Raw genomic sequence first — 57671 nt, 5'->3', positions numbered from 1 at the left:
CGTGGACGATGACGTCTTCCGCGCCATGTCCACCGCGAACGGCGTGTCGACCGGATATGTCCTGACGGGTGGTCGAGTGGTCGGCAGCTGGAAGGTGTTGGCGCAGAACGCTGCAGGACCACGGACGGTGGACGTCACGCTGGTCGCCGACGTGACGCTTCGCCGGACGAGGGAGATCGACGCCGAGGTCGAACGATTGACGGAGTTCTGCAACCGCCGGTGATGCACGTGGTGCCCTCGGTGAGACTCGAACTCACACTGCACGGGTTTTGAATCCGTTTCCTCTGCCAATTGGGATACGAGGGCGCGGTGATGAAGTGTAGAAGATCGGTGCGAGCGCCCCGGCACCGGTACCCTCGACTCGCCCCCGCCCGCTGAGGCGGGAACACTGACGAGCAGGCGCCGGTGTGGTGACGGACAACGAATCACGTCGAAGGGGACTGATCGAAGATGGATGCTCCGACAACGAATTCCGAGTCCGCGGGCAATGCCGCACCAGCGCGTCGCGTGTTGGTGGCCGAGGACGAGTCGCTGATCAGGTTGGACCTCGTGGAGATGTTGCGTGAAGAGGGCTACGACGTCGTGGGCGAGGCCGCCGACGGCCAGCAGGCGGTCGAGATGGCAACCGAACTGCGGCCCGACCTGGTCATCATGGATGTCAAGATGCCGAGGCGCGACGGTATCGATGCGGCGTCCGAAATCGCCGCGAATCGCATTGCGCCCGTTGTCATTCTCACTGCGTTCAGTCAGCGCGAGCTGGTGGAGCGTGCGCGTGATGCCGGTGCCATGGCGTACATCGTGAAGCCGTTCACCAAGGCCGATCTGGTGCCCGCGGTCGAACTCGCAGCCAGCCGGTTCTCGGAGATCTCGGCCCTCGAAGGTGAGGTTGCCGACCTGCAGGAGCGGCTGGACACCCGCAAACTGGTCGAGCGTGCGAAGGGCTTGCTGATGACGTCGCAGTCCTTGTCCGAACCCGATGCCTTCCGGTGGATTCAGCGAGCCGCGATGGATCGACGGACGACGATGAAGGCCGTTGCGAAGGTCGTCATCGAGACGCTCGACGTGCCGCCCGCCGAATAGTTCGGCGCCCCACGCTACGACGATGTTAAATGACGGCCTCAGCAGATAACAGTCAGGTCACGAGGCCTGCTGAGCGAGTCGCAAAACGCCGCGGGAGGATACCGTCACTCCCACGAGCGAGCGCGGTCTCGATACGCGTCGCACAAATTTCTAGGAGACCTTTACATGGCAAAACGGACCATCGTCCGGACCGCTGCGGTGGTGAGCGTTGCATCGCTCGCCCTCTTCGGCTGTTCGTCGAGCGACTCCGATTCCGGCGGTGACACCTCGAGTGCAGCGTCCGGTAGTTCGGCGGCGGAGACCACAGTTTCCACCGACTGCACCCCCGAGCAGGCCACAGCCGGTGCAACCCCGGTCACCACACCGTTGAAGGTCGGAACGATCCTTCCCGAAACCGGAAGCCTCGCGTTCCTCGGACCGCCCGAGGTCGCCGGCGTCCAGCTTGCGGCCAACGACATCAACGCCGCCGGAGGCGTTCTGGCGCAGCCGATCCAGCTGTTCCCGGGTGACTCCGGTGACACCACCACCGACACCGCCAACACCACGGTCGACCGTGAACTGGCGCAGGGCGTCAGCGTCATCGTCGGTGCCGCGTCGTCGTCGGTGTCGCTCAAGGTCATCGACAAGATCGCGAGCGCCGGGGTTGTGCAGTTCTCGCCGGCCAACACATCGGACCAGTTCGTGTGCTACCCGGACAAGGGACAGTACTTCCGCACCGCTCCGACCGATGTGCTGCAGGCGCAGGCACTCTCGCAGCTCATCGCCGAAGACGGTGGCCAGCGTGTCTCGATCCTGGCGCTGAACGATCCGTACGGCACCGGTCTCGCGGCCAACGCGCAGTCCGATCTCGAGGCCGCCGGCATCGCGTCCGACCAGATCCAGAAGATCATCTACGACCCCAACGCGCAGTCGTACAACGCCGAGATCGACCAGGTGGTCAGCTTCGCACCGGACGCCATCGCCGTGATCGGTTTCGACGAGTCGGCGCGCATCCTGACCCGTATGGCCGAGGTCGGCGTCGGGCCGGCCGACAAGGCGGTCTACGGAGTCGACGGCAACATGGGCAACGCGCTCGGTGAGCAGGTTGCACCGGGACTGTTGTCGGGCATGAAGGGCACCACGCCCCTCACCGACACGGGACCGGCCTTCCAGGAACGCCTCAAGGCCGTCAACCCCGGTCTGGTCGACTACAACTACGCCGGTGAGTCCTACGACGCGGTGGTCATCTCGGCACTCGCGGCCGAACAGGCCAAGTCGACAGCGGGCACGGACATCGCTGCGAACATCAACAGCGTGACCAAGGACGGCACCAAGTGCACCAGCTTCCAGGAGTGCCTGCCGCTGGTTCAGGCCGGTACCGACATCGACTACGACGGAATCACCGGTGAGCTCGACTTCACCGATTCCGGCGAGCCGTCGGTCGGGTCCTACGGACGCTTGGAATTCGGTCCGGACAACAAGCTGATCGTGCCGACGCCGGGATACATCGTCGTCCGTAGCTGATCTTCCAGAGCTCCACACGAAGGCCCGGGTTCACTGTGAACCCGGGCCTTCGTCGTGTTCGGGAAGCCGCGCCCGTTCCGACGGCCCTACGACAACGGCCCTACGACAACGGCCGCCCCACACGCTGAGTGTGGGACGGCCGTTGCGGCAGGGGTTGGCGGACTACTTCTTCTCTTTGCTCCCGGCCAGCGTGCCGAGGTACAGCTCGATGACCTTGGGGTCGTTCATCAGGTTCGCACCGGTGTCGGTGTACGCGTTCTTGCCCTGGTCCAGAACGTAGCCGCGGTCGCAGATCTGCAGGCAACGGCGCGCGTTCTGCTCGACCATGATGATCGAGACGCCCGCTGCGTTGATCTTCTTGCAGCGAATGAACACTTCGTCCTGGAACATGGGGGACAGGCCCGCGGACGGCTCGTCCAACAGGAGCACCGACGGTTCCATCATCAGGGCGCGGCCCATCGCCACCATCTGACGTTCACCGCCGGACAGTGCCCCGGCCTTGATCTTCCGACGTTCCCGTAGAAGCGGGAACAGCTCACTGACGAAGTCGAAGCGCTCCCCGAATTTCTTCGGACGCAGATAGATTCCCATTTCCAGGTTCTCTTCGATGGTCAAGGAAGGAAACACGTTCTGCGTCTGCGGAACGTATCCGACACCCTTGGTCACCAACACGTGCGCTGCAGCCGAGGTGATGTTGTCGCCGCGAAGCGTGACCTGACCTTCGCGGATCGGGATCAAACCGAACATCGCCTTGAGCAGGGTGGACTTTCCCGCGCCGTTGGGGCCGATGATCCCGACGATCTCGCCGTCGTTGAGGAAGAAGTTGCATTCCTTGAGGATGTCGACGCCGGGGATGTATCCGGCCACCAGATTGTCCGCACGAACCAGGGCGCCTTCGGCGAGCCTGCTGTGTTCTTCGGGGGTTGCGGCAAATTCCGCCGCAGTCAGTTGTCCTGCAGCCGATTCGGTCATGATTTGTCCTTCTTCAGTGCCTGCGGTGTCACGTCGACGTCCGTGGTCGACAGGTCGCCGCCCGACTCCAGCGTCTCGGCTTCGGCTTGCTCGAGCGCTTCGGCCAGTTCGGCAGTAGCGCCGACGGGATTTCCGTTCTCGTCGAACTCCAGCGCCTGGTCGTGGTGGGTGCCGAGATACGCGTCGACCACGGCCTCGTTGTCCGCCAATTGGGCGGGAGCCGATTCCGCGATCACGCTTCCCTGAGCCATGACGACAACCCAGTCGCTGATGTCCCGGATGACGTCCATGTCGTGCTCGACGAAGACCACGGTCATGCCGTCGTCGCGCAACGATTTGATATGGCCCAGGAGGCTTTGCGTCAGAGCAGGATTGACACCCGCCATCGGTTCGTCCAGCATCACCACGGCCGGATCGGTCATCAGCGCCCGTGCCATCTCGAGCAGCTTGCGCTGTCCACCGGACAGCGAGCCCGCCAAGTCGGTCGCCTTGGCGTCGAGCTTGAACCGCGCCAGAAGTTCGTTGGCACGTTCGGTGATCTCGCGTTCCTGGGCTTTCCACGTCCACGGCATCAGGGTGTTGATGATCTTCTCACCCTTCTGACCGGTCGCACCGAGCCGGACGTTGTCCAGCACAGTGAGTTTGGACAGCGCCTTCGTGAGCTGGAACGTGCGAACGACACCTTGCCTGGCCACCTGGTGCGGAGTCATCTTTCCGAGTGACTTGCCGTCCATGGACCAGGTGCCGGTGTCGGGCTGGTCGAAGCCGGTCAACAAGTTGAACAGGGTGGTCTTACCGGCACCGTTCGGTCCGATCAGACCGGTGATGCACCCGCGCTGAATTTCCAGGTGCGCCACATCGACGGCTTTGAGGCCACCGAAGGTCCGCGAGACACCGTCCACCACGAGCGTCGGATCGGGTTTGGGAACTCCCGGAGTGTTCTCCACCGCCTCGAACAGCGATGATCGCTGTTCCTCGGACAGGGGTTTACGTGAATCGACTGTTGAGTCAGGCATCGAGCTGTACCTCCCGCTTGTTGCCCAGTATCCCCTGTGGTCTGAATACCATCAGCACCGCGATCAGCAGGCCGAGGAGGACGTAGCGCACTGCGCCAACCTGCTGCTCTGTGAGACCGATCAGCGGATCGTCACCGGCGGTCGCCTGACGCAGCAGAACGTCGGGAATCGACAGAAGGAACCAGAACAGCATGGCGCCGACGACCGGTCCGAAAACGGTGGCTGCTCCACCGAGAATCAGAGCGCCGAAGGCGAAGAACGTTTGAGCGGTCGAGTAGAAGTCCGGGTTGATCGACTTCGTCTGCAGTGCGTTGAACACTCCGCCCGCGCCGCCGATCACACCGCCGAGGACGAGCGCCTGCATCTTGTAGACGAAGACGTTCTTACCGAGCGACCGGGCGGCGTCCTCGTCCTCGCGCACGGCCTTGAGGACGCGACCCCACGGGCTGTGGGTGAGGAGATAGACGAGCCCGCACAGAAGCAGGACCAGTGTCCAGCCGACGAGCATCGCCCAGAGATCGTCGCCGTAGAACCGCACACCGACGAACGAATACTGCTTGGCCGAGTCGAACGGGCTCAGGTTCGTGAACGGATCCGCGAACCCGAAGAGTCCGTTGGTCGAACCGGTGACGCCGTTCGTCGCCGTCGAGCGGAACACCAGGCGAAGGATCTCCGACGCCGCGATGGTCACGATGGCCAGGTAATCGGCTCGCAATCGGAGCGTCGGGATACCGAGGACGAGAGCGAGAAGGCCCGCGGCGGCCAGTCCGACGAGGATGCCGAGCCAGAGGGGCTGCTCGTAGGTGATCGTCATGATGCCGACGCCGTACCCGCCGAGGAGAGCGAATCCGATCTGGCCGAAGTTGAGCAGTCCGGCGTAGCCGAAGTGCAGGTTCAGCCCGATTGCGAGCAGTGCGTAGAAGATCGCGGACGGCCCGATGAGCTGGGCCAATGAAATCTGAAGTGCTCCAACAATATCCATGGATCAACCGATCCTTTGCCGCGAGCCGAGGATGCCTTGCGGCCGGACGATGAGGATGACGATCAAGACGAGCAATCCTCCGATGTACTTGAGGTCGGGATTGATCACCAGCGTGGACCACTGGACGAGCAGACCGACGATGACACAGCCGAGCAGGGCGCCGTACGCGGTACCGAGTCCACCGAGCGTGATGCCGGCGAACATGAGCAGCAAGAGCTTGAAACCCATCTCCCACTGGACTGTTCCGCCGAGTTCGGACAACGCGAACAGCACGCCGCCCAGCGCTGCGAGCCCGCCGCCCAGGCACCAGACGAACGTGATGACACGTTCGACGTCGATGCCGGACGACGCGGCCAGGTCCTTGTTGTCGGACACGGCGCGCATCGCTTTGCCGATCTTCGTGCGCTGCAACATCAATGCGACCAGAACGAGAACGACGATGCTGATGATGATGCAGGCGAGGTTCACGTTCGTGATGGCGAACGGTCCCCAGTCGTTCTCGGTGCGCGCTCGGTAGTCGACGAACGACTGTGACCGATCCGAGTAGAAGATCAGGATCAGGTAACGCAAGCCGATGGCCAGGCCGATCGAGACGACGAGCTGCGCGATGAGTCCCGTTCGGCGTCGCCGCAGTGGTCGCCAGATGAGGGAGTTGTTCAACCAGCCGACGATCACGCCGACGATGACGGCGAGGACGGTGGCAGGGATCAGCTGGACTCCCATCTTGACGTTGATCACCCATGCCGCGACGGCACCGAGGGTGACCAGCTCACCGTGGGCGAAGTTCGTCAGGCTCGTGGTACCGAAGATCAAGCTGAGGCCGATGGCGGACAGCGCGATCACCAGGCCGAAGCGCAAGCCGTCCACCGTGATGCGAATGAACTTCTCCCAGAACGGAACCACGGTCGCGGTTCGTGCTTCACCGAAGGAGAAGATGACGGTGTTGGACTGGCCTGCGGCGATGGTCCGCTCCACCGAGCCCTGCACGGACACACCGTCGGGGAGGGTCTCGGGGACGACTTCGAACGTGTAGGCGCCAGGGGACACGTCGAGAGTCCAGGCACCGTTGTTGCCCGACGTGGTTCGGGCTGCTTCCGCACCGGACGAGTCCACCGCTCGAACGTCGACACCGGACAGACGTTCACCGGCGTTGTTCAGAGCGCCGCGAACGGTGATGGCGTCGGCGGCGGGCGTCTGCGACGTGGCGGGGGCACCGGTAGCGGGGGCACTGGTGGCGGGGGGAGGTGTGGGGGTGGGTTCCTGCGCGAAAGCGGTGCCGCTGAAGGTGGCGAAGGCGATCAGGCCGAGGAGAGCGACGACGAGTGCTCGGCCGAGGCTGGTGAACACCAGCGCTCGGCTGGGCGGCCGCGGAGTCGTGGGGGGCAAGCTGGGTCCTCCGGACGATAGAACGATGTCGGCCGCGGCCGACGAGACTTGCTGGCGGATTAACTTCTGGCAATTGTGGGACTGTATCGGTTGAAGAGTCACCGAAACGGCGTCTTCAATTTCTTGCGTGTTTCGGTCTTGTTTCCACCGTCGGATCCACCGCTGTGCGGGGGCCGCCGCGGTTGTCGGTGGGTCTCCCTAGACTGACCGAGTGAGCCCAGCCAAGTCAGCGACACCCACCTTGATGTTGATCGACGGCCACTCCGTCGCCTACCGGGCGTTCTATGCGCTCCCCGCCGAGAACTTCAAGACGACCAGCGGGCAGACCACGAACGCGGTGTACGGCTTCACGTCGATGCTGATCAAGCTCCTGCAGGACGAGTCGCCCACGCACATCGCCGCCGCATTCGACGTGTCGCGGCAAACCTTTCGGGCTGAGGCGTTTCCCGAGTACAAGGCGAATCGGTTGAAGACGCCCGACGAGTTCTCGGGTCAGATCGACCTCACGAAGGACGTTCTCGGAGCGCTCGGCATTCCCGTCATGGCCGAGCCCGGCTTCGAGGCCGACGACATCATCGCCACGTTGACCACACAGGCCGTCGAGCTCGGTTATCGCGTGTTGGTCGTGACCGGGGACCGTGACTCACTGCAGCTGGTCAACAAGAACGTGACCGTTCTGTACCCGCGAAAGGGAGTCTCGGATCTGACGCGGTTCACACCCGAGGAGGTCGAGTCCAAGTACGGCCTGACCCCAAGCCAGTATCCCGATTTCGCTGCTCTGCGTGGCGATCCGAGCGACAACCTCCCCGGAATTCCCGGGGTGGGGGAGAAGACGGCCACCAAGTGGATTCGGGAGTACGGAAGCCTGGATTCCTTGGTGGATCGCGTGGACACCGTGCGGGGGAAGGTCGGCGACGCGCTGCGCGCAAACCTGTCCAGCGTCGTGCTGAACCGGCAGCTCACCGAAATGGTGCGCGACGTTCCGTTGCCCTACACACCGGATCAGTTGCAGCTGCAGGCGTGGGACCGAGACCGGGTCCATGCGCTGTTCGACGATCTGGAATTCCGTGTCCTGCGCGACCGGCTGTTCGACACACTCACGTCGGCGGAGCCCGAGTCGGACGAAGGGTTCGAAATCCGAGGCGGCGGGCTGGCGCCCGGAGAACTTCCCGATTGGCTTGCTGCGCACGCCAGTTCGGGACAGCGAACCGGCCTGTCCGTGGTCGGGACCCGGTCGCCGTACAACGGTGAAGCCACCGCCGTCGCGTTCGCCGCGAGCGACGGTGAAGGGGCGTACATCGAGACCGTGGCACTGACCGAGGCAGACGAGTCCGCGCTCGCGGCGTGGCTGGCCGACCCGTCCAAGCCCAAGGCGCTGCACGAGGCCAAGTGGGCCATTCACGCGTTGCACGGGCGCGGTCTCACGCTGAACGGGCTGACCAGCGACACGGCTCTCGCGGCGTACCTCGTCCGCCCGGGGCAGCGCAGCTTCACCCTCGACGACCTTTCGCTCAGATATCTCAAGCGGAACCTGCGGGTCGACGGTGCGGAAGAGGCGCAGCTCTCGCTTCTCGATTCCGAGGACGACGCTCAGAACGCTGTCGCCGAGGCTCAGATTCTGCGAGCACAAGCGGTTCTCGATCTGGCCGCGGCTCTGGATCAGGAGTTGGTGCTCATCGAGTCGGTTCCGCTGCTCGCGGACATGGAGCTGCCGCTGCTCGAGGTGCTCGCCACCGTCGAACGGACCGGCATCGCAATCGATCTCGACCACCTCCACGACCTGCAGAGCCGATTCGCGGGTGAGGTGTCCGTGGCGGCAGAGGCGGCGTACGCGGTCATCGGCAAGCAGATCAATCTCGGTTCGCCCAAGCAGTTGCAGGTGGTGCTGTTCGACGAACTCGACATGCCCAAGACCAAGCGGACGAAGACCGGCTACACCACGGACGCGGAAGCGTTGCAGACTCTGTTCGAGAAGACGGAACACCCGTTCCTGCGCCACATGCTGGACCACCGTGACGCCACCCGGCTCAAGGTCACCGTCGACGGCCTGCTGAAGTCGGTGTCCGACGACGGACGGGTGCACACCACGTTCAATCAGACCATCGCGTCCACGGGCAGGCTGTCGTCGACCGAGCCGAACCTGCAGAACATTCCGGTCAAGACGGCCGCCGGCCGCGAGATCCGCGAGGCGTTCGTGGTCGGCGACGGTTACGACATGATTCTGACGGCCGACTACAGCCAGATCGAGATGCGCATCATGGCGCACGTGTCCAAGGACGCCGGGCTGATCGAGGCGTTCAACACCGGCGAGGACCTGCACAGCTTCGTCGGCTCGCGTGCCTTCGGCGTCCCGATCGACGAGGTCACCCCTGAACTGCGCCGGCGGGTCAAAGCGATGTCGTACGGCTTGGCCTACGGGCTCAGTGCCTACGGCCTCTCACAGCAGCTGAAGATTTCGACCGAAGAAGCCAAAGAGCAGATGGACGCGTACTTCTCCCGGTTCGGTGGGGTGCGTGACTACCTGCACGAAGTGGTGGAGGCGGCACGCAAGGTCGGGTACACCTCGACGCTCTACGGGCGTCGGCGCTATCTTCCGGACCTCACCAGTGACAACCGGCAGCGCCGCGAGGTCGCGGAGCGTGCCGCCCTGAACGCGCCCATTCAGGGCACCGCGGCCGACATCATCAAGGTCGCGATGATCGACGTACAGACGGCACTCGACCGGTCCGACCTCCGGTCCCGGATGCTTCTGCAGGTTCACGACGAGCTCGTTCTCGAAGTCGTCGAGTCGGAGCGGGCGGAAGTCGAGGAACTGGTGCGCAGCAAGATGGCGCATGTCATCGACCTGTCGGTCCCGCTCGAGGTGTCGGTCGGAACCGGGCGGACCTGGGACGGCGCGGCGCACTGATTTGGGGTGCACGAAAGCCGGGCGGGTGGTGAGACCCGCCCGGCTTTCGGTGTCGTCTACTCGGCCGGCTGCTGCGCGGCCTGGTCGGCTATCTGCTTGCGTACGTCGTCCATGTCGAGCGCTTTTACCTGCCCGACCAGGTCTTCCAGCGCAGCAGGGGGAAGTGCTCCGGGCTGCGCGAACACCAGCACGCCCTCGCGGAACGCCATGAGCGTCGGGATCGATTGAATGTTCGCGGCGGCGGCCAGCCCCTGCTCGGCCTCGGTGTCGACCTTGCCGTACACCACGTCCGGGTGGGTCTCGGACGACTTCTCGAACGTCGGCGCGAACTGGCGGCACGGTCCGCACCAGGACGCCCAGAAATCCACCAGCACCACGTCGTTGCCGGTCACGGTGTCATCGAAGTTCTGCTGGGTAAGTGTCTGCGTTGCCACACTGTTCCTCTCGTCTACCTGATTTTCACGCCTTGTAAATTGCTCAACGTCGACAGGTCACCGAATCTTCCCGTGCTCGGTCGTCGGTGAGGGAGGTGTCGAGCGCGCGTTCGGGTAGCACTCGAACGAAGTACTCGACGCCGAACATCTCGCGAAGAATGGCGTCGGGAAACATCCCGGGATCTATGGGGTACTGCGACCGGTGCGCGGCCGTGGCCCTGATCTTGTGGCCGACGAACAACGAGACGTCGATACAGGTATCGACCCGTGCGTCCACCCGGTCGCCCGAGGGAAGTGCCCTCGTCTCCACCGGACGGGCGCGCCCGTCGCTGGGAACGGACTCCGCTGCGACGAAGGTCAGGCTGGTCACGTCGTCCACCGCGACCACGTGCGCGTTGCGGGGTCGACCCGTCGCGATGCTGACCTCGCCGATGAACTCGCCCGGGCCAGAATGATCCACCACCCTGACCTGCCCGTCATCCCCTTCGCGGCGGACTTCTACCTTCCCCGACAGCAGGAAGTACATGGACGTCGCGGCTTCTCCCTGTTCCACCAGGTAGGAGCCCGACGGGAACCATTCGACGTTCACCAGGTCGCCCGCATACCCCAATGCGCTCGTCTCGCGCGAGAACACCCAGAGCGCACGGACGAAGTCGTCGGACCCCTTGAAGCGGGTGGCCAGCTCGACGACCCATTCGGCCAGTCGATAGCCGAGCAGCATGCGGCTCCGCGGCAGATAGCAATGAAAGAGACGGACCGCCGATTCGTGCTCGGTGCAGGCGGTGGTGACCGCTGCGCCGACGGCGATGTGATCGGAATGGCCAGAGAAACCGTCAGGGCCGAAGGTGATCACGACGTCGGGTGCGAACTCGTCGAGAAGTGCGGAGGCGATGTCGGCGAGTACCGAGGCGGCGACCGCGCCGAGATCACCGTCGACGAAGTCGAGACACTGCGTCTCGGCGAGGCCGAGTTCGGCGCCGGCCGCGGCGAGTTCCTTCTCGCGAACGGCCGTCAACGTAGCCCGCGTGGCCGTGCTCGCGTCCCGTATCTGGCCCCCGCCGCCTTTGGTGAACGACACCACCCGGACGTCGGCGCCGTCGCTTGCGTACTTGGCCAACGTGCCACCGGCACAGATGGTTTCGTCGTCCGGGTGGGCGAAGATGCCCAGGACACGCAGTGGTCGAGTGGTCGAGTCGTCGTGCGCCAAGATTGTCCGTTCTGCACGTGATCACTGCCGTCAGGCGGTGAGTCTCCTCCGTCGCAGTCCCAGCATGTACGGCATTCCGGCGCCGGCGACAGCGAGTGTCTTACCGAGTCTGCCGATAATCGTCTGCCCGTGCACGGCGGAGCCCGGCACCGGGAGATCTGCGATGTCCACTATGTGCGACGTGACCGGTCCGATGCCCTCGAGGTCGTGGAAGACCTCGGTCGTGGGGACTGGGACGGACGCACCGCCCGCACGGAGGAGATCGTCCGACAGCAGCACGTACTCGTCGAGCTCGACTGGATTCTTGAGCAGACGATGCACGTGAATGACGTCGATGCCGACGAGCTTGCGCCGATTCCGGATGGTCTGGGTGGCCACCTCGCCGAGGTGCGCCACGAACTTGAGCTGCAGGCTCGTCGCGCGGGTGCAGCTCTTGCACGGGCACAGGTTGGTCTGGACGTACGTGCGCTCGAGATGGAACGCCTGATGCATCGCTGCAGCCGCATCCAGCGTTCGCTGCAGGACGGCCGGCTCGCTCGATGTGTTCGTTTCCAGGGCGAGAAATGCCGCGTCGCCCTCGATCTCGATCAACTCGAAGTCCGGCACGGCATCGATCACGCGCCCGAGCAGGCGCCCGGTGTTCACCTCGGCGTGCGCCAAACTCATCCTGTGCGAACCCATGTACGCGGTGTAACCACTCATGTCGGCGATGAGGAGAAGTGTGGGGCCGGTTGTCATGTGACGCTCTTTCTCTGGATCGATGCGGTCGGCACCGAGGGGTCCATCAACCCGGTGGGCGTTCGTGCTCGTCGCGCGGGGTGAAGCGGTCGAGCAGGTTCTCGACGACGGTCCCGGCCTCACGAGCACTCGGCGTGTAGCCGAGGACGGCCGGAAGAAAGCGGTCGGACCGTACAGCGGCGAGCCTGAGTTCCTCTCTTGCCAGGACGGTGGCCGTCCGCCTGGTCCTTCGGAGCAGAGCGATTTCGCCGAACCCGTCTCCCGGGCCCAGAGTCGCGACGACCTGTCCGTCGCCGACCACCTCGGCCGCACCCGATTCGATGACGAAGTAGCGGTCTCCGATCTCGCCCTGGGAGAACACCGTTCGGCCCGCAGGCACGACGACCGGTTCGAGGCCGCGCGCCAGCTGCTCGATGGCGGGAAGGGGGAGAACGCTCAACATGTGGACGGAGTGCAGGAGGTCGATGTCGTGGTCCAGCACGCCGATCGAGTCGTCCATTCTCCGCAGTCGCCGCCACGAGAGCACCGCAAGGACAGGACACACCAGGCCGACAGCCACGAGTGCGGGACGGATGCCGAACCATTCGACCATGGTCGACGCGATGATCGCTCCGACGCCGATCGAGAGTGCCACAACGCTTTCCAGCGCCCCGAACACACGCGCCAGCACCTCGTCGGCCGCGAGCCGGGCGAGAAGCGTGAAGCCGGACAGGTCGATGAGCGAGTTTCCGACACCGACGCAGGCCAGCAGGAGCAACGCGAGGACCCACTGGGGAGCGAGGCCGATCAGGGAGACCGGGACGCCCCACAGTGCCACCCCGACCGCGAACCATGCTCCGAGCCTCTTCGTGCTGACCAGCAGCGATGCTCCCAGCGAGCCCAGCACCGCGCCGGCGCCGATCGCGGCGGTCAGCAGACCGACACCGGGCTCGCCGGTTCCGAGAAGCTGTATCGCGACCACCACCGTGAGGACGGTCAAGGCTCCGCGGGTGAACGACTGTGCAGCTGCGAGGCCGATGACAAGAGCGAGGTCTCGGCTTCGGCTCACCACGCCCAGTCCTTCCACTGCCGATCGGAGGAGACCCTCGTTCGTCGGGGCGGCCGGTCGGGGTGGGGCGTCGTACTTCAATCGGACGAGGAGGGCAGCGGCCCAGAGAGAGGCGCCGGCTGCCACCGCGAACACCACTGTCACGTCGTAGAACCGCAGCAGGAGCGTGGCAAGCAGCGGTCCTACCAGCGTGGCGGCGGCGTCGAGCAATCCGCGGACCACGTTGGCGCCGGCCAGTTCGTACCCGCTGCGGCAGAGCGAGGGAAGCAGTGCGGAATGTGCAGGCCGGTACAGGGTGGCAGCGATGGTCGAGAGCACTGCCAGCGCATACACGACGGTCGACGGTCCACCGATACCGACGACCACCGCCACGGAGCCGGTAGCCACGGCTCGCAGTACGGACACGACGATCAGGACGCGTTCGCGGCGACCTCGGTCGGCCAGCGGCGAGAGCAGCGGTGCCAGGACTGCAGACGGAACCATGCGTAGGAGTCCGACCAGTCCGACCGCCGCCGCACCGCCGTCTCGATACGCCACGATCCCGAGCCCGACCGTGAACGCCCACTCCGCCGTCCAGGCGCCGAGGAAACTCAGCTGGGCCCGGCGAAGATTCGGGTTGCGGGCGTTGCTGGAGAATGCACCCGCGGCACCGGCCAACACGCCCCTGAGCCCCCCGACCGTCATGCGCGAGATGTTAGCCCCGACGTGTGCTCCACGTCACCCGAACGTTCAGCCGATGGTCCACTCCCGCTTTCCTTCTCCGTCCCATCTCCGGATCGCGGACACGGCGCCCTCCGCGTCGACGAGGGTCGGCACGAGCTCACGGACGGCAGCAGCGAGCTGGTCGGGTGTCATGCGCATCGCGAGCGTGACGTGGGGGGTGTAGTGACCGACGTCGAGGTGTGCCGGAACCCCGTCGGAGTGACGGAGCGCGTGGCGCACCCGTCTGTGCAGCTCGAGTACGGCGGTAGAGGGCACCACTGCGCGGGCCAGAACGATGTTCCGACTGCCGAACACGAGAAGGCCGCCGAGCCTGATGTCGAGCGATGCCGTGTCCGCGAGGTCGACCAACTCGCGTTCCGTCTCGTCGGTGACGGAGTGGGCGACACCGACGGTGACGTGCGGCCGATTGGATGCTCCGCGATGGTTCGCCTGGCTCGGTAGTCCCAGCTCCGCGAGATAGTGCCACTCGCGACGAACCCGCGCGTCGAGTTCGTCGTCGAGCAGCATTTCGATCGACTGCACCATGGTGAGCAATGATGAACTCATGGTGGGCAACAGCAACGAAGCGGGCTATGCGATCGGTGTGATGGACGGCGACGGGATCGGTAAGGAGATCGTTCCCGGCGCGGTCAGGGTGGTCGACGCGGCGATGTCCGCCGTCGGGGGACCGCCGATCGCATGGGTGCCGCTGGCTTTCGGACGTGATGCTCTCGACGAGGTGGGCAGCCCGATACCGGACGCCACCCTCGAGGCGCTGACCTCGTTGCACGGATGGATCGTCGGACCGCACGACAGCGCGTCGTATCCGGAGGAGTTCCGCGGTCGACTCACACCGGGGGGTGTGATCCGCAAGCACTTCGATCTGTACGCCAACATCCGTCCGGCCAAGGCGACTCCCGGAGTCCGGGCGGTCTCACCCTCGATGGATCTGGTGGTGGTTCGGGAGAACACCGAGGGTTTCTATGCCGACCGCAACATGTTCGTCGGTTCGGGGGAGTTCATGCCGACGCCCGACGTCGCGTTGGCCGTCGGCGTCTTCACGCGACCCGCGGCCACACGCATCGCCCGCCAGGCGTTCGAGCTTGCCAGGTCGCGCAGGAAGAAGTTGACGATCGTCCACAAGGCCAACGTGCTTGCGCTGACCACCGGGTTGTTCCGCGATGCGTGCCTCGACGTGGCCGAGGACTTCCCCGACGTCGACGTTCGCAGCGAACACGTCGACGCGATCACTGCGCACCTCGTGCGATCGGGCGAGGACTTCGACGTGATCGTGGCCGAGAACATGTTCGGCGACATCCTCTCGGACCTCACGGGCGAACTGTCGGGTTCGCTCGGCTCCGCTCCGTCGATCAACACCTCTGATTCGAAGGTGATGGCGCAGGCCGCTCACGGGTCGGCGCCCGACATTGCGGGCCACAATCGCGCCAACCCCACCGCGATCATCCTGTCGAGTGCGTTGATGCTGGAGTGGCTGGCCTCGCGCTCCGGTCCGTCGTCGTTCGCGTCGGCCGCGCGGCACATCGAGCGTGCGGTGAGCGCGACAATCGGGTCGGGAGTGGCGACCTCGGACATCGGGGGACAGGCGTCGACCAGTGAATTCATCGAGGTCGTCGTCGCCCACGCATTGCGCAGCTAGCGCGGTTTCTCACAACAGAAGATCGCTGTACCGGGGAAGATCTGTCCGCGCAACGGTGACCACTGGCCCCACTCGCGGTCGAGCCATTCCGGCCAGTCCGGTTCGACTATGTCCGTGAGGATCAGCCCCGCGCCGACGATCTCGCGGACTCGGTCGCCGATCGTGCGGTGGTGTTCGACGTAGGTGGCGACGCCGTCCGGGTCGAATTCGGCGTACGGCGTTCGGTCGAAGTAGGGAATGGTCGCCGTCAGTCCGGCCGGGCCCGGATCGTCCGGGAACACCCAGCGCATGGGGTGGTTGACCGCGAACACCCAGCGGCCGCCGGGCCGCAACACCCGGTGCACCTCGCGCATGACGCCGGCCGAATCCGCGACGAACGGGACAGCCCCGAATGCGGAGCACGCGAGGTCGAACGTTGCGTCGGCAAACGGAAGCACCTCGGCAGACGCCTGGACCAGGGACGGCGCCGGCCCAGTCGACGCCGAGACGGCTCTGCGGCCGTGGGCGAGCATGCCCATCGAGATGTCGAGGCCGACGGCCCGCGCGCCGTGGGAAGCCAACCAGCGCGAGCAGGGGGCCGATCCACACCCGATTTCGAGAATTGATTTGCCTACGACGTCACCGAGGAGGTGAACGTCGCCCTCGTGCAGGCCCTCGGGACACCACACGAACTCGCCTAGCGGGCTGCGGACACCGAGGAACTCGCCATGAGTGCGGTGATATTCGTCGGAGTCGGTATCCCACCACGAGCGTGACGCGCGCTCGCTCGCCCGTGAGTCCACCTTGCGGCGGCCGGGCGCGCCCGTGGGTGGGGATATCGGCGATTCTGCGGACACGCGATCGGAATCAGCAGACACGCGCACTACCGTAGCCGGGTTTGCCCGCCTCGCCCGACGGCGCGTAGTCTGTGACACGCGAATGTCTACCCGAGACGGTTTGTGTCCCGGGTTCGGCACGAGCACCACACGACGTACGCGTGAAGGTACTGCAGATTCGGCCGTTCGGCAGTTCGAATGTCCCACCTTGCTCGGCCTTTCGGCGGTCGTCGTGTGCATGTCCGACAAAACATCCATCCACCGACCACAACCCGTCCGGAGCAACTCAACACATGCCCTCTTCCACCGTCACCTCACCGCAGGTTGCCGTCAACGACATCGGCTCTGCGGAGGATTTTCTTGCCGCGATCGACGCCACGATCAAGTACTTCAACGATGGTGACATCGTCGAAGGAACCATCGTCAAGGTCGATCGTGACGAGGTTCTGCTCGACATCGGTTACAAGACCGAAGGCGTCATCCCCTCCCGTGAGCTCTCCATCAAGCACGACGTCGACCCCAACGAGGTCGTCTCCGTGGGCGATGAGATCGAAGCTCTCGTCCTCACCAAGGAGGACAAAGAGGGTCGTCTGATCCTGTCGAAGAAGCGCGCACAGTACGAGCGCGCCTGGGGCACGATCGAGGAACTCAAGGAGAAGGACGAGGCCGTCAAGGGCACCGTCATCGAGGTCGTCAAGGGCGGCCTGATCCTCGACATCGGCTTGCGCGGCTTCCTTCCCGCCTCGCTCGTCGAGATGCGCCGCGTGCGCGACCTTCAGCCGTACGTCGGCAAGGAGATCGAAGCCAAGATCATCGAGCTCGACAAGAACCGCAACAACGTCGTGCTCTCGCGTCGTGCGTGGCTCGAGCAGACGCAGTCCGAGGTTCGCAGCGAGTTCCTGCACCAGCTGCAGAAGGGCCAGGTCCGCAAGGGCGTCGTGTCCTCCATCGTCAACTTCGGCGCGTTCGTCGATCTCGGTGGAGTCGACGGTCTGGTGCACGTGTCGGAGCTGTCCTGGAAGCACATCGACCACCCGTCCGAGGTCGTCGAGGTCGGCAACGAGGTCACCGTCGAGGTTCTCGACGTCGACCTGGACCGCGAGCGCGTCTCGCTGTCGCTCAAGGCGACTCAGGAAGATCCGTGGCGTCAGTTCGCCCGGACGCACGCGATCGGCCAGATCGTTCCCGGCAAGGTCACCAAGCTCGTTCCCTTCGGTGCGTTCGTTCGGGTCGAAGAGGGCATCGAGGGCCTCGTGCACATCTCGGAGCTGGCCGAGCGCCACGTCGAGGTGCCGGATCAGGTTGTCACCGTCGGTGACGACGCGCTCGTGAAGGTCATCGACATCGACCTCGAGCGTCGCCGTATCTCGCTGTCGCTGAAGCAGGCGAACGAGGACTACAGCGCCGAGTTCGATCCGTCCAAGTACGGCATGGCGGATTCGTACGACGATCAGGGCAACTACGTGTTCCCCGAGGGCTTCGACTCCGAGACCAACGACTGGATCGAAGGCTTCGACAAGCAGCGTGAAGAGTGGGAAGGCCGCTACGCCGAGGCCGAGCGTCGTCACAAGATGCACACCGCTCAGATGGAGAAGACCGCTGCAGACGAGGCGCAGGAAGCGGCCAACGCTGCTGCCGGCTACTCGTCCGAGACCGGTGCCACCCCGTCCGAGGACGGCGCCCCCGCGGCCGCCGCTCCGGAGTCGACCGGTGGATCGCTCGCCAGCGACGCGCAGCTTGCTGCGCTTCGCGAGAAGCTGTCGGGCAACGCCTGACAGCAACACCCTCTCGTACACCGAAGGCCCCGAATCCGTGAGGATCCGGGGCCTTCGGCCTTTCCGCAGCTCGCCTAAGAGGGCGAGGCTCGAAAAAGGGCCCGATCCCCTCTGGAGGACCGGGCCCGAGACGTGAACTTCAGTTCGCGGTGGCCGCACCCCACGCGGTGCCGATGGTCTCGCCGCGGCGACGCATCGACGCAAAGCTGTGACGGGCCGGATTGAGATTCAGGAGTGAGGTGAACCAGTTGCGGCGATGCTCGGCAAGGGCGTCGGCAACTTGGGGAATCAAGATGCAGTGGACACCGTCGGCCATGCCGAGACGGTGCCGACCCGGCAGATTCCGGTGAGGGTCCATTGTCGTCCTTTGGTCGAGCGAGCGGTCAGTCTGTTGTGCGCCCTGAAGATAACCGAAGAGTTGGTAAACATGAGGTATTTGGGACAGGTGTTTCGCCGCGTGTTGATCATGGTGGTGGTGCAGACTGGGTGCCGTGCTGAACATTGGATTGACCGGGGGTATCGGTGCCGGCAAGTCGACCGTGTCGAAAACTCTTGCCTCCCTGGGAGCGGTGATCGTCGACGGCGATCTCATCGCCCGTGAGGTCGTCGAGCCGGGGACACCGGGGCTCGCGGCATTGGTCGAGAAGTTCGGCCGCAACATCCTCTCCGACGACGGTTCGTTGAACCGACCTGCGTTGGCCGCCATCGCATTTGCCGACGACGAGTCCCGGCAGGCGTTGAACTCGATCGTGCATCCGTTGGTCGGCACGCGGCGACAAGAGCTCATCGACGATGCAGCGCCCGATGCCATCGTGGTTCAGGACATCCCGTTGCTCGTGGAAACCGGTGCCGCACCGTATTTCGCACTCGTCGTGATCGTCCACGTCGATGTGGAAGAACGGCTCAGGCGTCTGATCGAGATTCGCGGGACGGCCGAAGCCGATGCTCGTTCACGTATCGCTGCGCAGGCGACGGACGAACAGCGGCGGGCTGTCGCGGACGTCTGGCTCGACAATTCCGGGTCCGAGTCGGACCTTCGAGACGCCGCGCGCACCCTGTGGACGGAGCGACTGATCCCGTTCTCGGAGAACGTACGCGCCGGCCGAGCTGCGAGACCGCTTCCGAGACTGGTCGATTGGAACGAGAACTGGGTCGCGGACGCACAGCGCGTGGTGGCGAGACTGTCCGCGGCGTGCGGAGATGCCGTCACGCGAATCGACCACATCGGATCCACAGCAGTGACCGGAATGCCCGCGAAGGATGTGATCGATGTTCAGGTGTCGGTCCGAGACCTCGGCGCGGCCGACCGCCTCCGAGAACCTCTCCAGAACATCGGCTTTCCGCGTATCGAGCACATCACGACCGACGACCCGAAGTCGTCCGGTGTGGTCCCCGGAGAAGCCGATCCGGGGTTGTGGCAGAAGCGAATCCACGGATCCGCCGATCCCGGGCGACCGGTGAACGTGCACCTTCGCGTCGAGGGGTGGCCCGGTCAACAGTTCGCGCTGGCGTTTCGGGACTGGATTCGCGCCGACTCGGCAGCGGCACAGGAGTACGTCGAGGTAAAGAGGCGGGCCGAGTCGGCCGCGGCGGGACTCGACTACCCCGACGCGATCGCCGCATACGTGGACACCAAGGAACCGTGGTTCGAAACCGCGTACGACAGGGTTCAGCGGTGGATCGTGGATACGGGGTGGACCGACGGCTAGGTCTCAGTGCCGGAGGATCTTCGACATAGCCTTTCCTTTGGCGAGTTCGTCTACGAGCTTGTCCAGGTAACGGATTTTCTGCATCAGCGGGTCTTCGACGTCCTCGACGCGAATCCCGCACACGACTCCGGTGATCAGCTGAGCATTCGGATTCAGGTGCGACTCTGCGAAGAACTGCTCGAACGTCGTCGCCGCCGTCAGATGGCGCTCGAGCGTGGTGTCGTCGTATCCGGTCAGCCACCCGATGATCTCGTCGACCTCGTCCTTCGTTCGCCCCTTGCGCTCTGCTTTGGCGACGTAGTGCGGGTAGACCGAGCTGACGGGAGTGGCGAAGATTCTGTGCACCTTCGCGAACTTAGCCCTACCGACAAACGATCAGGCATTCTTCCTGAAGAAGTCCAGACAGGTCTGAGCAACTTCCTCCCATCCCGAGTCGATGGTGATCGAATGGCCGCGTCCGGGAACAACGCCGTACTCGGTCGCGAAATGCTTGTTCTTTTTCTGCTTCTCGAACGTCGCCCGCGCAATGGCCGGAGGCGCCTGATGATCGTCGGAACCCACCAGCACGAGCATCGGTCCGCGGTCGGCACCGGTCTTTGCGGCCTTCACCTCGCTGCCCGGGTTGATGTTGGCGAAAGCAGCTTGGAACAGCGGGATACCGGAGCCCGCGACGTGGAACTGCGTATAGAGAGCGTGTGCCTCGTCCTCGTCGACCGCATTGGCAAATCCGAAACGAAACTGATCGTAGGTGAGGGTGATGGCACGGTGACGGTTCGCGGGGTTCGACAGTGCGGGCGCTGCCGCCCTGAGCGCGTTCAGGGGCAGCGGCAGCACTCCTCGTGACGGTGCCGGAGAGATCGCCACGGTGGCAGCCGCAAGTCCTCGGCCGGCAAGAATCTGTACCAGCACCCCGCCGAAAGAGTGGCCGACGATCACGGGCCGAACGTTCAGGCGCTCGATCACCGCCTGCTGGTACGCCGCCACGTCTCCGACGCTCTTACCGGCGAACACGTCGGGATCGCGGCGGGCCTCCTCGACATTGTCCGGATCGTCGGGCCACCCCGGTGTCACGGCGACGTAGCCGGAGTCCTCGAAGAAAGCCGCCCACCGGTCCCAGCTGGAATCCAGCAGCCACAGGCCGTGCACGAACACCACCGGCTGTTTTCCCGAAGTGTTCGCACGCTGGATCTCGGCCAGTTCGGCGGGCGTCGGTTCGATCTGTTGCGCGGTCATGGGGGTACCTTCCGTCGGGAGCCCCAAGAGTCCCAACAGCCGGGAGCGCCTGGTGGTCCGTGCCTGCACGCCGATGTGCCGGCAGCGCACGATGTGAGGTTTTGCCGTAGCTTTCACCGCACGAACTCCGCCTAGTCGAAGTTCGCCCCCGCATCGTTATGGGAAGGCGCGTGATGGTCTTCGAACTCACAGCGGCTGCGCTTCCCGTGGCCGATCGAGTGGACGCGATTCATGCGGCAGTGTGTTCGGGGGTGTTGCCGGTCGAGATCCGGTGGGACCGGCCCGCGTCCGACATCGAACTCGACTTCGCGCTGGCCGTCGCGGGGCCTCTCGTCTACAACCGGGCCCGCTCGTCCGACAATGCGCTGTGGCGCACTGCTCGCCAAGCCAGGTCCGACCATGAGCCGCAGGTGTTCCTCGCCGTGCAGTCCGTCGGCAGCGCACACATCTCACAAGGCGAACGCCGAGTAGTTCTGCGTCCTGGTGACATGACCGTCTACGACACCACCAAGCCGTACACGATCACCAATGTCGGGACGAGCGAACTGCTCTACTTCCAACTTCCACGATCCCTTGTGGCTCTCCCGCAGAGCGTGCTGGAGGGGGTGCTCGCGGTACGGATCGGCGGTGACAACAACCCGCTCGCCGACGTCGCGCTGTCCTATCTCACCGCGTTGGGACGCGGATATGCCTGGCTCGACCCGCGGGCCGCAGATCTGGTCGCCACTCCCACCATCGAACTCGTGCGCGCGGTGATCGCCGCGCACCACGGCGGTGACGAGCGGTGCCGGGAACCGTTGTTCACGTCCCTTGCACTCCGCGTGAAGCGTTACGTCGCAGATCATCTGGGAGACCGAGACTTGACGCCCGACTCCATTGCGGCTGCGCACCACGTGTCGGTTCGGCATCTGTACCAGGTCATGGCGCGCGACGGCGTGCGCTTGAGCGCATCGATTCGCGAACAGCGCCTCGAGGCGTGTCGCCGGGATCTGCGCAACCCGCGGCGCGCCTCCCACACCGTTGCCGCTGTGGGCGCGCGCTGGGGATTTGCCGATGCCTCGCACTTCGGCCGGGTGTTCAAGGCGGCGTACGGCACGACTCCGCACGACTGGCGGGCAGGTCACGCAGGGCACTCGGCCACTGACGGCTGGGCGCGGTAACACCGGCCGCTCACCTCGTCGGCGGCCGCCATGTCGTGTTCATGCCCAGCGACGCGAACCACGCGTCCATGTCGTGCCCGTTGCTCGCGATGCCGTCGATGGCGGTCGTGGCGCGCACGATGGCCTGCTCGCACGACTCGGGGTCCAGCAGACCCAGGACGCGGGCATCGAGGAGCTCGTCCACGTCGAGCAGTTCCAGGTCCTTTCCGGTGCGGACGACGATGTCGAGGTAGTGATCGACCGACGTCCACGTGGACCCGAGTCGGGTGAACTCTCCGATGTCGATGTAGTAGTCCTGGTCGCGCGCCCGCTCGGGTACGTAGTGGAACACGGACGCGCGAAGGCCCAGCTGGGGAATGAGCCACGATTCGAGGTAATGAAACGAGGGGTGGTCGGACGTCCGCGCCATGTACAGGCCCCACGTTTCCTCTCGATATTCGTCGACCGCGCGGACGAAGCCCTTCGGATCGGTATTGGTGAGGTGCCCGACGTCGAAGGTTTCGACCTTCGGTTGATGGAGCGTCATGGATGACGACGCTACCGCCGGGGATGCCGGAGGCCGGCCGTGACGGTCCGACCTGCAGTCGGGGAACTTGTCGGTGCCCGCGTTTATCCTTGACTCATGGCGTTTGCAGCTGAACAACCCGTGCTGGCTCATTCCGAATTCCGGCCGGTCGGTGAGATCGAACGATCGGACCAGCCTTTCGTGGTCGTGAGCGAGCACACGCCCGCCGGCGACCAACCGGCGGCCATCGCGGAGCTCACCCGTCGCATCAACGACGGGGAGAAGAACGTCGTACTGCTGGGCGCGACCGGCACGGGTAAGTCGGCCACCACCGCGTGGCTGATCGAGCAGGTTCAGCGGCCGACGCTGGTGATGGCGCCGAACAAGACGTTGGCCGCGCAGTTGGCCAACGAGTTGCGTGAGATGCTTCCGAACAATTCGGTCGAGTACTTCGTCTCGTACTACGACTACTACCAACCCGAGGCGTACATCGCGCAGACGGACACCTACATCGAGAAGGATTCGTCGGTCAACGACGACGTCGAGCGGCTCCGCCACTCGGCCACCGCGAGCTTGCTTTCTCGGCGTGATGTCGTCGTGGTGGCCTCGGTGTCGTGCATCTACGGCCTGGGCACACCGCAGTCGTACGTCGACCGGTCCATCCACCTCGACGTGGGTGTCGAAGTTCCGCGGGACGCCTTCCTGAGACTGCTGGTCGACGTGCAGTACACGCGCAACGACATGGCTTTCACCCGCGGGTCCTTCCGGGTTCGCGGGGACACCGTCGAGATCATCCCGTCCTACGAGGAACTCGCCATCCGCATCGAGTTCTTCGGTGACGAGATCGAAGCTCTCTACTTCCTGCATCCGTTGACCGGCGACGTGGTTCGCCAAGTCGACAGCGTTCGGATTTTTCCGGCCACCCATTACGTCGCAGGTCCGGAGCGCATGGAGCGCGCAGTGCGAGACATCGAAGCAGAGCTGGAAGGGCGCCTCGCCGAGCTGGAGGGCAAGGGCAAGCTGCTCGAGGCCCAGCGACTGCGCATGCGCACCCAGTACGACCTGGAGATGATCAAGCAGGTCGGCTTCTGCTCGGGTATCGAGAACTACTCCCGCCACATCGACGGCCGTGGCCCCGGAACGGCGCCGGCGACCTTGATCGACTACTTCCCGGAAGACTTTCTGCTCGTCATCGACGAATCACACGTCACCGTTCCGCAGATCGGCGCGATGTACGAGGGTGACATGTCGCGTAAACGAAACTTGGTCGAGTTCGGGTTTCGGTTGCCGTCCGCCACCGACAATCGTCCGCTCACCTGGGAAGAATTCACGCAGCGCATCGGGCAGACGGTGTATTTGTCAGCCACGCCCGGCAAGTACGAGCTCGGTCAGGTCGGCGGCGAATTCGTCGAGCAGGTCATCCGCCCGACCGGTCTGGTCGATCCCGAGGTCATCGTCAAGCCGACGAAGGGCCAGATCGACGACTTGGTTCACGAGATCAGGGCGCGCACCGAGAAGGACGAGCGTGTCCTGGTCACCACCCTGACGAAGAAGATGTCGGAGGACCTCACCGACTATCTGCTCGAACTGGGTATTCGGGTGCGGTACCTGCACTCCGACATCGACACGTTGCGACGAGTCGAGCTCCTGCGACAGCTGCGGCTCGGCGAATACGACGTACTCGTCGGAATCAACCTTCTCCGTGAGGGTCTCGATCTACCCGAAGTGTCTCTCGTTGCCATCCTGGACGCGGACAAGGAAGGTTTTCTCCGCAGCGGCACCAGCCTCATCCAGACGATCGGACGCGCGGCTCGCAACGTGTCCGGTCAGGTGCACATGTACGCCGACAAGATCACCGACTCCATGGCCTACGCCATCGAGGAGACGGAACGCCGCCGCGCCAAGCAGGTTGCGTACAACCTCGAGCGGGGGGTGGATCCGCAACCACTTCGCAAGAAGATCGCGGACATCCTCGACCAGGTGTACGAGGAAGCAGACGACACGGACGCCACCGTCGAAATCGGAGGGTCGGGCCGTAACGCGAGCCGCGGGCGTAGGGCCCCCGGTGAGGCAGGTCGAGCCGTCAGTGCCGGTGTGTACGAGGGTCGCGACGTCACATCGATGCCGCGAGCGGAACTGGCGGACCTCGTCAAATCGATGACCGACCAGATGATGAACGCGGCGCGCGAATTGCAGTTCGAACTGGCCGGCCGACTCCGTGACGAGATTCAGGATCTGAAGAAGGAACTGCGAGGAATGGACGCCGCCGGTCTGAAATAGCGCCCGTCAGCTCGTGATGTCCTTGGTGGCGAATCGGCGCCAGGCCAGCAGGCCGAAGACCGTTGCGTACGCCACCGAGGAGAAGGCGCCGACCAACAGGTCGTCCCACTGCAGAGTCGGAGAGAGAACGCTGGTCCACGACGTCGAGTAGTGCCCCGGCAGTACGTTTCTCAGCGAACCCAGCGCCGTGATCTGATCGAGGATCTGCACCAGAATCGACACCATCACCGTTCCGCCCACCGCTCCCAGTGGCGCGTCGGTCGAGACCGACAACGCCAATGCCAGTCCCGCAACCCAGAGCATGTTGATCGCGATGAACGCCACGCCGATGCCCAGGCGGCCCAACGCCGTGGCGTAGGGGAGCGAGTCGCCGAACGGACTGACCAAGCTTCCCGTGCCGTAGAAAATGGTTCCGAGCAGCAACGACACTCCGACCAGAACTACGATCGCCAGCGCGGACAGGATCGCCGACACGACGGCTTTCTGCGCCAGCAGCCGGGTGCGCGGTACCGGGATGGCCAACAGGTACTTCAGGCTCGACCAGGATGCTTCGCTGGCGACGGCATCGCCGAAGAACAGCGATACAACCACGATCAGCAGGAATCCGACGGATACGAACAACGCGAACACGGTGAAGTTGACGCCACTGCGTGTGCCGAGCTCGATCAGTCCGCCGGTGTTCGAATCGGCGTCCGAGCCGCCCACTGCGAAGGCGATGGCGAGGATGACCGGTAGCAAGGCGAGAAACCCCAGCGCGAGTTGAGTCCGACGCCGCTTGAACTGACGCGCCAACTCCGTCCGCAATGGGAGGGTCGACCGCGCCGAGTATCCGCGGACACGGCCGTCGGCGTGTGCTTCTGTCACGTGAGAACCTTCTGTTCGTCCTTGACCACATCGTCGTGAACCAGATCGAGGAACACGTCCTCGAGTCGGGTGGAGCGCGAGACCGAGTTCACGGCGATGCCCGCATCGACCAAGGCGCGCACAGCGTCACCGGTCTGCACCGCACCGAGGTCGGCGCGCACCGCGCTGGAATCGGTCGGAACGGCCACCACGGCCCCGACCCCGTCGATACCGCGCAGCACGTCGGCGCCACGGTCCACCGGATCGAGTCGGAATTCGGTCGGACCGGCGCCTCCGATCAGTTCCTGCACGGTTCCCGAACTGATGACCGCGCCACGGTTCATCACCACGACATGAGTGCACGTCTGTTCCACCTCAGCGAGCAGGTGGCTGCTCACCAGGACCGTTCTTCCGGTCCGTGCGTAGTTGATCAGCACGTCGCGCATGGTCCTGATCTGTGGCGGATCGAGTCCGTTGGTCGGCTCGTCGAGCACCATCAGATCGGGTAGCCCGAGCATCGCCTGGGCTATGGCGAGTCGCTGCCGCATTCCCTGGCTGTAGGAGCGCACCTTGCGCTCCACCGCAGTTCCCAGATCGGCGATCGTCATCGCTTCCTCGAGGTGCGCGTCCTCCAGGGGCCGTCCGGTGGCCTGCCAGTACAGCCGCAAGTTCTCCGAACCCGACAGGTGCGGCAGGAAGCCGGACCCCTCGATGAAGGATCCGAGACGGGACAGGACCGGCGACCCGGGCGAGACGGCGTGACCGAACACGCGAATGTCGCCGCTCGTCGGTGTCATCAGACCCATCAGCATGCGCAGAGTGGTGGTCTTGCCCGCTCCGTTGGGCCCGAGGAGCCCGAGCACCTGCCCCTTCTCGACGGTGAAGGAGACACCGTTCACGGCTTTGAATCCGTTGGAGTACGTCTTGTTGAGGTCGGTGATGACCAGCGGGGTGTCGATGAGATCGGGCTCGACTTCCGCGGCCGTGCGGCGTCTGCCGAGGATGGTGCCCGCCGCGACGAGGGCTGCGACGAGAGCGGCGAGGATCCCGATACCGATCAGCGGCCACACCGGTACGGACGAGGCGGTCGACTCCGACGGCACACTCGGAACGACGAGAGAACGATTCGCAAGGGACACCGAGAACTGCGCGCGTTCGAGGGGCACCGAGTACGCCTGGTCCGTCGTCGACACCGTCACCTCGAGGTGATGGCCCGCCGGGACGCGGTAACCGACACCCGGAAGAGCCACCCGGACGGTGCTCGCCGTCCCGGATGTGTTGTCCGGCAGGCGAAGTGCCGATACCAGCCCATTCGGCAGCGTCCGTCGTCCGTCCGGGGAGACGTCGTAGAGTTTGGCGAACAGGACAGACTGCTGCGTTCCGGCGAGGGCGCCGACAGTGAGGTCGACGGTCGACGTTCCGGTGATGGTGAGCGATGATCCGAGCGGTTCGCTACGGAAAGACGCGCTTTGGCCGGGGATATCCGAGGCCAGCGCGGACGCCGCTGTCGATGCGGTCACGGCAGCCAAGGTCGATCCCAGGCCCGGAATCGACGAGATCGCCGACGGTGTCGCGCCGGGCGGCCGGACCACGATCTGCGACGGACCCTCCACGACCGGGGTCAGTTCGATGTTTTGCGTCGGAACCTCTTGTCCGGCGGCGAGACCGGGGTAATCCGTGGTCGTCATTCGTTGAGCGCGGCCGCCCTGGTCGGTGGGATCGCCGGTGAGGGAGTACGAGAACTCGCTGTCCTTCACGGTGGTGTCTCCGGTGCCCATCAAGTGGTCGGTGAGGAAGTTCGCAATCTCGGCGTCGCTCGCAGGGGACGTTCCACCGGCGTCGTGACCACCGTCGAACCAGCGCACCTGTACTGATCCGCCGGCCGCTGCGATCTGGCGAGCGGTGGCGTCTGCCTGATCCAGGCCGAACAGCGAATCCTGTTGCCCTTGAACGAGAAGTGTCGGTGCGGTGATGCTGGACGCGTACGACACGGGGGAGTGCCGGGTGAGAAGTGCGGACGTCTCCGCGCTCGGGATGCCGGTCACGGCCGACTGCGCGTAGGCGGCGCAGAATTCCGTCGCGAAGCGTCCACAGGGGTCGGGGCTACCGGATTGCTGTTCGGGTGCAGTCGGTGGTGCGCCCTGACTCGACTGGTCGGTGCCACCCGACGACGGCAGGGCGCCGGCACCGAAAAATACTCCGGCCCAGCCCTTCTTGAGCACACCCGTTCCACCGGCGGTCGCTGCCGCCGGTGTCGGTGGGACGTAGCTGTCTGCTGCATTCGGGTCGATCTGGGCGGCATAGTTGGGGAAGAGCGATTGTCCGAGGTCGTTCCACGTGATGGCTGCGGCGTCCGCATCGATACGTCGATCCGTTCCGGCAAGCATCAATGCGAGTGCGCCACCGTAGGAACCGCCTGCGACGCCCACCCGCGGATCCCCGGGGGCGTCCTGCACCACGTCGGGTCGAGTGGACAGGTAGTCCACGAGACCGCGTGCGTCCGCCACCTCGCGGTCCGGATCGTCGAGCGAGATCTTCCCGGTGCTGGCACCGAATCCACGCGCCGTGTACGCAAGAACGACGAATCCCCGGCTCGCCAGGTCACGCGCCTGTCCGTCCACCGAGTTCTTGTCACCACCGAAACCGTGGGCCAGCAGCACAGCAGGCGCCGGTGTGGTCGTCGGAAGGTAGAGGCGCGTATCGAGATTCACGGTGTCGGCCGACCCGGGGCTCTCCGGGAACGTCATCGTCGAGTCCTCGGTTCGCACGGGATCGGAGTCCGCACCGGCACTCAGCAACGTGACGGTGATCACGCCCACGAGCACGACGACGAGACCTGCTCCACCGAAAGCCATCGTTCGCTTGGACATTCGGGGACGAGGCATTCGCATGGCACCAATGTAGGCGAAGCGCCGGGACCACCACGTCTACGCGGAATCGTTCCGTGTTCACCGTTGCCAGGCGCTACTGTCATTCCCGATGGCGCCACTGCTCCACCGGCGCCGAACGATGTAGAGCACACCGGATCATCCATGGAGGAAATGAATGAGCGCTTACCGCACTGTCGTCGTCGGAACCGATGGCTCCGATTCGTCCCTGCGGGCCGTGGAGAAAGCGGCGGCACTGTCCGGTGACGCCGGCGCCACGCTGTACATCGCGTGTGCTTACTACCCGGACGACTCCAAGTCGACCTCCTCGGACGCAGACGCACTCGGTGCCGACGCGTACCAGATCACCGGCTCCGCCCCGACCCGCGAGATTCTCCGTAACGCCAAGGAGCGCGCCGTCGCCGCAGGAGCAAGCTCGATCGAGGAGAAGTCGGTCGTCGGCAACCCGGTCGATTCGCTGCTGCAGTTGGTGAAGGACGTGCAGGCCGACCTTCTCGTGATCGGAAATCGCGGACTGAACTCGCTGACGGGGCGTCTTCTGGGTTCGGTACCGTCCGACGCTGCTCGCAAGGCGCAGTGCGACGTTCTGATCGTGCACACCGTGCGCTGACCTAGCAGCTCTGCCGTTCTCTGCCCGCCGCGGATCGACCGTGGCGGGCAGAGTGGTGTCAGGCGCCGGCGGCTTCGGTGAACTCGTCGAGCGCGGACAGTACGTCCGGAAGCGGACGGACATGCACCACGCCCAGGCGCTGCGTGGCTCGGGTCAACGCGACGTACAGGTCGTTCATGCCGCGCGGCGAGTCGTCGATGATGTCCGCCGGCTCCACGATGACGACCGAATCGAACTCGAGACCCTTCGCGTCCTTCACGGTCGACACCACGACGACGTCGGATCGCAGGTGGGACAGCAAGGCGACGGTGTCCTGCCCGGCGAGAACCGCCGACAGGCCCGGCCGGGGATGCTCGGCGAGTCGGCGCTCCACAGTTGCCACCAGGCTCGCCGACGACGCGCGAAGCGCCCACGGCACCGTCCCGTTGTCGCGCACGGAGCGCGGAACCGACGCACCGGGGTCGAGCACCGTGAGCACGTCCTGCGCGATGGCCATGATCGACGCCGGCGTCCGATAGTTGACGGTCAATTCGGTCAACTTCCATCGCTGCGCCACGTACGGTTCCAGAACTCGTTGCCACGACGATGTCCCCGCCGGATCGCCGGTCTGCGCAACGTCACCCACGAGCGTCATCCACCGGTTCGGCACCCGTCTCATGACCATGCGCCAGGCCATCTCGGACAGCTCTTGGGCCTCGTCGACGATCACGTGGCCATAGGTCCAGGTTCGGTCACCGGCGGCGCGCTCCGCGGTCGTCAAGCGCCGACTGCCGTCCTGACGCTGCGCGAGCTGACTGGCGTCGATCAAGTCGTACGCCATCAGGATCTCGGGATCGAGTTCGTCCTCGAGGTCTTGAGGGGCCGATCCGGTCAGGATGTCGAGCGCACCCTGCGCATCGGCGATCTGCGCTCGCCACCGCTTCTGTTCTCGCTCCCGTTCGGCGGCGTCGTCGATCCCGAGCAACTCCGCTAGTTCGTCGAGCAGCGGTGCATCGGCGTCACTGAAGCGGCCGTCGTCGGCCCTGAGCAGGGCCTCGAGAGCATCTGCGCCCAACTCGCCGGCGGCAGCGGTCAGTCGCTCGGGGGACGCGAACAACCCGGCGAGGACGTCGGGAGGGGTCAGCTCCGGCCACAGGTCGCCGATCGCAGCCATCACGTCGGGGTCGTTCCGCATCTCGTCGCGGATGTCCGCGAGATCGTCGCGACTCAGCAGAGAGGACCCGTCCAGCACGTCGGATCCGACGATGCGCGCGAACTGATCCGCGAGCGCATCGATCATTGCCGACACGAAGATGGGTCGGGCGAGGTTGTGCGGTCGTCGCGACGACCGAGCTCGCCCGCGGGCGCGGCCGACGGTCTTGCTGTCGATCGTCAGCGTGTAGGTGTCGAACGCCACCGGGATCGGTTCGGAGGGTAGTTCCTGACGGTCGCGCACCGCACCGACGAGGACGTCGATCATCGAGGTGTTGCCCTTGATCTCGGCCGCGGCCACGGTGTCCTCACGGGACGCGTCGACGCCCGGGTACAGGTTTCCCACGGTGGACAACAGGACCCCGGTCTCGCCCAGCGAGGGGAGGACCTGACCGATGTAGTCGAGAAACGTGCTGTTCGGCCCGACGATCAACACTCCGCTCTTGTCCAACTGCTGGCGGTAGGTATAGAGCAGGTATGCGGCTCGGTGCAGTGCAACTGCAGTCTTGCCGGTGCCCGGTCCGCCTTGCACCACGAGGACGCTGCGGTGCGTGGACCGAATTATCGAGTCCTGCTCGCGCTGGATCGTCTCCACGATGTCGTTCATCTGACCCGTGCGAGCTGCGTCGAGCGCCGTGAGCAGCGCGCTCTCACCGGCGACACCGTCGGAACCGTCGCTGACTCCCGCAGCGGACGCCGCGTCGAGGTCGAGGTATTCGTCCGACACTCCGGTCACCCGGCGGCTGCGCGTGCGAATGTGGCGCCGTCGCGACACTCCCTCGGGAGCAGCCGGAGTCGCCAGATAGAACGGACGCGCCAGCGGAGCGCGCCAGTCGTAGAGCATCGACTCGAAGTCGTTGCGCTCGTCCAGGATTCCCACTCGGCCGATGTACCGAGGCGGTTCTCCGGTGACGTCGATGCGACCGAAACACAGGCCGTTCTCTGCCGCGTCGTACTTCGCGATGTCGTCGTTGTACAGATTCGAGTACGACTCTCGCTCGCTTCGAGCCTGCGGCGTGCCACCGGTTTCGAGAAGAACGGTGCGAAGGCGCTCCTTCGCGTAGACGCGCAACGCATCGAGTCGTTCGTAGAGTGTCGAGACGTGACCTTGCTCCGACGCTGCCGCCGAGTCGACGGACGGCGAGGTGTCGATCTTCGAGATCGAAGTGCCCTGATCCGGCACGTGGTCTCCTAGCTGCTGGCGTTGAAGTGCGACGAAAAGTCTACGGACTGTCGCGGTCGTGGGCTGTCGCCGCTGGTGAGGGGCGATCGGCCCGGAAAACGCGAACGGCCGACGGGACTGAATGTCCCGCCGGCCGTTCGGTCTGGCTGTGTCAGAGCGACCAGTGACCGACCTTGCCGTCGAGCTGAGACTTGGCATCCTCCGCCCGCTTCTCGGCGTTCTTCCGCGCCGCCTCGAGCTGCTTCTCGGCGTTCTTCCGCGCAACCTCGAGCTGCTTCTGGGCGTCCTTGCGGCCCGACTTCACCTGCTTCTTGGCGTCCTTGCGGGCCGACGCGAACTGCTTCTTGGCGTCCTTGCCGGCTGCCTTGGCCTGCTTCTTCGCCTTCTTGCCGTACTTCGCCTTCCAGTCGGCGAGCGACGACGCGAGCTCGCCCCCTTCGGTGCGTGCCCGCTCCGCAGCGAGTTCGGCGAGTTTGCTTCCGCGACCCTGGGCGACCTCGGCGAACTCGGAGCCGCGCTGCCCTGCGACCTCGGCGAGTTCGGAGCCGCGCTGGCCCGCAACCTCGGCCAGCTCTGCGGCACGCTTGGCGGCGAGGTCGGCCCACTTGCTGCCGCGTTCCTGCGCGATCTCGGCCAGCTTCGAGCCACGATCCTGCGCTACGTCCGCCAGCACGGCCCCGCGCTCGGATGCGACGTGAGCGAGCTCGCGGGCCCGCGCTCCGGCGACTTCGCTGACGTCGGCGAGGTGGCCGCCGGCGTCCGACGAGGACGCCAGCGGAAGCGCTCCGACCACGGCGGTCTGCGCGACCTTGGCGGCTTTACGCCCGCGCCAAGCCAGTGACGGCTTGCCCTCGGTGTCCACGGCAGCGATGAGCAGTCCGCCGAGCAGGCTCAGGTTCTTGAAGAACTGGGTACGCTGCGCCGCCTTGGCGGCCGGGTCGGTCTCTTCCCAGAACGGATGACCGGCAATTGTCGTCGGAATCAAGCTGCCCGCGAGAGCGGCGGACGCGATGCGCGGTGCCTTGCCCGTCGCGAGCAGGATGCCGCCGCCGACCTGTACGGCTGCGTTGATCTTGACCAGCGTGACCGGATCCGTGGGGACCTGCTCGGTGACTTCGTTGGGCAACGCGTCCTGGGTCTTCTCGATCAGAGGAGCGGCTGCTTTCGCCCTCCCGGTCGGGTTGCGCAAAGCGTCAATCCCACCTGCGATGAAGATGGACGCGAGCATCGGTCGAGCGACTCGACGGACAATCACCTAGTGCCTCCTGCGTTGTATATTGTCAAAGGGGTCGACAACAGCCTATTCATACCCCGCGGGCACACCGTTCAAGCGCCCACCGGTGTTGTGAATCACCACCCCCGTTCGCGCCACTCCTTCAGATGCGGGCGCTCGGCCCCGAGGGTCGTGTCCTTCCCGTGGCCGGGGTAGACCACGGTCGAATCGTCGTACCGCGCGAACAGCTTGGATTCCACGTCGTCGAGCAACGACGTGAACGCCGCGTCGTCGGCGGTCTTCCCGACACCTCCCGGGAAGAGGGAGTCGCCGGTGAAGAGGTGAACGGTGCCGGTGGCCGGATCGGTCAGGCCGAGCGCGATGGACCCCGGTGTGTGCCCGACCAAATGAACAACGTCGAGCGTGAGGTCGCCGACACTCACCGTGTCACCGTCGTCGAGCAATCGCGTCGGCGTGACGGGTAACGGGTCGGCATCGAGACGGTGCGCGGCGGTCGGAGCTGCGGTTCCGCCGACGACGTCCGCGAGTGCCTGCCAATGATCCGGGTGGCGATGGGTGGTCACGATGACGGACAGCGATGGTGCGTTCTCGTCGATCATCTGCGACAGTCGATCGGAGTCGTTGGCCGCGTCGATCAGCAGTGCCTGTCCGGTCGCGGAACAGACGACCAGGTAGGCGTTGTTGTCCATGGGGCCGACGGACATCTTCACGATGGTCGCGTTGGACAGTCTTCGTCGCTGAGGCGGGGTCGACGTCGACACCTCGCCGGTGTACTCGTCGTCGATGGCCATTCGCTGCTCGTTCATGGTGGGGAGGCTACCGTCGATGAGGACGGTCATCGTGCGCGCCGCCGACCCGAAAAAATTGTCGGTGGCTGCGCCTATCATCGCGCCGACGGCGAAGTAGGACGACCGCTAGCGGTTCGACCTGCGGATTTCGACCTGCTTACTACCGGCCCCGAATCAACAGACGACGAAGAACGACGAGAGGACGATTGTGGCGGACCGCCTGATCGTGCAAGGCGCACGCGAGCACAACCTCAAGGGAGTCGACATCGAACTCCCGCGGGACAGCCTCGTCGTGTTCACCGGTCTGTCCGGATCCGGCAAGTCGAGCCTGGCGTTCGACACCATCTTCGCGGAGGGCCAGCGCCGGTACGTCGAGTCGCTGTCCGCCTATGCGCGCCAGTTCCTCGGCCAAATGGACAAGCCCGACGTCGATTTCATCGAGGGGCTGTCACCGGCCGTCTCAATCGACCAGAAGTCGACCAACCGCAACCCGCGGTCCACCGTCGGCACCATCACCGAGGTCTACGACTACCTCCGTTTGCTCTACGCGCGCGCCGGCAGTGCGCATTGCCCCGTCTGCGGCGAGCCGGTGGCCCGTCAGACGCCGCAACAGATCGTCGACCAGATCCTGGCCCTCGAGGAGGGCGTCCGCTTCCAGGTACTCGCGCCGGTCGTTCGCACCCGCAAGGGCGAGTTCGTGGACCTCTTCGAGCAGCTCAACACTCAGGGATACTCGCGAGTGCGGATAGACGGCACCGTCCACTCGCTCACCGATCCGCCCAAGCTCAAGAAGCAGGACAAGCACGATATCGAGGTTGTCGTCGACCGTCTCGCGGTCAAGCCGTCGTCCAAGCAACGTCTGACGGATTCCATCGAAACTGCACTCCGTCTCGCGGACGGAATTGTCGTTCTCGATTTCGTCGATCGCGAAGACAACGCCCCCGATCGGGAGCGACGATTCTCGGAGAAGCTCGCGTGCCCCAACGGGCACCCGTTGTCCATCGACGATCTCGAGCCGCGCGCATTCTCGTTCAACTCCCCGTACGGAGCCTGCCCGGAGTGCGTCGGCCTCGGCATACGCAAGGAGGTCGACCCGGATCTGGTCGTGCCGGACCCCGATCTGAGTCTCGCCGACGGCGCGATCGCCCCGTGGTCGATGGGACAGACGTCCGAGTACTTCGGCCGGTTGCTGTCGGGTCTGTCCGACGCCATGGGCTTCGACATCGACCTTCCGTGGCGCAAGCTTCCCGCGAAGGTGAAGCGAGCCGTGCTCGAAGGCAGCGAACATCAGGTACACGTTCGGTACAAGAACAGGTACGGCCGCACCCGTTCGTACTACGCCGAGTTCGAGGGTGTGATGCCGTTTCTGCACCGCCGGCTCGAGCAGACCGAGTCGGATCAGATGAAGGAACGCTACGACGGGTACATGCGCGACGTCCCGTGTCCGGTCTGCCGCGGTGCGCGACTGCGTCCGGAGATCTTGTCCGTCACCATCTCGGCCGGCGATTTCGGTCACAAGTCCATCGCCGAGGTCTGCAGTCTGTCGATCTCGGAGTGCTCGGACTTCCTGGGCAGCCTCACGCTCGGCGTGCGCGAGGAAGCGATCGCCGGTCAGGTGCTCAAGGAAATTCAGGCACGGTTGGGCTTCCTGCTCGACGTGGGCCTCGAATATCTGACTCTCTCTCGTGCCGCTGGTTCGTTGTCCGGTGGCGAAGCACAGCGTATTCGTCTCGCCACCCAGATCGGCAGCGGACTGGTGGGCGTTCTCTACGTTCTCGACGAGCCGTCCATCGGGCTGCATCAGCGTGACAACCGTCGCCTCATCGAGACGCTCACCCGCCTACGTAACCTGGGAAACACTCTGATCGTCGTCGAGCACGACGAGGACACCATTCGAATGGCCGACTGGATCGTCGACATCGGTCCCCTCGCCGGTGAACACGGCGGCCGCGTCGTGCACAGCGGTGATTACAAGGGTTTGCTCGAAGCGCCCGAGTCGTTGACCGGCGCCTACTTGTCCGGTCGCATGCGCATCGAGATTCCCGAGAAGCGCCGTGCGGTCGATCCGAAGCGGCAGGTCACGGTCGTCGGGGCGCGCGAGCACAATCTCCGCGACATCGACGTCAGCTTCCCTCTGGGGGTTCTGACCTCGGTGACGGGAGTGTCCGGTTCGGGCAAGTCGACACTGGTCAACGACATTCTCGCCACCGTCATGGCCAACAAGCTGAACGGTGCTCGCCAGGTTCCGGGCCGGCACACCCGGATCAACGGACTGGACCAACTCGACAAGCTCGTGCAGGTCGACCAGTCGCCGATCGGCCGCACACCGCGATCGAACGCGGCCACCTACACCGGGGTGTTCGACAAGATCAGGACATTGTTCGCCGCCACCACCGAGGCCAAGGTGCGTGGATATCAGCCCGGTCGGTTCTCGTTCAACGTCAAGGGTGGCCGGTGCGAAGCCTGCTCGGGCGACGGCACCCTGAAGATCGAGATGAACTTCCTCCCGGACGTCTACGTGCCGTGCGAGGTCTGCCATGGTGCGCGCTACAACCGCGAGACGCTCGAGGTGCACTACAAGGGCAAGACCATCGCCGAGGTGCTGGACATGCCCATCGAGGAGGCCGCCGACTTCTTCGAGGCCATCACGTCGATCCATCGATACCTCAAGACGCTCAACGAAGTCGGTCTCGGGTACGTCCGGTTGGGTCAGCCCGCGACCACTCTGTCCGGCGGCGAGGCGCAGCGGGTCAAGCTGGCGGCGGAGTTGCAAAAGCGGTCGACCGGGCGAACGGTGTACATCCTCGACGAACCCACGACCGGCCTGCATTTCGAGGACATCCGCAAGCTGCTCATCGTGATCAACGGTCTGGTCGAGAAGGGCAACACGGTCATCGTGATCGAGCACAACCTGGACGTGATCAAGACGTCCGATTGGGTGGTCGACATGGGACCCGAGGGCGGTTCGGGCGGCGGACAGCTCGTGGCCGAGGGCACGCCCGAAGCAGTCGCGGCGGTGCCGGAGAGCTACACGGGCAAATTCCTGCAAGAAGCGCTGGGAGCTTCGGGCGCTGTCGTACCGCCGGTCAAGAAGCGGCGCACTCGCAAGACTCCCGCGGCAGTGGGCTGAGCCCCAGCGGTCAGTGCACGGGCCCGGTGTACTTCTCGCCGGGTCCGGCGCCGGGGGCGTCGGGGTGAGCCGACGCTTCACGGAACGCGCGCTGCAACGCCTGCAGCCCGTCTCGAATCGGTCCGGCGTGCGGACCGAGGTACTCGACCGACGCCGTGACCAAGCCGGCGAGGGCGGTGATCACCCGGCGCGCCTCGTCCAGGTCGAGATAGGGGCTTTCGCTGGGGTCGGACTCGGACAGACCGAGCTTTTCGGCCGCGGAACTCATGAGCATGACGGCGGCTCGGCTGATCACCTCGACGGCCGGGACGTCCGCGAGTTCTCGAACGGAGGGGTCGCTGTTCTCGGTCATGGTCATGAGAATGGCACGGCGGCAGGCGTGCGGCGAATTTCGCTCTCACGCTGCGCCGATGCTAAAGTGAGACTACGACCGCCTTCGGGCGCGCTCGCTGTGGGTTGTTGCCTGCCTCGACGCGCGTCCATCGGCAGCAAGTGGAGCCCGACTCCCACCATCGACACGGTTCGCCGTTCGGTGGTCCGGTCTCGCTCGATCCCATGGATCGGGTGGTGATCTCGAAAGAGATCGTGTTCGCATCTCGCGAACTCGACCGGTCGACACAGGGCCCTGCGCAGTGATTCGTCGCCGCACGGGGCCTGATCCTTTCTCCGCGGTTCGTCCGCGAGGCCTGGAGTGTCGGGAAGACGGACCATGAGCACTTCTACCGTCACCGCACTACCTAGGAGGCCACATCAGCACTGAGACCCGCATCAACGATCGCATCCGAGTTCCCGAAGTCCGACTCGTCGGACCGGGGGGCGAACAGGTTGGGATCGTGCGTGTTGAAGATGCGCTCCGCTTGGCTCTCGAAGCCGATCTCGATCTTGTCGAAGTTGCACCCGACGCCCGTCCGCCGGTCTGCAAGATCATGGACTACGGGAAGTTCAAGTACGAGGCTGCACAGAAGGCGCGTGAATCGCGCAAGAACCAGCAACTGACCGTCATCAAGGAGCAGAAGCTTCGTCCCAAGATCGACGACCACGACTACGAGACCAAGAAGGGTCACGTCATCCGGTTCCTGGAAGCGGGATCCAAGGTCAAGGTCACGATCATGTTCCGAGGACGCGAGCAGTCGCGCCCCGAACTGGGATACCGGCTCTTGCAGCGTCTCGGAGGCGACGTGGCCGACTTCGGCTTCGTCGAGACTTCGGCGAAGCAGGACGGTCGCAACATGACCATGGTTCTGGCCCCGCACAAGGGCGCCAAGACCAGGGCGAAGGCGCACCAGGACAACGAGGCACCGACACCGGCGCCCGCACCTGTCAGCGCACCCGCCCCGACCGCGGCAGCCGCTCCGACAGCAGCACCCCAGGCAGCACCAGGCGCGTAAGCGTCACCGACCGATCGCAAGATCGAACACAGAACCGAGGATTCAATGCCCAAGATGAAGGCACACAGCGGCACCAAGAAGCGATTCAAGGTGTCCGGTAGCGGAAAGATCCTGCGCCAGAAGGCCGGTCGTCGCCACCTGCTCGAGCACAAGTCCTCGCGTGTGACGCGTCGTCTCGACGGCGTCGCCGTCGTGAGCCCGAACGATGCCCCGCGCATCAAGCGTCTGCTCGGCATCTGACCCTCTTCCCACCCGGGGCCAGTAGCCCCCAGATCGACAGGATTTACCAGTGGCACGCGTAAAAAGGGCGGTCAACGCCCAGAAGAAGCGCCGTTCGATTCTCGAGGCGTCCAGCGGATACCGCGGACAGCGCTCGCGTCTGTACACCAAGGCCAAGGAACAGCAGCTCCACTCGCTGACCTACGCCTACCGTGACCGTCGCGCGCGTAAGGGCGACTTCCGAAAGCTGTGGATCACGCGTATCAACGCAGCAGCTCGCGCCAACGACATCACGTACAACCGCTTCGTGCAGGGTCTGAAGATCGCCGGCGTCGAGGTCGATCGCAAGATCCTCGCCGAACTGGCCGTCTCGGACGCCGAGGCGTTCACGAGCTTGGTCGCCATCGCGAAGGCAGCACTGCCTGCCGACGTGAATGCTCCCGCCGGAGAAGCAGCCTGATTCAGGCATTCGACAGACCGGGACGACCCGCGGAACCGCTCACCGAGCGGACACCGCGGGTCGTTTCTGCTGTCAAGCTCCAGCGCAGTGCGGAGCGTCGACGGGTCGGTCGCTTTCTCGCCGAGGGCGAGAACGCCGTGGCGGAAGCGATCGATGCGGGCGTCGTGAAGGAGCTCTACGCGACCGACGCATGGTTCGGCTCGTCCTCCCGGATCGTCGATAGCGCTGCGTCCGCGGGTGTCGTCGTACAGGTCATCACCGAACGCGCGGCGAAAGCGTTGTCGGACACTGTCACCCCTCCCGGTCTCGTCGCCGTGTGTTCTCTCGTCGACGTTCCGATGGGGCAGGCGCTCGCCGGCGAGCCGACGCTCGTGGCAGTGCCGGTCGCGGTCTCGGAACCGGGTAACGCCGGCACCATCACGAGGGTGGCCGATGCCGCGGGAGCCGATGCCGTGGTGTTCGCCGGCGACGGAGTCGATCCGCACAACGGCAAGTGCGTGCGATCGTCCGCCGGCAGCCTGTTCCATCTGCCGATCGTGCGGGAGAGGTCGGTCGATGCGACCACGAGCGCGCTGTCGTCGGCGGGACTGCGGATCGTCGCCACCGCTGCGGACGGCGAGGTCGACCTGGATTACGCCGACGAGTTGCTCGCCGGGCCCACGGCATGGCTGTTCGGGAACGAGGCGCATGGGCTGCCGGCGGAGGTGCTTGCCGCTGCCGACGTCCGTGTCCGAATTCCCATCCATGGTCGCGCGGAGAGCCTGAATCTGGCTACGGCGGCAGCGTTGTGCCTGTACGCGAGCGCGCGGGCGCAACGCCGCAGGTGAATTGATTTCCGAAGTGGCCACACCGGTCGATAGCCTGAACCCCGAGCCCTCTGCGGGCCGAGAACAGTGACGAAGAGGAGTTGTGTCCGTCGTGGCCGACAACGAGATCGACCTGAGCGAGGCATCGCTCGACACTGCTGCCCAGAATGCCGAGCAGGCGTTCGGCAGCGCTGACGACCTCGACACACTCGCTGCCGCCAAGTCTGCGCACATCGGCAACAAGGCTCCGGTCGCGCTCGCGCAGCGAGCACTGGGAACTCTTCCCGGTGATCAGCGTGCCGACGCCGGGAAACGCGTCAAGGTGGCGCGCGAACGCATCCAGTCCGCGTTCGACGCGAGACGCGATGTCCTGCTGGCCGAGCGAGATGCAGCGGTACTCGTGGCGGAAGCCATCGACGTGACACTGCCGTCGCAGCGGCGTCCCGTCGGCGCACGACACCCGGTCACCGTGATTGCCGAGCAGGTAGCGGACGTGTTCGTCGCCATGGGCTGGGAGGTCGCGGAAGGGCCGGAGGTGGAGACGGAGCATTTCAACTTCGACGCCTTGAACTTTCTCCCCGACCATCCGGCGCGAACGATGCAGGACACGTTCCACATCGCTCCCGAAGGTTCGCGTCAGGTGCTGCGCACGCACACGTCGCCGGTGCAGGTGCGGTCGCTGCTCGACCGCGAATTGCCTATCTACGTGGTGTGCCCGGGACGTACGTTCCGGACGGACGAGCTGGACACCACCCACACTCCGGTGTTCAGCCAGGTCGAGGGTCTCGCCGTGGACAGGGGTCTGACCATGGCGAATCTGCGTGGCACCCTCGATGCGTTCGCTCGTGCCCTGTTCGGACCCGACACCCGAACGCGTATGCGTCCCAACTACTTTCCCTTCACCGAACCGTCCGCTGAAGTCGACGTCTGGTTTCCCAAGAAGAAGGGTGGTCCGGGTTGGGTCGAATGGGGTGGCTGCGGGATGGTCAATCCGAGCGTTCTGCGGGCCAGTGGTGTCGACCCGGAGGAGTACAGCGGGTTCGCGTTCGGAATGGGTCTGGAACGAACCCTGCAGTTCCGCAACGACATTCCTGACATGCGCGACATCGTGGAGGGTGACATCCGCTTCAGTCTGCCCTTCGGAGTTCAGGATTGACGCTTGTCCTCCTGCCCATCTTGACGAACCGAGAGAACTGAGTTTCCCGTGCGAGTGCCACAGTCCTGGCTGACCGAGGTCGCGTCGAAGGCGACCCCCGGATGGAGTGTCGACCCTGCCGAGCTCGATGCCGGGATCGTCGGCGTCGGGTTCGAGATCGAAGACGTGTTCCCACTCGACAACGTGACGGGCCCCCTCGTGGTCGGTCGCGTTGCCGAGATCGAGGAGCTCACCGAATTCAAGAAGCCCATCCGCTTCTGCCTTGTCGAGGTCGGGGAGTCCGAGCCTCGTGGCATCGTCTGCGGTGCTCGAAACTTTGCGCAGGGCGACCTGATCGTGGCCGCGTTGCCCGGATCCGTACTTCCCGGTGGGTTCGCGATCGCCGCTCGCACGACGTACGGCCGGACGTCCGACGGAATGATCTGCTCGGTGTCCGAACTGGGGATCGGATCGGATCACTCCGGAATCCTGGTGCTGCCGAACGGAACTGCGGAAGCGGGCGACGACGCGCGGGCTGTTCTGGGTCTCGACGACACCGTCTTCGACGTGAACGTGACGCCCGACCGCGGGTATGCGCTGAGCGTGCGCGGGCTCGGTCGCGAGGTCGCCTGTGGATTCGACCTCGACTACGTCGATCCGGCCCTGGTCGCGTCGATACCTGCGGAGGGTGAGGCCTGGCCGGTGACGCTCGACGACGCCTCGGGCGCGACGCGCTTCGCCATGCGCAAGGTCGTGGGAATCGATGCCGCCGCAATCACCCCGTGGTGGATTCAGCGGCGTCTGCTGCTGTGTGGAGTGCGCCCCATCTCACCGTCGGTGGACGTCACCAACTACGTCATGCTCGAACTGGGCCAGCCTCTGCACGCGTTCGACGCTGCCCGCGTCGACGGTGCACTCACCGTGCGCCGCGCGAGGTCGGGTGAGCAACTGGTGACTCTCGACGACGTCACCCGTGTGCTGCACGAGGAGGACGTCGTGATCGTCGACGATTCCGGTCCCGTGTCCCTGGCCGGTGTGATGGGCGGCGCGAGCACCGAGGTGACCGCGGACACCGTCGACGTACTGCTCGAAGCGGCGGTGTGGAATCCGTTGGCGGTGTTCCGTACTGCGCGGCGACACAAGCTGCCCAGTGAGGCGAGCCGTCGCTACGAACGCATCGTGGATGCGTCCCTCCCGGTGCACGCTCTCGATCGGGCTGCAGCGTTGCTGGTGTCCATCGCGGGCGGCCGCGTCGAGCCGACCCTGACCGATCTCGGTGGCGTCCAGGTGATGTCCCCGGTGACCATCGATATCGACCTTCCCGACCGTGTCGCCGGCGTCGAGTACTCGAACGGAACTGCGGCCCGCCGCCTCACCCAGGTCGGATGCACCGTGGGCGTCACGGTCAGCGATGCCGGCCACGGCCGGCTCGTGGTGACGCCACCCACCTGGCGACCCGACCTGCGTCAGCCCGCCGATCTGGTCGAGGAAGTTCTGCGCCTCGAAGGTCTCGAAGCCATTCCGTCGGTCCTGCCGGCGGCGCCTGCGGGGCGCGGTCTGACGCCGGCTCAGCGACGTCGTCGCGGGGTGGGCAAGGCGCTCGCGTACACCGGCCACGTCGAGGTTCTGCCGTCGGTCTTTCTGCCGACGGGCGTCTTCGACGTCTGGGGTCTGGACGCCGACGACCCCCGCCGCGTCACCACCACGGTGCTGAACCCCCTCGAGGCCGACCGGCCCGAGCTGGCGACGACGCTTCTTCCCGCGCTCCTGGAGATCGCCTCCCGCAACATCTCTCGTGGGCAGCGAGACCTTGCGCTGTACTCGATCGCACAGGTCGTGCAGCCGGGCGAGGGCACGCGCCCCATCGACGCGCTCGCCGTCGATCATCGTCCGACCGACGAGGAGATCGATGCACTGAAGCAGTCCTTGCCGGTTCAGCCCGTCCACGTGTGCGTCGTGCTGACGGGCATGCGCGAGCCCGCAGGTCCGTGGGGACCGGCCAGGCCGGCCGACGCGAGCGATGCGTTCGCGGCCGTCGCTGCTGTCGCGGGCGCATCGGGTGTCACGGCAGAGTTGAGGTCCGCCCAGCACGCACCGTGGCATCCGGGTCGGTGCGCGGAGATCGTGGTCGACGGCAACGTCGTCGGTTGGGCCGGAGAATTGCACCCGGCAGTTCTGGAACGAGCCGGCCTGCCCCCTCGGACGTGCGCGGTGGAGCTGAACCTGGACGCCGTCCCGGTCGTCGAAAAGCTTCCGGCTCCTCGTATTTCGCCGTATCCGGCGGTACTGCAGGACTTGGCGGTCGTGGTCGACGCACAGGTCCCGTCGGCCGTCGTCGCCGACGCACTTCGGTCGGGCGGTGGCGAACTCCTCGAAGAGGTACGCCTTTTCGACGTGTACCGCAGCGAGCAGATCGGTGAGTCCAAGAAGTCGCTGGCGTTCGCGCTGCGCTTTCGGGCCGGCGACCGTACTTTGACCGAAGACGAAGCCAGTGCGGGACGAGACGCCGCCCTGGCGGCGGCCGCGCAGGCGGTCGGGGCGGTCATTCGCTCCTGAGCGCAGACCCGTGTGTGAATGAGCTTGCACGATGATGCATAATCAATCGCATGAAGCCAAGGACGGTGGCGGTTGCCGGTGCGAGTGGGTATGCAGGCGGCGAGATTCTGCGCCTGCTGCTCACCCATCCTGCGTACGTCACGGGTGATCTGCGGCTCGGCTCCCTGACGGCCGGCGGTAACGCGGGATCGACGCTGGGGGAGCATCATCCGCATCTGCTGCCGCTGGCCGACCGCGTGCTGAGCGCCACCACGGCCCGTGAGCTCGCCGGTCACGACATCGTCTTTCTCGGCCTGCCGCACGGTAATTCGGCGGCAATCGCCGAGCAGCTGAGCGAGGAGACCGTGGTCATCGACTGTGGCGCTGACTTCCGCCTCACCGACAGCGCAGCGTGGGACCGCTATTACGGCGGCGAATACGCAGGACACTGGCCGTACGGCCTGCCGGAATTGCCCGGCGGCCGTGAACGATTGATCGGTGCGACGCGCATCGCCGTGCCCGGGTGCTATCCGACCGGCGCGTCCATCGCCATGGCGCCGGCCGTTGCCGCAGGCATCGTCGAACCACGGGTCACCGTCGTGTCCATCAGTGGTACCTCCGGCGCAGGGCGTGCCCCGAAGGCGAATCTGCTCGGGTCCGAGGTGATGGGGTCCGTTCGCGCCTACGGCATCGCGGGCGCTCATCGTCACACCCCCGAGATCAGGCAGAACCTGTCGGCAGCAGCCGGAACGGACGTCGTCGTGTCGTTCACACCGGTGCTCGCGCCGATGCCGCGCGGGATTCTCACGACCTGCTCGGCGCCGACCTCGGTGACCGCGGCGGAGGCTCGTGAGGTCTACCGGAAGGCATACGACGCCGAACCTTTCGTCCACCTGCTGCCCGAAGGGCAACTGCCGCAAACCGGTTCGGTCATCGGATCGAACGCGGTCACGCTTCAGGTCGACGTCGACACGGACGCCGGGTTGCTGGTGGTCGTCGCAGCCATCGACAACCTGACCAAGGGAACTGCCGGTGCGGCAGTCCAATCCATGAACCTCGCCGTCGGTTTCACCGAGACCGACGGCCTCAGCACCGTGGGAGTTGCGCCGTGACCGAAGATCTTGCCGACGACATCGCCGAGGTAATGCCGGGAGTTCTGCTTCGGACCCAGGGTGTCACCGCAGCCGCCGGCTTCCGCGCAGCCGGCATCGCAGCGGGTATCAAGGCGCGCGGCGGCCCCGATCTGGCCTTGGTGGTGAACGAGGGTCCCGACCTCTCGGCAGCAGGTGTGTTCACCACGAACAAGATCAAGGCTGCTCCCGTGCTCTGGTCTCAGCAGGTGCTGACCACAGGCAAGCTTCGTGCTGTCGTTCTCAACTCCGGTGGTGCCAATGCCTGTACGGGTGCGCCCGGGTTCCAGGACACGCATCGGACGGCGGAAGAACTCGCTGCGGCACTGAGCAATTGGGGCACGAATACCGGTGCGATCGAGGTCGCGGTGTGTTCGACGGGTCTGATCGGCGACCGTTTGCCCATGGACAAGATCAGTGCCGGAGTTGCCGAGGTGGTGCACGAACTCGCGGGTGGCATCTCGGGCGGCACGGACGCGGCGCACGCCATCATGACCACGGACACCGTGCCGAAGCAGGCGGCCATACACCACTCGCGCGGATGGAACGTCGGGGGAATGGCGAAGGGGGCGGGAATGCTCGCGCCGGCTCTCGCAACCATGCTGTGCGTCATCACGACCGACGTCGTCGCCACCGCAGAGCAACTCGACGCGGCTCTGCGAGCGGCCACCTCACTGTCGTTCGACCGCCTCGACGTCGACGGTGCCACGTCCACCAACGACACCGTTCTGCTGCTCGCGTCGGGCGCAAGCGGTGTGACGGCAACGCAGAAAGAACTCGACGGGGCCGTGCTCGCAGTGTGCGACGACCTGGCCGATCAATTGATGGCCGACGCCGAGGGCGTCACCAAACGGATTCGGATCACCGTGACGGGAGCCGCGAACGAAGGCGACGCGCTGACCGCCGCACGCACCATCGCGCGCGACAGCCTGGTCAAGACCGCCCTGTTCGGGTCGGACCCGAACTGGGGCCGCGTCCTGGCCGCCGTCGGAATCGCCCCGGTCGCACTCGATCCCGATAGAATTTCGGTCCTGTTCGACGGCCAGGCGGTGTGCGTCGACGGCGTGGGCGCACCGGGTGCGCGCGAGGTCGATCTGTCGGGGATCGACATCACGGTCGACGTCGATCTCGGGGTCGGCGGCGCCACCGCGTCGATTCGCACCACCGACCTCTCGCATGCCTACGTCGAAGAGAACTCGGCGTATTCGTCGTGACGGCAACAGCAGTGGAGAAGGCCGGCATCCTCGCGGGCGCCCTCCCGTGGCTCCAGCAGTGGACGGGAAAGATCGTCGTGGTCAAGTACGGCGGGAACGCGATGGTCGACGACACTCTCAAGCGCGCCTTCGCTGCGGACATGGCGTTTCTGCGCACGGTGGGTATTTATCCGGTGGTCGTGCACGGCGGCGGTCCGCAGATCACCGCGATGCTCACTCGGCTCGGTCTACAGGGCGAGTTTCGTGGTGGGTTCCGGGTCACCACTCCGGAAGTCATGGACGTGGTGCGGATGGTCCTGTTCGGTCAGGTGGGGCGGGAATTGGTCGGCCTGATCAACGCGCACGGTCCGTACGCCGTCGGAATTTCGGGGGAGGACGCGCACCTGTTCACCGCAACTCGCCGGTCGGTCATGGTCGACGGAGTGGCCACCGACATCGGCCTGGTGGGCGACGTCACCTCGGTCAACCCCGGAGCCATCCACGACCTGATCGCCGCCGGGCGCATCCCGGTCGTGTCGACCATCGCCCCGGACGCGGACGGTGTGGTCCACAACATCAACGCCGACACCGCAGCCGCGGCGCTGGCCGAGGCGATCGGCGCGCAGAAACTGGTGGTGCTGACCGATGTCGAAGGGCTGTACACGAATTGGCCGGATCGCTCCTCGTTGACGTCCGTGATCGACACCGTGTCGCTCGAGACGTTGTTGCCGTCCCTCGACGCGGGGATGGTGCCCAAGATGGAGGCGTGTCTGCGTGCGGTGCTCGGCGGTGTTCCCAGCGCGCACGTGATCGACGGCCGAGTCGAGCACTCGGTTCTCCTCGAACTCTTCACCGGTGAGGGCATCGGCACGATGGTCGAGCCGGCCGTACAGGAAAAGGTGACGATGTGAAGACCACCACGGAATCCGTTCAGCAACGCTGGTCGGGCGCACTGATGAACAACTACGGCGTCCCGCGCGTCGCGCTGAGCCACGGGGCCGGTGCCGTGGTCACCGACGTCGACGGCAAGGAGTATCTGGACCTGCTGGCCGGTATCGCCGTCAACATCCTCGGACATGCTCATCCCGCGATCGTCGACGCGGTGACGACGCAGCTCACCACGCTCGGCCATACGTCCAACCTGTACGCCACCGAGCCGGGAATCGAACTGGCGGAACAGCTTCTGCATCATCTGGGTGTCGGAGCCTCGGGGGTCGACGGCCGGGTGTTCCTGTGCAACTCGGGAACGGAAGCCAACGAAGCGGCCTTCAAGATCGCACGGTTGACCGGTCGACCGAACATCGTCGCAGCCGAGAACTCGTTCCACGGACGGACGATGGGCGCCCTGGCGCTTACCGGGCAACCGGACAAGCGCGCACCCTTCGAACCGATGCCGGCCGGAGTGCACCACGTGCCCTACGGCGACATCGCTGCGCTGGAGGCCGCCGTCGACGAGCACACGGCAGCAGTGTTTCTCGAACCGATCATGGGGGAGGGCGGAGTGGTGGTCCCGCCCGAGGGATATCTGTCGGCGGCTCGCGACATCACGCAGCGCCACGGTGCACTGTTGGTGCTCGACGAGGTCCAGACCGGCATCGGCCGGACCGGATGGTTCTACGCCCACCAGGCGGTCGGAATCGTGCCCGATGTCATCACCCTTGCCAAAGGGCTGGGCGGCGGGCTTCCCATCGGCGCGTGTATCGGAATCGGCCCTGCCGCAGCGCTTCTGCACCCCGGAAAGCACGGCACGACGTTCGGCGGCAACCCGGTGTGCGCGGCGGCCGCGCTGGCCGTCCTGCGGACCTTGGTCGACGACGACCTCGTCTCGCACGCCGACCGCCTCGGAAAGTCGCTTCGCAGCGACATCGAAGGACTCGACCACCCGCTGATCGACCACGTCCGCGGAGCCGGTCTTCTCATCGGTATTGCACTGACCCGCAAGGTCGCCCCCGACGTCGAGGACGCCGCCCGACACGCAGGGTTTCTGATCAATGCAGCGCAACCCGACGCAATTCGGCTCGCACCGCCGCTCGTGCTCACCGAGGAACAAGCTGCGAGTTTCGTTGCCGCACTACCGTCCATCCTCGATTCGGTTCCGTCGGAGGCACTGCCATGACCGTGCGAAACTTCCTGCGCGACGACGACCTGACGCCCACCGAGCAAGCCGAAGTACTCGCTCTCGCCGCGGAACTGAAGAAGGCTCCCTTCTCCGCCCGACCTCTCGAGGGTCCGCGCGGGGTGGGTGTCATTTTCGAGAAGAATTCGACTCGGACCCGGTTCTCCTTCGAAATGGGCATCGCCCAGCTCGGTGGTCACGCCGTCGTGGTCGACGGACGCAGTACACAGCTCGGGCGCGAGGAGACGCTGCAGGACACCGGTCGTGTGCTCTCGCGTTATGTGGACGCGGTCGTGTGGCGCACGTTCGGGCAGGAGCGTCTCGAGCAGATGGCCACCGGCGCAACGATTCCCATCGTCAACGCGCTCTCCGACGAGTTCCACCCCTGTCAGGTCCTCGCCGATCTGCAGACCCTCACCGAGCACAAGGGTTCTCTCGCCGGGTTGAGGATGACCTATTTCGGTGACGGCGCGAACAACATGGCCCACTCGCTCATGCTGGGCGGCGTGACGGCGGGCCTGCACGTGACCATCGCGGCGCCGGCGGGATTCGAACCGGATCCTCGCTTCGTTGCCGATGCTCGACGGCGAGCCGACGAGACCGGCGGTTCGGTCACGGTCACGAACGACGCCGACGCCGGTGCGGACGGCGCCGACGCACTCGTCACCGATTCCTGGACGTCCATGGGCCAGGAGAACGACGGTCTCGATCGAGTCGGACCGTTCCGGCCGTTCCGGATCGACGGCACACTGCTGGGCCGGGCCGCGTCGGATGCAGTGGTGCTGCACTGCCTTCCGGCTCACCGCGGTGAGGAGATCACGGACGACGTCATCGACGGCCCTCGCAGCGTGGTGTTCGACGAGGCCGAGAATCGACTCCATGCGCAGAAGGCCATCCTCGTGTGGCTGCTCGAGCGGGCGCATCGTGAGTGAGATACGGGAACACTCCGGTCCCGTGGTCGCACCCACACGGGCAGGTCGGCAGGCCCGAATCGTCGCCCTCCTCGCCACCAACCACGTGCGCAGTCAGCCCGAACTCGCAACGCTGCTGGCGGCCGAAGGTATCGAGATCACACAGGCGACACTCTCGCGTGATCTGGACGAACTGGGGGCCGTGAAGTTGCGCGCCCCGGACGGCGGGGCCGGGATCTACGTGGTGCCCGAGGACGGCAGTCCCGTCCGCGGGGTGTCCGGCGGCACGGCTCGGCTGTCCCGGCTGCTCGGGGAGCTCCTCGTGTCCACCGACGCGAGCGGCAATCTCGCGGTCCTGCGTACCCCACCGGGGGCGGCGCACTACCTGGCCAGTGCACTCGACCGTGCCGCGATACCCGAGATTGTCGGAACGGTCGCCGGGGATGACACCATCGTCGTGATCGCCCGCGAACCCATGACCGGCCGCGAAGTGGCCGCGCACATCGAACGTCTCGCTTGACCCACTTTTTCATCTCGTACCGAACGAACACGAAGGAGCACACACCCCATGGCCGAGCGCGTCATCCTCGCCTACTCCGGCGGACTCGACACTTCCGTCGCCATCAGCTGGATCGGCCGTGAAACCGGCAAGGAGGTCGTCGCTGTCGCCATCGACCTCGGTCAGGGCGGCGAGGACATGGAGGTCATCCGTCAGCGAGCCCTCGACTGCGGCGCGGTGGAAGCGGTCGTCGTCGACGCGCGCAACGAGTTCGCCGACGAGTACTGCCTGCCGACGGTGCAGTCGAACGCGCTCTACATGGACCGGTACCCGTTGGTCTCGGCCATCTCACGCCCGCTCATCGTCAAGCACCTCGTCGAGAACGCTCGTTCGCACGGCGGCACCGTCGTCGCACACGGATGCACCGGGAAGGGTAACGACCAGGTTCGCTTCGAGGTCGGATTCAACACGCTCGCACCGGAACTGGAAGTTCTGGCTCCGGTTCGCGATTACGCATGGACTCGCGAGAAGGCCATCAGGTTCGCGGAAGAGAACGCGATACCGATCAACGTCACCAAGAAGTCCCCGTTCTCGATCGATCAGAACGTGTGGGGCCGAGCCGTCGAAACCGGGTTCCTCGAGGACCTGTGGAACGCACCCACCAAGGACGTCTACGACTACACCCAGGACCCGACGGTCAACTTCCAGGCGCCCGACGAACTGGTCATCACGTTCGACAAGGGTCGTCCGATCGCCATCGACGGCAGGCCCGTGTCGGTCCTGGAAGCGATTCAGGAACTGAACACCCGCGCGGGCGCGCAGGGCGTGGGTCGACTCGACGTCGTCGAAGACCGCCTGGTGGGCATCAAGAGCCGCGAGATCTACGAGGCACCCGGTGCCATGGTCCTCATTCGTGCGCACGAAGAGCTCGAGCACGTCACTCTCGAACGCGAACTGGGTCGCTACAAGCGGCGCACCGACCAGAAGTGGGCCGAGCTGGTCTACGACGGTCTCTGGTACTCCCCGTTGAAGAACGCGCTCGACACCTTCGTCGAGCACACCCAGGAGCACGTGTCCGGTGACATCCGGCTCGTCCTGCACGGCGGAGGCATTCAGGTCAACGGTCGCCGCAGCGGCGAGTCGCTCTACGACTTCAACCTGGCGACGTACGACGAGGGCGACACCTTCGATCAGTCCTCGGCCAAGGGCTTCGTTCAGTTGCACGGCTTGTCGTCGAAGATTGCGTTCAAACGGGACCAGGGCTTGTGAGTTCGTCCCACGGAACGAACGAGGGGTCGCTGTGGGGAGGCCGGTTCGCCTCCGGACCCGCAGCCGCCATGGCGGCGCTGAGCAAGTCGACCCATTTCGACTGGGTGCTCGCGCCTTACGACATTCGAGCGTCCAAAGCGCATGCACGCGTGCTGAACTCGGCAGGCTTGCTGACCGCGGGTGACCTGGAGACCATGCTGACCGGTCTCGACGGTCTCGCCGCAGATGTCGATTCCGGTGCATTCGCGCCCGCCGAATCCGACGAGGACGTGCACGGAGCACTCGAACGTGGGTTGATCGACCGGGTCGGCCCCGACGTCGGCGGGCGGCTCCGGGCCGGCCGGAGCCGAAACGACCAGGTGGCGACGCTCTTCCGAATGTGGTTGCGCGATGCCGTCCGACGGGTGTCGACAGGGGTGCTCGGCGTCGTCGACGCATTGGCTACCCAAGCCGCCGCGCACCCGGATTCCGTGATGCCGGGCAAGACGCATTCACAGGCAGCGCAGCCGGTCCTGCTCGCCCACCACCTGCTCGCACACACTCACCCGTTGCTGCGCGACGTGCAGAGGTTTCAGGACTTCGACAAGCGCGCCGCTGTGTCTCCTTACGGGTCCGGTGCGCTGGCGGGTTCGTCGTTGGGCCTCTCACCCGAGAAGATCGCCGCCGAGCTCGGATTCGATTCGTCGGCCGAGAATTCGATCGACGCGACGTCGTCGAGGGACTTCGCGGCGGAAGCAGCGTTCGTACTGGCCATGACGGCGGTGGATCTGTCGCGTCTCGCCGAGGAGATCGTCTCGTGGAGTACACCCGAGTACGGGTACGTGACGCTCGCGGACGCATGGTCGACGGGCAGCTCGATCATGCCGCAGAAGAAGAACCCGGACGTGGCCGAACTGACGCGAGGCAAGACGGGCCGGTTGATCGGAAACCTGACCGGACTGCTCGCCACCCTCAAGGCACAACCGCTGGCCTACAACCGGGACCTGCAGGAGGACAAGGAACCGGTCTTCGATTCCGTGGCGCAACTCGAACTGCTGTTGCCGGCGCTGGCGGGTCTGGTCGAGACGCTCACCTTCGACATCGACCGCCTGCGTTCGTTGGCGCCGGCAGGATTCACCTTGGCCACCGACATCGCAGAGTGGCTTGTGCGACAGGGTGTTCCGTTCCGTGTCGCGCACGAAGCGGCCGGCGAATGCGTGCGGGTCGCCGAGCGGCGCGGTGTCGGTCTCGACGAGTTGACCGACGCCGAGTTCGCCGCGATCGACACCGCGCTCACCCCCGAGGTGCGAAAGGTGTTGACCGTCGACGGATCCATCTCCTCCCGCGACAGTCGCGGCGGCACGGCGCCCATGCAGGTCGCCGCGCAACTGGGCGGAGTGCGGGCCACTGCGGAGAACCTTCGGGGATGGCTCGCCCGATAGGACGCGCTTGTGACGTTCACGGTCATCGCGGGAACGCGTTCGACCGTGACAGTCGGTGTGAGAAGCTTCACGGCGTCGGGAAAGCCCGCGAGCAGATACTCGCGGGAGACGCGTTGGCACAGCTCGAAAGGCATCTTCAGTGGCGTTGGGACTGAACACCGGGGCCGTCGGAAATCAACTCCGGCGGGCGGTAGCGACAGCGCAGAACGGTCTCGAGGTCATTCGTCTCGGTGGGCTCGAAACCGACGTGACACCGTCGTCGTTCCAGGTGGTCGACCGCAAACCCATGTACCGGCTTCGTCGGTACTTTCCCGAGAGCGAACCGTCGGGTCCGCCAGTCGTTCTCGTGCCACCGATGATGGTGTCGGCGGACGTGTACGACGTCACGCGCGAGAACGGCGCCGCCGGAATTCTGCATGCCGAGGGCATCGACCCCTGGGTCGTCGATTTCGGCTCACCCGCCACCGAGGAGGGCGGCTGGGACCGCACTCTGGCCGACCACGTCGTGGCGATCAGCGAGGCGGTCGACACGGTGCGTGAACACACCGGCCGCGATGTACACCTGGGCGGCTATTCCCAAGGTGGAATGTTCTGCTACCAGGCTGCGGCGTACCGGTCGGGCCGAGACATCGCCAGCATCGTCACGTTCGGCGCCCCCGTCGACACGCTTGCTGCGCTGCCCTTGGGGATCCCGGCCAACGTCGCCACGCGAGGTGCGGAGTTCCTTGCCGACCACGTGTTCAACCGGTTGGCAGTGACCGGATGGATGGCACGAACGGGCTTTCAGCTCCTCGATCCCGCGAAGACGATCAAGTCCCGTATCGAGTTTCTTCGGCAGTTGCACGACCGCGACGCGCTGCTTCCCCGAGAACAACAGCGGCGGTTCCTGGCGATGGACGGCTGGGTCGCGTGGTCCGGCCCCGCCGTCGCAGAGTTGTTGCGGCAGTTCGTGGTTCACAACCGTATGATGACCGGCGGGTTCGCGATCGGCGGACACATCGTGACGCTCGCGGAGCTGAAGGTGCCCATTCTCGCGTTCCTCGGCGAGGTCGACGACATCGGCCAACCGCTGGCGGTCCGCGGCATCAGACGCGCATCGCCGCGTTCCGAGATCTACGAGACATCCCTTCGTGCAGGCCATTTCGGGCTCGTCGTGGGCAGCACGGCCGCGACGCACACCTGGCCCGTGACCGCGGAATGGATCCGGTGGCGCGAGGGGCTCGGGCCACGTCCGCACGAGATGGCCACCATGACCTACGACGAACACACGGTGTCCGATTCCGGTGTGTCCGTGGGCAACCGCCTCGTACATACCGCCGCGTCCATCGCCGAGGTCGGAGTAGGGGTCGGCAAGGGCATCGCAGCTGCGGCGGCAGGTGCGGTGCGGGGCACGCGAGAGATCTCGTCGGAAGCAGTCCGAACTCTTCCGCGTCTGGCACGGCTGGGCCAGTTGCAGCCGCATTCACAGATCTCCATGGGCCGCCTGCTTGCGGAGCAGGCGCGCAAGGCGCCGGCCGGTGAATTCTTCGTGTTCGACGACCGCGTGTATTCCTATGCTGCGGTCGACGAACGGATCGACAACGTCGTCAGGGGCCTGATAGCACAGGGCGTCAGGCCGGCCGCACATGTCGGTGTGCTGATGGAAACGCGACCGAGTGCGCTCGCGGCGGTGGCTGCGCTCTCGCGCATCGGCGCAGTGGCGGTGATGTTGCAGCCCGGCGGGGACACGGCGACGGCACTACGGCTCGGCCGAGTTTCCGTCGTCGTGGTGGATCCGGACAACCTCGCGAACGCGGCGGATCTCGGCGTGCGGCTGCTGGTGTTGGGCGGCGGGGACTCGAGGGAACTGGCCGAGGTCGACGCCGAGAACGTGGTCGACCTCGAGGCCGTGGACCCGTCGACGGTCACGCTTCCCGGGTGGTACGAGCCCAACCCGGGACGCTCGCGCGAGCTCGCGTTCGTTCTCTTCGTGGGTACCGACCGCGGCGTGGAAGCAAAGTTCATCACGAACTACCGCTGGGCTCTGTCGGCCTTCGGAACGGCCAGCTCTGCCGGCCTCGACGACCGCGACACCGTCTACTGCCTTGCGCCACTGCACCATTCGGCCGGTTTGCTGGTCGCGGTCGGTGGTGCCCTGGCCGGTGGTTCACGGATCGCACTCTCGCGAGGCCTCGACCCCGATCGGTTCTCCAGCGAGATCCTCCGTTACGGGGTCACCGTGGTGTCCTACACCTGGACGATGATGCGCGGAATTCTGGAGTCGTCGGCACTGCCGGCGCCTGGCTCGCACGCCATTCGGCTGTTCATCGGCTCGGGAATGCCGACGGGACTGTGGCGACGCACGATGGACACGCTCGCACCAGCGCGGGTTCTCGAGTTCTACGCGTCCACCGAGGGTGACATCGTCCTGGCCAACGTGGCCGGCACCAAGGTGGGCTCCAAGGGTCGCCCGCTCCCCGGCAGCGCGCGAGTCGAGCTCGCTGCGTACGACCCGGTGGCCGACAAGTTCATCGAGGACGAACGTGGGTTCGTTCGCCGGTGCGAGGTGGACGAACCGGGTCTCCTGCTCGGGCGCCCCGGACCCGAGGTCGATGCGAACAACGCGATCATGCGCGGCGTGTTCGCGTCGGGAGACGTGTGGGTCCCGACGGAGGCCATGTTCAAGCGGGACGAGGGCGGCGACTTCTGGTTTCTGGGGCAGAAGAACTCGGTGATGTCCACGCCGCGTGGACCGGTGCATGCTCAACCGATCATCGACGCGATCGGGGACACGGCCGCCGTCGATGTAGCCGTGGCCTACGGCGTGGGCGAACCGGGGGAGCAGGTTGCAGTGTGTGCTGTCGAACTCCGATCGGGCGCGAGCCTGAGCGCCCGAACCGTATCGGACGCGTTGGGTGCATTGCTGCCACACGACCGCCCCGACCTGGTGCACGTGGTCTCGAGAATCCCGATCGGTCGGTCGTTCCGACCCAGCGACTCAGCTCTGCGTGAGTCTGGTCTGCCCAAGCCGGGGGCAAAGACGTGGTACCTGGATCCCGCGTCCGGTGCCTACCGACGTTTCACGAAGGCCGTGGCCGCCGAACGGTTCGCAGGCTGATCGCGGGGGCCGGTAGGGTCGGCCTGTGATCATCGACGCCGAATTGCACCGGATCCTGGCCTGCCCGCAGGACAAAGGGCCCCTGCTGCTGATTCAGGACGAGTTGCTCTACAACCCGCGGCTGCGTCGCGCCTACCCGATCGAAGCCGGCATCCCGGTGCTGTTGATCGACGACGCGCGTGATGTGGGCGAGGCCGAGCACGACGAGATCGTCGCACGCGCAGTCGCCGCCGAGTAGCGGTTGACGCGGCGTTCGGCAGACCGAGACGAGTTGGCGGCGGCGACCCCTGTCGAGGCGGCGACACGCATTCTCGGTGGGATGCTTTCCGTCGGTGCCGTGACGATCAGGATCGTCGAGGTCGAGGCGTACGGCGGAGGTGTGGACGGCCCGTGGCCGGACCCTGCGGCGCATTCATTCCGCGGCCGAACTGCACGCAACGCCATCATGTTCGGACCCGCAGGGTTTCTGTACGTGTATCTCAGCTACGGCATTCACTTCTGCGCGAACGTGGTCTGCGGTCCGGACGGAACCGGGGCGGCCGTGTTGATCAGAGCCGGTGAGGTGGTTCGCGGACTGCCCGTCGCCCGTGAACGCAGGCCGGCATCTCGAAACGATGCGGGCCTCGCGCGCGGCCCGGGGAACGTCGGGAGTGCGCTCGCAATGTCATTGTCGCACAACGGTTCCGACGTATTCTCCCAACAATCTCCCGTCACCTTGTCGTTGGGAGACGAGACTGTCGTCGCGAGTGGTCCGAGAACCGGTGTCAGCGTCGCCTCGGAGCGACCGTGGCGATTCTGGCTTCCCGGGTCGGCCGCGGTCTCGACGTACCGGCGAAGCCCTCGGGCGCCACTGTCCGGAGTCGGTTGGTGATGCGGGAAGATCGTCCGGTGAGCATCATCGACGAACTTTCCTGGCGCGGGCTGATCGCCCAATCGACCGATCTGGACGCGCTGCGCGCGGCAACCGAAGCGGGACCGATCACTCTGTATGCCGGGTTCGACCCGACCGGACCCAGTTTGCATGCCGGTCATCTCGTTCCGCTGTTGGTTCTGAGGCGGTTCCAGCGCGCGGGGCACCGACCGATCGTGCTCGCCGGTGGGGCAACAGGATTGATCGGTGATCCGCGCGACGTGGGTGAGCGGACGATGAACTCCGCCGACACCGTCGCGACCTGGGCCGACCGGATTCGCGGGCAGCTCGAGCGGTTCGTCGACTTCGATTCCGCAGACGGCTCGGGTGCCGTGATCGAGAACAATCTGAACTGGACCGGCGAGTTGTCCGCTGTGGACTTCCTGCGTGACCTGGGAAAACACTTCTCGATCAACGTCATGCTTGCTCGCGAGACGGTGAAGCGACGGCTCGATTCGGACGGGATGTCCTACACCGAGTTCAGCTACATGCTTCTGCAGGCCAACGACTACCTGCATCTGCGCCGCGAGTACGGGTGCACGCTGCAGGTCGGTGGTTCCGATCAGTGGGGAAACATCGTGTCGGGGGTCGAGCTCAATCGCCGCGTGGACGGAGAATCGGTCCACGCGATGACCGTTCCGCTGGTCACGGCAGCAGACGGCACCAAATTCGGTAAGTCGACCGGGGGAGGCAGCCTCTGGCTGGACCCCGACATGACATCGCCGTACGCCTGGTTCCAGTACTTCGTGAACACCGCCGACGCCGACGTCGTCAAATACCTGCGGTGGTTCACTTTCCTGTCGGAGGACGAGTTGGCGGAGCTGGAGAATGCAACCAACGAACGCCCGCATGCGCGTGAAGCTCAGAAGAGATTGGCAGCGGAAATGACCACGTTGGTGCACGGTGCGGACAACACTCGCGCCGTCGAACTCGCCAGTTCGGCACTCTTCGGTCGAGGTGAGCTCCGAGATCTCGATGAGAAGACTCTCGAGGCTGCTTTGCGTGAGGCGTCGGTGGCCGAGCTGCCCGCCGGCGAGGGGGCGACGATCGTCGATCTTCTGGTCGCGACCGGCCTGTCGGAAAGCAAGGGTGCGGCTCGTCGGGCAGTGAAGGAAGGCGGCGCGTCCGTCAACAACGTGAAGATCACCGACGAGACCTGGACATTCGACGGCTCGACGTTGCTCCATGGTTCGTGGTTGGTCGTGCGCCGTGGAAAGCGCAACTTTGCCGGTATTCAGGTGGTCGGTTGACCCTCCACCGCGGTCTCGAGTCGTACGTGGTCGGCGTCACATTCGTGTAGTTCATCTTCGCGGTTCTGTGGCTGGAATCCGACGACCCTCTGACCTGGGGTTTCGGAGCGCCGAGTTCGTAGCGACCTGCGGATTTGACGCGGTGTTATCCGTCGCGTAACTTTCTTCAAGTCAGAGCGACACGGACACCGACCCGGACTGCAAGGTCAGGGACACGAGGTTGAACGTCACTGCTCGACACAATGGCTAGATCACTCCAGCAAATCGCAGCTTGACTGTGGTGCGAAGTAGTGGTTAGTCTGGAACGGTTGCCCCGGAGTCATCCATGTTGGTGGGTGGTGATGGTGTGTGCGTG

At 65.4% G+C, this 57671-nt stretch carries 49 protein-coding genes and 1 tRNA gene (1 of these 50 running past the window's edge); 29 read left to right on the top strand and 21 right to left on the bottom strand.

The window, feature by feature from the left end; translation table 11 throughout:
- Positions 1–223, top strand: partial view of a winged helix DNA-binding domain-containing protein gene (locus IEW02_RS13555; protein WP_188545400.1) — the final stretch only. Its footprint begins 854 nt before the window's first position; 223 of the gene's 1077 nt are visible here — the last part of the coding sequence; the start codon falls outside the window, past its left edge; it ends in the stop codon at positions 221–223.
- A gap of 6 nt (positions 224–229) precedes the next feature.
- Here the strand turns inward: IEW02_RS13555 and IEW02_RS13550 are convergent.
- A tRNA-Leu gene (locus IEW02_RS13550) sits at positions 230–306 on the bottom strand.
- Positions 307–450: 144 nt separating this feature from the next.
- Here IEW02_RS13550 and IEW02_RS13545 point away from each other — a divergent pair.
- Both IEW02_RS13545 and IEW02_RS13540 read left to right on the top strand, forming a co-directional pair.
- Entirely contained in the window at positions 451–1080 is a 630-nt protein-coding gene (locus IEW02_RS13545; RefSeq protein WP_188545399.1) for an ANTAR domain-containing response regulator, read from the top strand.
- A 165-nt stretch (positions 1081–1245) separates the two neighbouring features.
- Positions 1246–2583, top strand: coding sequence for an ABC transporter substrate-binding protein (locus IEW02_RS13540; RefSeq protein ID WP_188545398.1), 1338 nt, complete (start codon positions 1246–1248; stop codon positions 2581–2583).
- Between the two features lie 162 nt (positions 2584–2745).
- Here the strand turns inward: IEW02_RS13540 and IEW02_RS13535 are convergent, their stop codons facing one another.
- From IEW02_RS13535 to IEW02_RS13520, 4 genes are read right to left on the bottom strand one after another with little or no spacing between them, the layout of a single operon-like run.
- On the bottom strand, positions 2746–3555 hold the full coding sequence (locus tag IEW02_RS13535) for an ABC transporter ATP-binding protein (protein ID WP_188545397.1): 810 nt from the start codon (positions 3553–3555) through the stop codon (positions 2746–2748).
- A complete protein-coding gene (locus tag IEW02_RS13530) occupies positions 3552–4571 on the bottom strand; it encodes an ABC transporter ATP-binding protein (RefSeq protein WP_188545396.1) in 1020 nt (339 codons plus the stop codon). The genes IEW02_RS13535 and IEW02_RS13530 overlap by 4 nt, the downstream gene beginning before the upstream one ends.
- Positions 4564–5553 (bottom strand): branched-chain amino acid ABC transporter permease, encoded by a 990-nt coding sequence (locus tag IEW02_RS13525; protein WP_188545395.1) that lies wholly within the window; start codon positions 5551–5553, stop codon positions 4564–4566. Before IEW02_RS13525 ends, IEW02_RS13530 begins: the two co-directional genes overlap by 8 nt.
- A 3-nt stretch (positions 5554–5556) precedes the next feature.
- A complete protein-coding gene (locus IEW02_RS13520) occupies positions 5557–6939 on the bottom strand; it encodes a branched-chain amino acid ABC transporter permease (protein WP_371829954.1) in 1383 nt (460 codons plus the stop codon).
- A gap of 244 nt (positions 6940–7183) precedes the next feature.
- On the opposite strand from IEW02_RS13520, the gene polA reads away from it, so the two are divergent.
- Entirely contained in the window at positions 7184–9847 is a 2664-nt protein-coding gene (gene polA / locus IEW02_RS13515; RefSeq protein ID WP_188546102.1) for a DNA polymerase I, read from the top strand.
- A 56-nt stretch (positions 9848–9903) separates the two neighbouring features.
- On the opposite strand, the gene trxA is transcribed toward polA, so the two are convergent.
- The 5 genes from trxA to IEW02_RS13490 are packed head-to-tail and all read right to left on the bottom strand — an operon-like array spanning position 9904 to position 14543.
- The gene (gene trxA, locus IEW02_RS13510; RefSeq protein ID WP_188545394.1) at positions 9904–10281 is read right to left on the bottom strand and encodes a thioredoxin; all 378 of its coding nucleotides are present in this window, start codon (positions 10279–10281) and stop codon (positions 9904–9906) included.
- 43 nt (positions 10282–10324) lie between these two features.
- Positions 10325–11488 (bottom strand): PIG-L family deacetylase, encoded by a 1164-nt coding sequence (locus IEW02_RS13505; RefSeq protein ID WP_188545393.1) that lies wholly within the window; start codon positions 11486–11488, stop codon positions 10325–10327.
- Between the two features lie 30 nt (positions 11489–11518).
- Positions 11519–12226 carry a DUF2652 domain-containing protein gene (locus IEW02_RS13500; RefSeq protein ID WP_188545392.1) on the bottom strand — a complete coding sequence of 236 codons (708 nt, stop codon included), beginning with the start codon at positions 12224–12226 and terminating at the stop codon, positions 11519–11521.
- Between the two features lie 46 nt (positions 12227–12272).
- Positions 12273–13958, bottom strand: coding sequence for an MFS transporter (locus IEW02_RS13495; protein ID WP_188545391.1), 1686 nt, complete (start codon positions 13956–13958; stop codon positions 12273–12275).
- 45 nt (positions 13959–14003) lie between these two features.
- Positions 14004–14543, bottom strand: coding sequence for a 2'-5' RNA ligase family protein (locus IEW02_RS13490; RefSeq protein ID WP_229746029.1), 540 nt, complete (start codon positions 14541–14543; stop codon positions 14004–14006).
- Between IEW02_RS13490 and IEW02_RS13485 the strand changes: the two genes are divergently transcribed.
- Positions 14542–15633: an isocitrate/isopropylmalate dehydrogenase family protein gene (locus tag IEW02_RS13485; protein ID WP_229746028.1), complete on the top strand. Its 1092-nt coding sequence runs from the start codon at positions 14542–14544 to the stop codon at positions 15631–15633. The two genes, IEW02_RS13490 and IEW02_RS13485, sit on opposite strands and share 2 nt — an antisense overlap.
- Here the strand turns inward: IEW02_RS13485 and IEW02_RS13480 are convergent.
- A complete protein-coding gene (locus tag IEW02_RS13480) occupies positions 15630–16469 on the bottom strand; it encodes a class I SAM-dependent methyltransferase (RefSeq protein WP_229746109.1) in 840 nt (279 codons plus the stop codon). The two genes, IEW02_RS13485 and IEW02_RS13480, sit on opposite strands and share 4 nt — an antisense overlap.
- Before the next feature lie 272 nt (positions 16470–16741).
- Here IEW02_RS13480 and rpsA point away from each other — a divergent pair, with 272 nt between their 5' ends.
- Positions 16742–18223, top strand: a complete 1482-nt coding sequence (rpsA, locus tag IEW02_RS13475; RefSeq protein WP_188545389.1) for a 30S ribosomal protein S1 — start codon at positions 16742–16744, stop codon at positions 18221–18223.
- A 139-nt stretch (positions 18224–18362) separates the two neighbouring features.
- On the opposite strand, the gene IEW02_RS13470 is transcribed toward rpsA, so the two are convergent.
- Positions 18363–18581 carry a hypothetical protein gene (locus tag IEW02_RS13470; RefSeq protein WP_188545388.1) on the bottom strand — a complete coding sequence of 73 codons (219 nt, stop codon included), beginning with the start codon at positions 18579–18581 and terminating at the stop codon, positions 18363–18365.
- Between the two features lie 133 nt (positions 18582–18714).
- Between IEW02_RS13470 and coaE the strand changes: the two genes are divergently transcribed.
- Positions 18715–19932, top strand: a complete 1218-nt coding sequence (gene coaE / locus IEW02_RS13465; protein ID WP_188545387.1) for a dephospho-CoA kinase — start codon at positions 18715–18717, stop codon at positions 19930–19932.
- Positions 19933–19935: 3 nt separating this feature from the next.
- Here coaE and IEW02_RS13460 read toward each other — a convergent pair whose 3' ends face one another.
- Together IEW02_RS13460 and IEW02_RS13455 are read right to left on the bottom strand one after the other, a co-directional pair.
- The gene (locus tag IEW02_RS13460; RefSeq protein WP_188545386.1) at positions 19936–20277 is read right to left on the bottom strand and encodes a DUF2200 domain-containing protein; all 342 of its coding nucleotides are present in this window, start codon (positions 20275–20277) and stop codon (positions 19936–19938) included.
- A 30-nt stretch (positions 20278–20307) separates the two neighbouring features.
- The gene (locus IEW02_RS13455; protein ID WP_188545385.1) at positions 20308–21165 is read right to left on the bottom strand and encodes an alpha/beta hydrolase; all 858 of its coding nucleotides are present in this window, start codon (positions 21163–21165) and stop codon (positions 20308–20310) included.
- A 173-nt stretch (positions 21166–21338) separates the two neighbouring features.
- On the opposite strand from IEW02_RS13455, the gene IEW02_RS13450 reads away from it, so the two are divergent.
- Complete coding sequence (locus tag IEW02_RS13450; RefSeq protein ID WP_229746108.1) at positions 21339–22325, top strand: AraC-like ligand-binding domain-containing protein; 987 nt, start codon at positions 21339–21341, stop codon at positions 22323–22325.
- Between the two features lie 10 nt (positions 22326–22335).
- Here IEW02_RS13450 and IEW02_RS13445 read toward each other — a convergent pair whose 3' ends face one another.
- On the bottom strand, positions 22336–22851 hold the full coding sequence (locus IEW02_RS13445; RefSeq protein ID WP_188545383.1) for a ribonuclease FAU-1 family protein: 516 nt from the start codon (positions 22849–22851) through the stop codon (positions 22336–22338).
- A gap of 96 nt (positions 22852–22947) precedes the next feature.
- Between IEW02_RS13445 and uvrB the strand changes: the two genes are divergently transcribed.
- Positions 22948–25110: an excinuclease ABC subunit UvrB gene (gene uvrB / locus IEW02_RS13440; RefSeq protein WP_188545382.1), complete on the top strand. Its 2163-nt coding sequence runs from the start codon at positions 22948–22950 to the stop codon at positions 25108–25110.
- Between the two features lie 6 nt (positions 25111–25116).
- Here uvrB and IEW02_RS13435 read toward each other — a convergent pair whose 3' ends face one another.
- A complete protein-coding gene (locus IEW02_RS13435; protein WP_188545381.1) occupies positions 25117–25974 on the bottom strand; it encodes an ABC transporter permease in 858 nt (285 codons plus the stop codon).
- Positions 25971–28823, bottom strand: a complete 2853-nt coding sequence (locus tag IEW02_RS13430) for an alpha/beta fold hydrolase (protein WP_229746027.1) — start codon at positions 28821–28823, stop codon at positions 25971–25973. The genes IEW02_RS13435 and IEW02_RS13430 overlap by 4 nt, the downstream gene beginning before the upstream one ends.
- Positions 28824–28998: 175 nt before the next feature.
- Here IEW02_RS13430 and IEW02_RS13425 point away from each other — a divergent pair, with 175 nt between their 5' ends.
- Positions 28999–29451: a universal stress protein gene (locus IEW02_RS13425; RefSeq protein WP_188545379.1), complete on the top strand. Its 453-nt coding sequence runs from the start codon at positions 28999–29001 to the stop codon at positions 29449–29451.
- Between the two features lie 58 nt (positions 29452–29509).
- On the opposite strand, the gene IEW02_RS13420 is transcribed toward IEW02_RS13425, so the two are convergent.
- From IEW02_RS13420 to IEW02_RS13410, 3 genes are all read right to left on the bottom strand, one after another.
- Positions 29510–31825: a HelD family protein gene (locus IEW02_RS13420; RefSeq protein WP_371829953.1), complete on the bottom strand. Its 2316-nt coding sequence runs from the start codon at positions 31823–31825 to the stop codon at positions 29510–29512.
- A 151-nt stretch (positions 31826–31976) separates the two neighbouring features.
- Positions 31977–33080 (bottom strand): DoxX family protein, encoded by a 1104-nt coding sequence (locus IEW02_RS13415; protein ID WP_188545377.1) that lies wholly within the window; start codon positions 33078–33080, stop codon positions 31977–31979.
- 95 nt (positions 33081–33175) lie between these two features.
- A complete protein-coding gene (locus IEW02_RS13410; protein WP_188545376.1) occupies positions 33176–33865 on the bottom strand; it encodes an MBL fold metallo-hydrolase in 690 nt (229 codons plus the stop codon).
- A 190-nt stretch (positions 33866–34055) separates the two neighbouring features.
- On the opposite strand from IEW02_RS13410, the gene uvrA reads away from it, so the two are divergent.
- A complete protein-coding gene (gene uvrA / locus IEW02_RS13405) occupies positions 34056–36977 on the top strand; it encodes an excinuclease ABC subunit UvrA (RefSeq protein ID WP_188545375.1) in 2922 nt (973 codons plus the stop codon).
- A 10-nt stretch (positions 36978–36987) separates the two neighbouring features.
- Here the strand turns inward: uvrA and IEW02_RS13400 are convergent, their stop codons facing one another.
- Positions 36988–37329 (bottom strand): DUF1844 domain-containing protein, encoded by a 342-nt coding sequence (locus IEW02_RS13400; RefSeq protein ID WP_188545374.1) that lies wholly within the window; start codon positions 37327–37329, stop codon positions 36988–36990.
- A 397-nt stretch (positions 37330–37726) separates the two neighbouring features.
- Here IEW02_RS13400 and infC point away from each other — a divergent pair, with 397 nt between their 5' ends.
- The 18 genes from infC to tyrS all read left to right on the top strand — a co-directional run bounded on the left by infC (position 37727) and on the right by tyrS (position 57316).
- On the top strand, positions 37727–38365 hold the full coding sequence (gene infC / locus IEW02_RS13395; RefSeq protein WP_188546099.1) for a translation initiation factor IF-3: 639 nt from the start codon (positions 37727–37729) through the stop codon (positions 38363–38365).
- Positions 38366–38410: 45 nt separating this feature from the next.
- Complete coding sequence (gene rpmI / locus IEW02_RS13390) at positions 38411–38605, top strand: 50S ribosomal protein L35 (RefSeq protein WP_188545373.1); 195 nt, start codon at positions 38411–38413, stop codon at positions 38603–38605.
- A gap of 49 nt (positions 38606–38654) precedes the next feature.
- Entirely contained in the window at positions 38655–39044 is a 390-nt protein-coding gene (gene rplT / locus IEW02_RS13385; RefSeq protein WP_188545372.1) for a 50S ribosomal protein L20, read from the top strand.
- The gene (locus tag IEW02_RS13380) at positions 39044–39871 is read left to right on the top strand and encodes a TrmH family RNA methyltransferase (RefSeq protein ID WP_188546098.1); all 828 of its coding nucleotides are present in this window, start codon (positions 39044–39046) and stop codon (positions 39869–39871) included. Before rplT ends, IEW02_RS13380 begins: the two co-directional genes overlap by 1 nt.
- A gap of 91 nt (positions 39872–39962) precedes the next feature.
- A complete protein-coding gene (pheS, locus tag IEW02_RS13375; RefSeq protein WP_229746026.1) occupies positions 39963–41006 on the top strand; it encodes a phenylalanine--tRNA ligase subunit alpha in 1044 nt (347 codons plus the stop codon).
- Positions 41007–41054: 48 nt separating this feature from the next.
- On the top strand, positions 41055–43541 hold the full coding sequence (pheT, locus tag IEW02_RS13370) for a phenylalanine--tRNA ligase subunit beta (protein ID WP_188545371.1): 2487 nt from the start codon (positions 41055–41057) through the stop codon (positions 43539–43541).
- 50 nt (positions 43542–43591) lie between these two features.
- Positions 43592–44632 carry an N-acetyl-gamma-glutamyl-phosphate reductase gene (gene argC, locus IEW02_RS13365; protein ID WP_188545370.1) on the top strand — a complete coding sequence of 347 codons (1041 nt, stop codon included), beginning with the start codon at positions 43592–43594 and terminating at the stop codon, positions 44630–44632.
- Positions 44633–44664: 32 nt separating this feature from the next.
- Entirely contained in the window at positions 44665–45864 is a 1200-nt protein-coding gene (argJ, locus tag IEW02_RS13360; RefSeq protein WP_188546096.1) for a bifunctional glutamate N-acetyltransferase/amino-acid acetyltransferase ArgJ, read from the top strand.
- Positions 45861–46754, top strand: a complete 894-nt coding sequence (gene argB / locus IEW02_RS13355) for an acetylglutamate kinase (RefSeq protein WP_188545369.1) — start codon at positions 45861–45863, stop codon at positions 46752–46754. Before argJ ends, argB begins: the two co-directional genes overlap by 4 nt.
- Entirely contained in the window at positions 46751–47959 is a 1209-nt protein-coding gene (locus IEW02_RS13350) for an acetylornithine transaminase (RefSeq protein ID WP_268236729.1), read from the top strand. Before argB ends, IEW02_RS13350 begins: the two co-directional genes overlap by 4 nt.
- Entirely contained in the window at positions 47956–48891 is a 936-nt protein-coding gene (argF, locus tag IEW02_RS13345; protein WP_188545368.1) for an ornithine carbamoyltransferase, read from the top strand. Before IEW02_RS13350 ends, argF begins: the two co-directional genes overlap by 4 nt.
- 22 nt (positions 48892–48913) lie before the next feature.
- Positions 48914–49390 (top strand): arginine repressor, encoded by a 477-nt coding sequence (locus IEW02_RS13340; protein WP_229746025.1) that lies wholly within the window; start codon positions 48914–48916, stop codon positions 49388–49390.
- 48 nt (positions 49391–49438) lie between these two features.
- Positions 49439–50638, top strand: coding sequence for an argininosuccinate synthase (locus IEW02_RS13335; protein ID WP_188545366.1), 1200 nt, complete (start codon positions 49439–49441; stop codon positions 50636–50638).
- Positions 50635–52059, top strand: a complete 1425-nt coding sequence (argH, locus tag IEW02_RS13330; protein ID WP_188545365.1) for an argininosuccinate lyase — start codon at positions 50635–50637, stop codon at positions 52057–52059. The genes IEW02_RS13335 and argH overlap by 4 nt, the downstream gene beginning before the upstream one ends.
- Positions 52060–52198: 139 nt before the next feature.
- Entirely contained in the window at positions 52199–55156 is a 2958-nt protein-coding gene (locus tag IEW02_RS13325; RefSeq protein WP_188545364.1) for an AMP-binding protein, read from the top strand.
- A gap of 25 nt (positions 55157–55181) precedes the next feature.
- Entirely contained in the window at positions 55182–55394 is a 213-nt protein-coding gene (locus IEW02_RS13320) for a Trm112 family protein (RefSeq protein WP_188545363.1), read from the top strand.
- An 81-nt stretch (positions 55395–55475) separates the two neighbouring features.
- Positions 55476–56027: a DNA-3-methyladenine glycosylase gene (locus tag IEW02_RS13315; protein WP_229746024.1), complete on the top strand. Its 552-nt coding sequence runs from the start codon at positions 55476–55478 to the stop codon at positions 56025–56027.
- A 17-nt stretch (positions 56028–56044) separates the two neighbouring features.
- Positions 56045–57316: a tyrosine--tRNA ligase gene (gene tyrS, locus IEW02_RS13310; RefSeq protein WP_308933181.1), complete on the top strand. Its 1272-nt coding sequence runs from the start codon at positions 56045–56047 to the stop codon at positions 57314–57316.
- Positions 57317–57671 lie beyond the last annotated feature (355 nt).

The organism is Rhodococcoides trifolii (assembly GCF_014635345.1).
Classification (GTDB): domain Bacteria; phylum Actinomycetota; class Actinomycetes; order Mycobacteriales; family Mycobacteriaceae; genus Rhodococcoides; species Rhodococcoides trifolii.
The sequence above is the reverse complement of the archived record's forward strand: the minus strand, read 5'-3'. Positions and strand labels throughout refer to the sequence as shown.

What these genes read in the sequence shown, in the direction of transcription:
- IEW02_RS13450 (WP_229746108.1), top strand. Translation starts at nt 21,339, where the DNA reads ATGGTCTTCGAACTCACAGCGGCTGCGCTTCCCGTGGCCGATCGAGTG.
- IEW02_RS13500 (WP_188545392.1), bottom strand. Translation starts at nt 12,226, where the DNA reads ATGACAACCGGCCCCACACTTCTCCTCATCGCCGACATGAGTGGTTAC.
- rpsA (WP_188545389.1), top strand. Translation starts at nt 16,742, where the DNA reads ATGCCCTCTTCCACCGTCACCTCACCGCAGGTTGCCGTCAACGACATC.
- IEW02_RS13335 (WP_188545366.1), top strand. Translation starts at nt 49,439, where the DNA reads ATGGCCGAGCGCGTCATCCTCGCCTACTCCGGCGGACTCGACACTTCC.
- argC (WP_188545370.1), top strand. Translation starts at nt 43,592, where the DNA reads ATGAAGCCAAGGACGGTGGCGGTTGCCGGTGCGAGTGGGTATGCAGGC.
- IEW02_RS13535 (WP_188545397.1), bottom strand. Translation starts at nt 3,555, where the DNA reads ATGACCGAATCGGCTGCAGGACAACTGACTGCGGCGGAATTTGCCGCA.
- IEW02_RS13485 (WP_229746028.1), top strand. Translation starts at nt 14,542, where the DNA reads ATGGTGGGCAACAGCAACGAAGCGGGCTATGCGATCGGTGTGATGGAC.
- argJ (WP_188546096.1), top strand. Translation starts at nt 44,665, where the DNA reads ATGCCGGGAGTTCTGCTTCGGACCCAGGGTGTCACCGCAGCCGCCGGC.
- uvrB (WP_188545382.1), top strand. Translation starts at nt 22,948, where the DNA reads ATGGCGTTTGCAGCTGAACAACCCGTGCTGGCTCATTCCGAATTCCGG.
- IEW02_RS13445 (WP_188545383.1), bottom strand. Translation starts at nt 22,851, where the DNA reads ATGACGCTCCATCAACCGAAGGTCGAAACCTTCGACGTCGGGCACCTC.
- IEW02_RS13495 (WP_188545391.1), bottom strand. Translation starts at nt 13,958, where the DNA reads ATGACGGTCGGGGGGCTCAGGGGCGTGTTGGCCGGTGCCGCGGGTGCA.
- IEW02_RS13540 (WP_188545398.1), top strand. Translation starts at nt 1,246, where the DNA reads ATGGCAAAACGGACCATCGTCCGGACCGCTGCGGTGGTGAGCGTTGCA.
- IEW02_RS13470 (WP_188545388.1), bottom strand. Translation starts at nt 18,581, where the DNA reads ATGGACCCTCACCGGAATCTGCCGGGTCGGCACCGTCTCGGCATGGCC.
- IEW02_RS13410 (WP_188545376.1), bottom strand. Translation starts at nt 33,865, where the DNA reads ATGAACGAGCAGCGAATGGCCATCGACGACGAGTACACCGGCGAGGTG.
- IEW02_RS13455 (WP_188545385.1), bottom strand. Translation starts at nt 21,165, where the DNA reads ATGACCGCGCAACAGATCGAACCGACGCCCGCCGAACTGGCCGAGATC.
- IEW02_RS13400 (WP_188545374.1), bottom strand. Translation starts at nt 37,329, where the DNA reads ATGACCGAGAACAGCGACCCCTCCGTTCGAGAACTCGCGGACGTCCCG.
- IEW02_RS13490 (WP_229746029.1), bottom strand. Translation starts at nt 14,543, where the DNA reads ATGAGTTCATCATTGCTCACCATGGTGCAGTCGATCGAAATGCTGCTC.
- polA (WP_188546102.1), top strand. Translation starts at nt 7,184, where the DNA reads ATGTTGATCGACGGCCACTCCGTCGCCTACCGGGCGTTCTATGCGCTC.
- IEW02_RS13530 (WP_188545396.1), bottom strand. Translation starts at nt 4,571, where the DNA reads ATGCCTGACTCAACAGTCGATTCACGTAAACCCCTGTCCGAGGAACAG.
- IEW02_RS13315 (WP_229746024.1), top strand. Translation starts at nt 55,476, where the DNA reads ATGCTTTCCGTCGGTGCCGTGACGATCAGGATCGTCGAGGTCGAGGCG.
- argF (WP_188545368.1), top strand. Translation starts at nt 47,956, where the DNA reads ATGACCGTGCGAAACTTCCTGCGCGACGACGACCTGACGCCCACCGAG.
- IEW02_RS13545 (WP_188545399.1), top strand. Translation starts at nt 451, where the DNA reads ATGGATGCTCCGACAACGAATTCCGAGTCCGCGGGCAATGCCGCACCA.
- rpmI (WP_188545373.1), top strand. Translation starts at nt 38,411, where the DNA reads ATGCCCAAGATGAAGGCACACAGCGGCACCAAGAAGCGATTCAAGGTG.
- IEW02_RS13525 (WP_188545395.1), bottom strand. Translation starts at nt 5,553, where the DNA reads ATGGATATTGTTGGAGCACTTCAGATTTCATTGGCCCAGCTCATCGGG.
- IEW02_RS13425 (WP_188545379.1), top strand. Translation starts at nt 28,999, where the DNA reads ATGAGCGCTTACCGCACTGTCGTCGTCGGAACCGATGGCTCCGATTCG.
- IEW02_RS13430 (WP_229746027.1), bottom strand. Translation starts at nt 28,823, where the DNA reads ATGTCCAAGCGAACGATGGCTTTCGGTGGAGCAGGTCTCGTCGTCGTG.